The following is a 57,671-nucleotide window of genomic DNA, read 5'->3' as shown; positions in this document are numbered from 1 at the left end:
TAGCAGGGAAGCCTCCATGGAGATTTACAACAATTCTGCTGTTATTAATTGCGGGACTGGTGCTGTCAGTTACACTTGCGGTCATGCTGGGTCCTGTGGCTGTCGCTCCAGGGACAGTATGGCGAATTGCGCTGTCCCATCTGCCTTGGTTGGATCAGTGGATACCCGTGACATGGACCAAACCGGAGCAATATATCGTCTGGGAAATTCGCTTTCCGCGTGTGCTGCTAGGTGTTGTCGTGGGAGCAGGACTTGCTGTTACCGGAGCGGCTATACAGGCATTAATTCGCAATTCGTTAGCGGACCCCTATATTCTAGGAGTCTCGTCGGGTGCTTCAGTGACAGCGACGTTAGTTATTGTGTTTGGAGCTTTTGGATTTTTGGGACGACTTGCACTGCCCATATCTGCTTTTATAGGCTCTCTAGCTGCGATGCTTATGGTGTTTGCGTTGGCTCGTGTGGCTGGGCGGATATCGACGACCCGCTTGCTGCTGGCAGGAGTGGCGGTATCTATGATGCTGTCGGCTGTGACTAGCTTTATCGTTACGATGGCCCCGAATGAAAAAGGCATCCGTGACGCGATGTATTGGATGATGGGAAGTCTGGCAGGCGCTCAATGGGATACGCTTTTCATTCCAAGCCTTATTATAGCCGTGGGAACGGCTGTCCTTTTGACCCGATGCCGTTCATTGAATGCTTTGCTGACAGGAGAAGAAGCCGCCGTAACGCTCGGTGTGAACGTGCAGGCGTTCCGTGTATTATTGGTTGTTGTCGCTTCCCTTTTAACCGGGGCAGTCGTATCCGTGAGTGGCTCGATTGGTTTTGTCGGGCTTATGATTCCACACATCGTTAGGCTAATAGTGGGATCGGATCATCGGCGTGTCCTGCCTGTCAGCCTGCTTTCGGGAGCTATCTTCGTCGTGTGGGCAGACGTATGTGCCCGGCTCGTGCTAGCTCCACAGGAGCTGCCGATTGGTATTGTAACGGCTGTGTGTGGCGGACCCTTTTTTGTGTGGCTGCTGCGGCGCAGTTCCTACTCGTTTGGAGGCGAAAAATGAATATAGAAGTCGAAGGCGTGACCTTCAGTGTTCACGATAAACGATTGATCGACGGTATCAGCCTCCAGGTAAAAACGGGAGAGCTGGTCGGGCTGATCGGTCCGAATGGCAGCGGCAAATCAACGTTGCTTAAGAATATGTATCGGGTGTTAAGGCCTGACAGTGGTTTGGTGACGCTGGATGGCCAGGATTTATTGCGTATGAAGTACAAAGAGACAGCACGACAAATGGCAGTGGTAAGTCAGGATGCGCCCCAAACGTTTGATTTTTCAGTACGGGACATCGTCCTGATGGGCCGCCATCCTCATAAGAAACTGCTGGAAGCAGATACTGTCTTCGATCATGAGCTGGTTGAGCAGGCGCTGGAGCGGGTAGGCATGAATGCTCAAGCGGATCAGGGGTTTGCTACCCTGTCGGGCGGTGAAAAGCAACGGGTATTGATCGCCAGGGCTTTGGCCGGACAAGCGAAATTTCTCATTTTGGACGAGCCGACGAATCATCTCGATATCCGGTATCAGCTGCAAATTCTCGATTTGGTCAAAACACTTCAGATCACTGCTTTAGCTGCACTGCATGATTTAAATTTGGCGGCATGTTATTGTGACCGATTGTATGTATTAAAAGAAGGCAAGGTGGTAGCCTCCGGCATAACAGAGAATGTGCTTCAGCCTGACCTGCTACGCAGTGTATTCGGGGTGGAAACAGAAATTCGCATTCATCCGAAAACCGGGAAACCGAGTATTACCTTTTTACCGGATTCTCTTAGAGGTGGAGACCATCTATGACATTAACAGGCAGAATGGTGATTCGATAAGGTAAGATAAAACTGTGAATGAAAGAGGAGACGTTACATATGAATAAATGTAGCAAACCCGCATTACCGCTGGTTATGCTAGCTTTGGCGATGCTGTTATTATCGGCCTGCGCAGCAGGAAACACGGCTCAAACCACAAATTCATCTGCAAACGGGCAGCAATCTGATGCATCGCAATCAACAACCCAAGAGAAGGCAGTAGAGATTGAGAACATGGGTGTAAAAATGGTATTTCCCGAAGCGCCCAAACGTGCGGTTACATTGAACCAGCATGCGACAGAAGTTATGCTGGCCCTTGGACTGGAATCTTCCATGGTAGGAACCGCCTATTTGGATGATCAGATTTTACCGAAATATAAGACTCAATATGATAAAATCCCGGTTCTAGCCAAACAATATCCGTCCAAAGAGGTGTTTATGGCAGCTGCACCGGATTTTGCCTATGCGGGCTGGAAGAGTGCCTTTAATGATAAAAATCTGGGTTCCCGTGAGGAGCTTGCCCAACAGGGCGTGCAAACCTATATACAGGAATCCTCCAATAAGCCGGGTCCTATATTAGAAGATGTATATCGGGATATACTAAATATTGGACGTATTTTCCGGGTTGAGGAGCGTGCAGAAAAACTGGTAAATGACATTCGTGCACAAGTGCAGTCCATTCAGACTCAAATTGGCACGGTTGAACGGGCACCCAAGGTTTTTGTTTATGACAGCGGCGAAGACAAGCCATTTACGGCTGCCAACAATTATCTGACGTCTTTGATTAAAAGTGTGAAGGCGAAAAATATTTTTGATGATATCGATAAAAGTTTTACGGAAGTAAGCTGGGAAGAGGTCGTGAACCGCAACCCTGATGTTATTATTATTCTCGACTACGGAGATACTTCACTGGCTGATAAAGAAAAGCTTCTGTTGAGCAAGCCCGCGCTGGCTGGTGTTGAAGCGATCAAAAACAAACGATTTGTGGTGCTGCCTCTATCCGCAGCGGCTGAAGGTGTGCGAGCACCGATTGCACTGAAAACCTTGGCAGCAGGCTTGTACCCGGACAAAGTGAAATAAACAAACAAAAGAGTTGCCAAAACATTGACGAACCTTGCCTAAACTGTTAAACTTGCTAATGCGTAAAGGTTACGTTTATCAAGCGCTTATTTTTTTATTACCAAATCGTAATAATTACGGTAGATGGTTTAATGATCATAAACGACCTGGAGAATCTGCGCTATGATGACCGCTCAGATGGCTCCAGGCTTTTTAAAGGAAAAGGAGATTTGCGTCATGTTATTGGCCTCATTGGAACAGGTCACATTTGGCTACGGAGATGTTCCTAACTTGGTAGATGCCAATGTTGAAATTTTTTCCGGAGAATTTGTGGCGATCACTGGACCCAACGGTGCTTCCAAATCGACGATGCTCAAGTTGCTGCTCGGTTTACTTCAGCCTTGGAAGGGCAAAGTGTTTATGTCCGACCGTACAGGTGAAGGTAAAAAGCTCGTTGTCGGATTTGTATCACAACAAATTGCTGCCTTCAATGGAGGATTTCCAAGTACCATCCTGGAATTTGTCCGTTCGGGTAGATATACTCATGGCTCTTGGCTGCGCCGGATGCGGGCTGAGGATCATGATCTGACAGAGCAGGCGCTTCGTCAAGTAGGGATGTGGGATTTACGGCACCGCAAAATCGGCGAATTGTCTGGTGGACAGAAGCAGCGTATTTGTGTGGCAAGGGCACTTGCTCAGGAATCGGATTTGCTCATTTTGGATGAGCCCACGACCGGAATGGATCAGGAAAGCCGACATCACTTCTACGATCTGATGAATCAGCAGGTTAAGGAATATGGAAGAACTGTAGTCATGGTTACCCATGGACTATCGGAAGTACAACATTATCTGGATCGTATTATTGAGCTTGAAAGGAAGGAAGATGGCGGATGGAAATGCTGCACTACGACTTCATGCAGCGGGCATTTTGTGCCGGTGGGGTAATTGCACTGCTGGCCTCGGTGCTTGGAGTATACCTGATGCTACGGCGTCAGGCTCTCATGGCGGACATGCTATCGCATGTATCGCTGGCAGGGGTGGCAGCAGGTGCCTATTTAGGGATTAACCCGACGATAACTGGATTTATTGTTGCGGTGATCGGTGCGATTATTGTTGAATACGTCCGCAGATCTTATAAAACGTATAGTGAGATTTCTGTGGCTATTATTATGGTAGGTGGCCTCTCAACGGCTGTTATTTTAATGAATCTGAATCAGAGCATTAACAAAGGCTTTTCCGCTTATTTGTTTGGTTCGGTAGTAGCCGTCAATCAGACCGAGCTGATGTTGATGATCGTTGTGGCTGTCATCGGAGGTATTTTCTTTTTCGTGTTCCGACGGCCTTTGTACCAGATTACCTTTGATGAAGAAACGGCAAAGACCAATGGTCTTCCTGTCAAGTCTATCTCGTTTGCGTTTAGTATTTTGACTGGGATGATTGTAGCCGCAGCCATGCCGATTGTCGGTGTACTGCTTGTCTCCTCACTAATCGTGTTGCCTGCTGCGCTGGCGATTCGAATTGCACCGAGCTTCGCGGCAGCTATCTGGATATCCATGATCACCGCATTAATCGGCGTATTTATGGGATTAACAGCATCATATGAACTTAGTACACCCCCAGGGGGGACGATTGCTATGGTGCTGTTATTATTCCTGATCGTAGGAGCTAGTATTCAAAAGCTGGTCCGTAAACTTGGCAAGCAACAGGCTTCTCGACGTAAGAATGCGGCAGGTCAGTGAGTTTATAAAAAACTAACACATAAGGAGTTATGAATATGAATACATGGTTCAAAAAATCATTTGTATTGTCTGCGGGGCTAGCACTTATTTTGGCCGGTTGTGGAGCTAAAACTGATCATGCAGCCACGAATACATCCCAAACCGAATCTAATCCAGCACAAACAGCGGACAGTGGTAAAAAGCTGAATGTAGTCACCACTTTTTATCCGATGTATGAATTCACCAAGCAAGTTGCCGGAGACCATGCTAACGTAACCGCGTTGATTCCTGCCGGTGCTGAGCCGCATGATTGGGAGCCAAGCGCCAAGGATATGGCACAGGTTAAGGATGCTGACGTATTTGTATATAACGGGATCGTCGAAGGTTGGGCAGAACAGGCTTTGAGCAGCGCATCGAATGATAAGCGTGTAGTAGTTGAAGCAAGCAAAGGGTTGAACCTGATGGAAGGATCTGCCGAGGAGGAAGAAGGAGAAGAAGCACACGCAGAGGAAGGCCATGATCACGATCATGTGCTGGACCCTCATGTATGGCTTGATCCAGTCTTAGCTCAGAAAGAAGTAGAAGCTATAGAAGCAGGGCTTGTAAAAGCCGATCCTACAAACAAAGCGGACTATGAGAAAAACGCTGATGCTTATATTGCTAAGCTGAAAGAGCTGGATACTGAATTCAAAACGGGTCTGAAAAATGTAAAACGTAAAGACTTTATTACGCAGCATGCTGCTTTTAGCTATTTGGCTAAGCAATATGGTCTGACCCAAGTGCCAATTGCCGGATTATCTCCAGAGCAGGAGCCTACGCCGGACAAGTTGGCAGGTATTATCAAGTTTGCTAAAGATAATAATGTGAAGACAATTTTCTTTGAAACGTTGGTTGATCCGAAGGTTGCTGAGACCGTAGCTACAGAAATTGGTTCGAAAACGGATGTACTGAATCCGCTTGAAGGACTGACGGATGAAGACAAACAAAAGAATCTGGATTACCTTGGTGTGATGAAAAACAATCTGGAGGCTTTGAAAAAAGCTCTGAATGAATAAGCAAACTTTAAACGAATAGTTTAAAAAAAGATGTCGGCATGATACCGATGTCTTTTTTTATATCTGTTTAAGGAGTTGGCCCAATGATTCTTCTCACTTTTGAATTCGCCTGCATAGTGCTAAGGGTTCACTGAATACCTAGTACTTTGTAATCTTTATACTACAGGAATGATTTACGTCATTGCGAAACGTTTTTATTGAAATTAATGCTGTAGTAGCTAGTTTCAAATTCCTTTTATAATTCAATGGTAGCGTTTTTCTTTTTACAGATTCTTTCTATTAATATAACTAGTTTTTTCACCGATATTGAAGTTTGGGCGTGCATATCATATGACAACGGATTGGAGAGGTTAACTTGGCAACAGTTATAATAGTGGATGATTCTTTATTTATGCGTTCTGTGCTTAAGGATATTCTGTTGGATTTAGGTCACTCTGTTATTGCAGAAGCGGAAAATGGATATGATGCAGTTTTGAAATATGCACACTTTCGGCCAGATTTAATTACCATGGATATTAATATGCCTAAAATGGATGGGCTTGAGGCTGTTAAAAAGATTGTAGAGCTTGATCCTAAAGCCAACATCTTAATGTGTTCCGCTTTGGGTCAGCAAGAAGCAATTATACAAGCATTTAAGGCAGGGGCAAAAGATTTTATTGTGAAGCCATTTGAGATGGAAAGGGTCGTGAATGCCGTCACAAAAATGCTGGATAATTAATGAATCAAGCTTTTAATACATAATATTGAACATATTGAAGCGGGAGTTTCATGCTTATTTTTCACGAATATGGAGATGAATAGGATGAGCAATCGAGTATTGTCTCAAAAAGTATTTATAGATGAACTGATCGCTACGATCAAGAGTGGGGGGCTTGTTCCTGTAAATTATGAACACCTCATCAGTGAACAAAGGGGAAAAATGGATGCTCTAAACAATGAACTCACCGTTCGTATAGAGGCATTAGAGACAGATTTAATCTCTGCTTCGACATTTTCCATTCCGTTTGCCAATGGTGAAATTATGTTTCTTGCTCGTTATATTGTACTCATTGGGGATTATACCGAGGGTTACTTTGTATTTTATCGAGCAGAAGACTGCGAAAGTCCAGAAGAATATCAATTTTTAACAAGCTCTTATCAACTTCCACATGTATTGCTCGAATTATCTCACACTTTAAAGGAGCATGGTACTAATGAGCCACTTAATATTTTGACTTATTGGAATGGCCCTGTGTATCCGCTGAAAGATTTGAATAAAGAGGATATTAAGCTGTCCACCTATGAGTTTTAAATCCCTTGAGAGAGGCAACTCCCTCAGGGGATTTTTTTACATTGATAATCAAACGCATGTTCGCATATAATACAAACAAACGTTCTGATGAGGAGTGAAGGATGATGCTGGAGAAATATGTGGGACAGATCGTGGAAATCGTGTATATGGACCGAAAGGGCAAACTGTCTCATCGGCAGATAGAGGTGCATCGTGTGCAGAATGGTTTAATCCGGGCCACCTGTTTGCAAACTGGTCAGCCACGTGTTTTTCGATTAGATCATGTATTGGCATGGCATCCGGTAACCAGAACAGCATAGGAGGGGCTTACGATGGGAAAAAAGCTTGAAGGAAATGGCATATGGGAAAGCTCGCGTATGATTTTGCCTGAGCATCGGGAGGCATATGTAAGACTGATGAAGGAGCAGGGAAGACGCGGCAAGCCGACACTGGACGATCAGGAGATACAGCAGATTGAACAGGCCATTATCGTATCCTATAACGAACGGAAGCCTATTACACTAAGAGTGTTTAATCCGTTTGATGATGAGGAGCTGCGCGGACTGGTTACAGTGATTAACACAAGTCGGCGAGAAGTGAAGCTATCTCGTGGGGAAGAGGATTTTAGCTGGATTAAGTTGGAGGAAATTATCGAGGCGGATATCTAAAAATGGTCGGACTCAGAGTTTTTTTACATGGGTTCTATCGTTTTTTATAATTAAGATTGTAGCTCAGTGAATCCAGATTTACAATAAAACTGTAACTACAAAGGGGGAGTCAATTTGAAAATAAGTAAACATAATGCTGAACATTATATATGGGGAGAACAATGTGATGGTTGGCGCTTGGTGAAAAATGATGATTTGAGTATTATTCATGAGCGCATGCCGGGAAATACACATGAAGTCAGACATTATCATCATCATGCGCGCCAATTTTTCTTTATTTTATCAGGTGCAGCGGTACTTGAAGTGGATGGTGAACGCATCCAATTAGGATCTCAGGAAGGGTGTGAGGTTCTTCCTATGGTGCCTCATCAAATGTTTAATGAAACGAGTGAGGATGTTGAATTTTTGGTTATCTCTCAGCCTGCGAGCAGAGGCGACCGGGTGCTGACCGAAAACTAATATTAGGAGACAGCAGATTCCAAACGTATATAGGTCAAATAATGTTAGAGTATAAAAAACCAGGCTAGCACATGTAAATCAAGTGCCCGACTGGTTTTTTTCTTTAATAGATGCCCGTTGCATCTGCAGGGAGAGCTTTTACGTGATAGAGATAGTTTGTTACACGTTGATCGTCCTCAATCGGGTATCTATAACCATAATGGTTCGCCACCTTCTGGGCAACTTCTCTAAATAAATTACCCATGATAAAAAGAGACTGCCACATATGTTCATAATCTGCATCCGCAAACGTTTGGATGTAGGCCGTCCAATGTTCAGGCTCAAGGTGCTTCTCGAAATATTTTCCCTGCTTACCTGGATCTGCCGTGAAGTTAGTTTGTATACCCATATGCCATTCCAGCATGAAGTGAAGCGCATCTCTTACAGGTCGATCCAACATGAATTTGGCATAGGGAAGCTCATGTCGCCATAATCCTTTAGCCACATAAGTACTGACCCACCAGAATTCGTTGCAGGAATCCGCATAGGTTTGGGCGGTTGGAGGGACCGTCTTATAAGCCTGAAGACTTGGCGGTGGGAAAGGCTCCACCAGGTCGTCTTTATCCAGCAGCAGAACACTTAAGCTGTCTCGGGGCCAATTGGCGATGTTAGTCACAGGGCAGAGGGTAAGATCAATGCGATTGCCATCCGTAAATAACATGAGAAAAGCAAAGCGATCACGGAACGTCACAGTAGGCTCCACATGCTCATCGGGTGTCTGCATAATGATCAATTCTCCAAAGCGGCGAATCCAGTGACGTTCCTGAATAAAGCTGTCCATGGAAGATACGAGAAAGACGATGTCATAATCCTGAAAAATATCTCGTGGAGCATGTGGATTGGCGCGTGAACCATTCATAATCACGGCACGTACCCGTTCATCTTCTTGAGCAAATTGGAGAATGGTATGCAGCATCTCTTGTTCACTTCTCACTATAGTTGTCTCCACAAGCGGTATCGAAAGGAAAAAAACGTAGATAAGACAGCAGTAGAAATAAAGCCCACCAGTTCAAGGATCATCAAGAAAAACGACCTCCTGTAAGTTCTTCTATCTGGGAAAAGTATCCTATCCTTACAATAGCTTATCCACGGAAGCCATTCAACTGAATAAACAGCGGGCAAATTGCTCGTATTCTTGCTGAGCTGGTTGAATAGAAGAATAAAATGCAATTGTTCAGAATTTGTTCAGTGACGAAATTGTATAATATCAAGCAGCAATCATAGATTTATTTCAACAGGAGGAAAGGTATGCATTTTTGCAAGTCTACTAAACGATTCACATGTGCATTAACAGCAGTATCACTAATCTTTTCATCGGCAATTTTAGTGGCGGATGCTGGTGCGGCACCAACCGAACAGCCCAAATTAATCCAAGATGGAACATGGAGCAAGTCTGCCGACGTTTGGATGGATGCACCAGAAAACTATGTTGGCAGATCTTCGGATGCAGTGTTAGGATATTACAGATCAGCGATTCAGTTTAAAATGCCCGAGCTGACTGGGAAGGTTGTAACGAAGGCAACCTTGCGTATTCATATCTCTTCTATCAGCTACAGCTCTAACCAGAATCCTTTTTTGATCGTGTATGGATCGACTGCTGATGTTTGGAGCAGCGGAGCTTTTCCGCTAAACCCGCTGGATCAGCCTTCGGATACGAAAACAGGCTCAGACCTTCAAGTAGGATGGGTTGATTTTGATGTTACCCATTTTGTACAACAACAGACGGATGGTATGGTCTCATTTGCATTGCTTGCCAACGAAGCAGGGAACCCTGGAGACTATTCGGAAATTACATATTCAGCCGATGACAACGGCGTAGATATTCCCCAGTTGATATTGGAAACATCAGCCTCGGCTGTTTCGTCTAAAATGCCTGAGGTAGCCGCTGTGACTACTGAGGAAGATATCCCAACATCTAATATAACCATTACACCAAACCCGCAAGATTCAACGGTAGTGACACATTATCAAATTACGAACATTGTCGGAGGCAGGCTGTATCATAGCGATGGTATCACCGAGATTTCCAACGGAACGTTTATCACAGCAGCAGAAGCTAGGGATGGCGTGAGGTTTGTGCCTATGGCAAACGCCAACAACGCAGCGGGAGATACCTTCTCTTTTGATGTGCAGGCGGCTCAGAGTGCAACGGGTAATGGACTGAGCGATGCCACTAAGGCTGTTGTCCATGTTACGGAAGTAAACGATCCCCCGGCAGCGCAAGACGAAACGCTATCCTCCATTACAGAAGACTCAGGAGAGCGGACAATTCCTTTTGCAGAACTGCTTGCGCATGCGTCTGCCGGTCCGAATGAGAATGGTCAACACCTAACGGTATCCTCAGTCAGCAGCATCGCAGGAGGGGCTGTACGTTTAGATGGAACAAATGTAATTTTTACACCTCAGCCGAATTTTAATGGAACCGCTAGCTTCTCTTTTACCGTCACCGATGATGGAACATCGAACGGCGTCTCAGTCCCGCAGTCGGTGGCCAAGCAAGCCTCTTTTACAGTAAATTCCGTCGCTGATGTCCCTAACGTGACTGATGCTTTGACAGAGGAAGACAAGCAAAGCTTTGACGGTTTGATCATTACTCGTAATCAAGTGGATGGATCTGATGTGTCGTACTTTAGAATCTCCAACATTATTGGTGGAACCCTCTATAAAAATGATGGGGTAATGGAAATCCGAGATGGTCAATTTATTTCTGTAGCGGATGGCGAAGCAGGGCTTAAATTTACGCCAAATCTTTATGCTAACTCTCCGTCAGGTGATCATTTCAGTTTCGACGTACAATCATCACTAGATATGAGCGGAACAGGGATCAGCGAGCCGAACCAAGCCAAAATCACTGTGAGTGAGGTAAACAACAGTCCGATAGCTGTGAATGATACACTACCATCGTTATCGGCAAATGCAGGGGCACAATCTATCGCTATTGATGAACTCTTAGCAAACGACACGGCAGGCCCTGTCAACGAGAGCTTACAACATCTGAGCATCGCATCGGTAGAAAATGCACAAGGTGGGACGGTAGTTCTAGATGGAGCGGTTGTACTATTCACTCCGAATTCAGGCTACCAGGGCCCGGCAAGTTTTGATTATAATGTGATTGATGACGGTACAACGAACGGAGCATTAGATGCGAAGAGTTCAACAGCTACCGTTGCATTCACTATCAACCCAGCACCGACACCAGATCCGGTACCAACACCAGATCCGACGCCAACGCCAGATCCGATACCAACACCAGATCCGGTACCAACGCCAGATCCAGTACCAACACCAGATCCAGTACCAACAGATGATAGTCACACGGAATTGCGTGTTTCTATCAATAATGGTCAAATGCTGGTAGGGGGTACAGAACGGGCTATAGCAAAAGTTGTAAAATCGGACTCTTCAGAGATTGATGTCAGTGAAGAAGCAACTTGGACTTCCAGCAATGCGAATGTCGCTACGGTTACTCAGGGAGAGATTAGAGCACTTTCAGAAGGGAACACGGTAATTTCCGCCACATACAGCGGATATAGCTTTAATGTTCCAGTTATCGTAACAGCTGTTGCTGCTCCCGCACCCAATAATGCTGGCAGTGATTCCAGTAGTTCCAGTGGCGGCGGGTCTGGGCATCGAAACAGGGACCGTTCTAGCGATGATTCCAGCAGCAATACGGCAACATCAGCTGTATCATCTCCATCGGTGACTGTATCTAAAGAACCAGTAACTGTACCTGTATCTGTATCTGAAGAATTGGTGACTGAGCCAACTGCTCCTGTGCAAGACATATTCAACAGTAACGTAGTGGTTGCAGACAACAAAGTACTGCAGAATATAAAGTCCAAAGCAGAATCTGCTTTAAATTTTTCTACTAGTGTTAAACCGTCAGACCTACAAGGACATTGGGCAGAAAAGACGGTCGACACGTTTTCTAAGCTGGGTATCGTAAATGGATATAAGGATGGCAGTTTCAGACCTGATGGTGAAATTACCCGTGCGGAGTTTTCTGCTATCATTTCTAGAATCTTCGATATTAGTGGTGGAAATCAGCCTGTGGCTTTGAACGATATTGGGGATCACTGGGCGCAGGATGCCATAACAAAATTGACCGCAGCTGGAGTATTAAACGGTTATGAGGATGGTACTTTTAAACCGGATCAAACAATTGTCCGTCAAGAAATGGCTGTCATTTTGGCGCGGATCTTGGATTTAGACGGATTGAAAAAGGACACCTCGAATGAAAAAAGCTTCACCGACTTGTCCGCTTCTTTTGCGGCTGATACGATTAAACAATTAGCACAAGCCGGTGTGCTTTCGGGTATAAGTACGAGTCAGTTTGGACCTAAGTATCATGCGTCACGTGCTGAAGCCTTGACTGCGATTTATAATGCACTTAGTTTGAACAGCGAAATTAAAACCGTATTGGAAAGTTTGGAGCAGTAATCTAGAATGATACAGAGGCGAGCCTGTTTGGCTCGTCTTTTTGCTTGATACCTACCGCAAGCATATGCGGGCTCATGCCGATGACAGAATCCTGCTCTTCAACCTGCTGTGCTATATCCAGCAAACGTCTGCGATGAGAAGGAATGGCCCATTTCTCTTCAAATCCGGGTGCAATCCAGACGGGGCCTTCGACACCCAGTACACGAGGCTCCTGCAATCCAGCGGCCTGCCAGTCTGCACGCAAGGCATCCGGTGTATGAAAGTAGGAGCGTGTGATAAAAGAGGGATAAGCCGCCGGTCGTACATGCTGACCATCTGTTAACTCCTGTCTGACCATATCCATGAACGCATCTTCCTCCACAATGGTATTGCACTCGCCGTACACCGATAGCCCCCACAGTAGCGAGCCAAACCTGGAAATAGCCGAAGTAATCAGCGTTCCCCCCTTCTTTAAGACACGCGCTGCTTCTTGCAGTGCTTTTACTCTTTCCTTCTGTTCTGTTAAATGATATAAAGGTCCCATCAATAGCACGATGTCCGCGCTTTCATCTTTACGATCAAGATTTCTGGCATCTGCGATTTCCAGCTTGCTGATGATGGGTTTATTCAGTTGCTGCTGACGAGCGAATTCAATGGCTTGCGAAGAGAGATCGAATAGATGAACTTCATATCCCAGTTCTGCCAGCCACGAAGAGTAGACCCCTACACCGCCGCCGATATCATAAATAACATGAGTGGACTTGCTGAGATAACGGGAAATGATTTCTTTTGATCTTTCCAGCTCTATTTTTCCGATGCCTCGCTCTAATCTGCCTATTTCTGCACCGCCATCATAATAAGCCAGAATTTCATGCGTATCTTTTTCGAACATAGTGGATCTCACCTCATGTAATTGGAATAATATAACATTAACACTTGCGTCATAAACAAGTCTACCGTTTTTGGCCAAGGAAACCATCCATCGAAAGCATTGAGAAAGAAAAGAGCTGTTCCCCAGTAGCTAAAACTACTTTTGGGAACAGCCCGTATTTAAATGATGTTTGTTTCCAGCATGTTTTCGAGATCTTCTTTGGTAAGGTGGTAATGTGTGTTACAAAAATGGCAATGGGCTTCAGCTTGTCCATCGGTACGAATCATGTCTTCTATTTCCTGATTCCCTAAGCTGATAATGGCATTGGTAACTCGTTCTTCTGAGCAGGGACAATGAAATTGTACAGGCATGGTTTCCAGTATGTTCATGTTGCCTTCTCCCAAAATCTTGACCAGAATCTGCTCTGGCGTAAGACCTTCCATGACCATTGCGGAGATGCTCGGAATGCTCTCAATCCGTCTCTCAATAAAACTGATAACCTCTTCCGGTGTACCCGGCATCAGCTGAATAATAAAACCTCCAGCCGCCTGAATGGAGTTATCCGGGTTAACAATAACCCCTGCTCCCACAGAAGAAGGAATTTGTTCGGATTGAACGAGATAAGAGGTGAAATCCTCGCCCAGTTCACCCGATATGAGAGGGACTTGTCCAACAAATGGTTGTTTTAGGCCGATATCTTTGGATACAATCAGCGCTCCATCTGTTCCTACGGCTCTGGCGACATCTAATTTCCCGATCTGATTAAGCTCAAAATGGGTTTGCGGATTTTTTACATAACCTCTAACTTCTCCTTTGGCGTTGGTATCGACAAGAATAGTGCCGATGGGCCCTCCACCGTTAATCCGAATCGTCAGTTTATCCTCATGTTTAAGCATAGCTCCCAGCATCACACCCACCGTCATGGAACGTCCCAATGCAGCCGATGCTGTTGGCCAGGTATAATGACGCTGCTGGGCTTCACTTACCGTTTCCGTTGTTCTCACAGCATAAGCCCGCACCTGGTTATTATAGGCAAGAGCTTTTACTAAATAATCATTCATGTTCATATCCCTTTCTGTTTTTGAAGTTCTTTACAAGACCATTTTTTCTTGAATCCAGTTCTTCAAAGAAGTAATTTTCGCATCATATCCTTCTTTAAAAAAGTCAGCAGAGAGTGACGCGATGGTTTCTCTTTTCAGAACGGCTTTCCAGGAGGCTTCCGCTTCTTCCATCAAATTTGCCAGTAAACAGCACTGATCGTCTTTCTTTAATTCAAGCATATCGTTGTATATACCGCTGGAAGAATAGAGGGTTTGCTGTCCCTCAATCGCCAGATAAATATCAAATACTCGTATATCCTCAGGTTTTTTCTTTAATTTGAATCCGCCCTTGACACCAGGTACAGAAGTAATCAAATCAGAGCTAACCAATTTTCGTAACAGCTTATGAAAATAAGTAGGTGAAGCGCCTAACTGCTGGCTAATGGCCTCTCCAGGTAAAACGGCTTTGTCCGGTAGCATCGTGAGCAGAAGGAGAGCGTAGACAGATTGTTCGACACCTGTTTTCATATGCACTAGCAATCACCTCAATATGTTATAACCAGGCTAACATGGATAATCATTATCCACATAAGAGCATGATAGACGAGCTAATCGTAAAAGTAAACTATTTTTTGATAAATACTAAAAATTAAAATTATTTGCAATTCATAAGACGACGCATTATTATAGTTGATGCATCAATTGATAGGTCAAAGAATTAAGGCGTTGAAAGAAATACGTAAAATAATAGTTTGACAGGAGGTTTATATAAAATGACCACGCGGAATGTTGCACTGTCTATATTAGATCTTGCACCTGTCATTGAAGGCGGTACTCCTGCCGATTCTTTTCGTGATACGGTGGATCTTGCCCAGCATGCTGAGCAATGGGGATACCGACGCTATTGGCTAACGGAGCATCATAATATGCAGGCGGTTGCCAGCGCTGCTACTTCTGTGATCATCGGACATGTGGCTGCACATACCCACAAGATTCGGGTCGGTTCAGGTGGTATTATGCTGGCTAACCATGCTCCACTCATGATTGCGGAGCAGTTTGGAACCTTAGAGTCGCTTTATCCGGGGCGAATTGATCTGGGACTTGGTCGGGCTCCCGGCACGGATCAACCTGCAATGAGAGCATTGCGGCGAGGGCTGCACACCACGGGGGAAGATTTCCCCGAGCAACTGAATGAACTCCGCTCTTACCTGAATCCAGCGTTAAACGGAGCCGTGCCGGGGGTGAGAGCGATTCCAGGAGAAGGGATGGATATACCTATCTGGTTGTTGGGCTCAAGCGGATTCAGTGCTCAGCTGGCAGGTCAGCTTGGGCTGCCGTTTGCGTTCGCTAGCCACTTTGCCCCGGCTCATTTGCTACAGGCGCTGGAATTGTATCACCGTAATTTCCGGCCGTCCAAGGCACTGGATCAACCGTATGTGATGGTTGGTGTGAATGTGGTTGCTGCAGATTCTGATGAAGAAGCACAACGGCTTTTTACTTCACAAGAACAACAATTTTTAAATGTGCTGCGCGGACATAGCGGAGGACTAAAACCACCAGTCGATGACATGGATAAGCTTTGGAGTGAGCAGGAGAAGGAGATGGTTCGTGGTAATATGCTGGGGTATTCAGCAATCGGTAGTCCTGACACAGTCAAGCAAAGGCTGGATTTTATAATCAACCAGACGAGAGCCAATGAGTTGATTACCACCGCTCAGGTATATGATCATCAGGCACGTTTGCGTTCGTACGAGTTGCTAGCTCAAGTGATGCGCATGGATGGGTAAATAATTGAGTTAAACAAACGAGGCTGTGCCAGAGAGGTTCTTATAACCGATTCTGACACGGCCTTATTATATTTTTAAAAGCTTATACTTAAGAATAAACTAGGTTTGGTGCATTTGCACGTGTACAGTAGCTGTTGATCAAATAACTATCGTAAGTGACAAGGCTTTATTATGATAATCGTATAATTTCCAGAACGTGTCCACAAAGCTTTGACTATATATGGTTGTTGTCAGGTCGGTTTCCGGTTGCTCGGACAGCAAGCATTGCGGTCGTATCGTTCACCAACCAGCAGGTTAAGGAACGGAGGCTTGTCAGGATCAACCTGATTACGCATCGAGTGACCCGCTATAACCTGTAAATAAGTATGGCTTGAGAAGAGAGAGAGCTTGTTCATCCAACTGCACATGCCAGTCGATAAAAGACCATTATTCTTCGGTATAATTTACATTTTGCAATCCATTGAGCAGGATCTCTTCGACTAGAACCCTACAGGTATAAATTGCATATAATATCAAGCAAGTTGATCCATAAGCTTTGAGTTTGAAGGGGAAGAACACGCGATAATTCATGTAATGCGTTATGCTGAGAATGAAGAACAGAACTCCCGTTTTTTTAAGAACTATGATAATAATGGCGGATCAATACTATATTTTCAATAATCATCCAACTGATGACTCTTTATCCATATTAAAGGGTAATATTGAAGTTAATAAGACAGATTTGAAGTAAATGGTAATATTATCCCTAATGGAAATGAAATAATTCTTGATTCTTTTACGGATAGCCACCCCTCATATTAAGTAAGAATTCCCTATTAGGAGGGTCTGATACCGGAAGTTCAATCGCTCCCAGTCTACAAACTCACTGTTCATGCCAGAGGATTACCTGCTTGTGAATCGGCGGCGAATTACATATTTAATAAAATCTTCATAATTGTAGGGATTATTCGCTATGCTGTATTGGAAACTCGACCATTGAAGCCACAGATATATGGGAAGCGCCTGTGAAGTGCAGCTTTAGGGAGCAGTGACTTCAAGAAAGGGGGAAGATATGGATCTCTTTGATTCTCAGATTCAATCTTATACTAACCGGCGTCTTGCTGTGATTGATACAAAGTTTCCATGGAAACTGAGTGGTTTTCGATATTGGGAGAACTTGAATATATTCCAGCAAAGGCCTGATACATTATTCTTTGCAACCGAACCTAATGATGATTATTTTCCGTGTAAAGTTTTTCCTTTTTCTGATTTTATGAAAGTTGCGGTGTCTGAGGGGGTTACAGATGTATATTGTGTTTTTTTAAATTTAACACTTAGTTTGCTTGGACATTGCTTTCTTCCGGATGGAAGTTATTTGCCAGGAGCAAATCCTAATCTTAATATCAAGCCATTCTTAGATGAGCGAAATATCCATCTTCATGCTACCTTATACCCAGGTGGCGGATTGGATCCATGGACCAAAAAAGAGTTTCTTTCTATTGCAGGACAACATTGCTCGACTGTATTCACAAACATTAATGAAGTCATGGAAGCGATTGTTGGAAGTATTTATTATCCCGTTGTGATTAATACCGACTTATATATATTTAAACATAAGAAAGTTGAAAAGCCGATACAGTTGACATTTTGTGCTTTTAATGCTATTAGAAAAGGTTTCCCCATTATGGCAGATGCATTTAATCGACTTACGGATGATTTTCATCTTAATCTAATTGGTGATTGGGAAGACCGATTACATTTATTGGAAAATAAGAATTATACATTCTATGGTCTACTTTCCCCTGAAGAATTAAAGCCAGTGTATGAACGAACTCATATATTTCTAAATTGCAGTGTTCCGGATGGATTTGCATTAGATGGTTTTCCAACCACGGCTGCCGTTGATGCACTATCGACAGGATGTATACTTGTTACGACAAACCCCCGAAATGATAGATTTATTCTTGAGGAAGGTAAGGACTATTTTGAAGTTGAACCTAACGGGTACGCAATTTCTGAAAGATTATTTTGGATTCAGAATCACTTTGAAGAAGCACTGATTGTTGGGAAAAATGGTTCGAATAAGGTGAAAAGTAAATTTCAGGCTAGTCAAATAGTGAAATCAAAGCTTGCTAACATATTTAAATAACTTGTTGATAAACAGTCTGTAGAAGTGTTATAGCATGATGGAAATGGTATGGGTAACAGGATGAGTGCGCCCCTCTCTCTTAGAGGGTTCTTTATATTTCGGAAAGGGGACGGGGCAAGCCTTTCAATTCCAAACTTGAGAACCGACGATAGATAGAGGCTTGGTCGGATCGAATGACAGAATAAGTATCTTATTTTAATAGGTAAACAAACAATCATATTTAACTAATTATTAATATAATAATGGAAATCCTAATGTCTTTTGCTATTTCCATTCTAGTACGTCTAGTTGATTTAATGGATTATTACTAATCAGTAAAGGAGGGTCAACTAATGACATTATTAACAACTGGACCTATTGAGAACAGTCCTGTTAGTGGGGTTAGGACGATTCAACAGGTCACCGTTAAAATGGTTAACCGTGATTTAGTCAATTCTTCAACAATATTAATCCAGGGATACGTTTTAGACGGTTTACGAACATTGTTTGTACTAGAAGTAATAGCGCTAGCCCCCAATGCAGTTGCTACGAGAAATTATACAGTAAATTTCAATGCATATGAGTTTGTTTTTACCACAAGCGGTTTGGCAGAAGAAAGTACTGATATTTCTGTATGGGGAAAAAACGAGAGTGGTGCAATTATTGGTGCTCAGCGTATTGTTGCGGATGAGCAGTTAGAGTCTTAAAACTCAACAAATGTACAGAGAGAAAGCCACAATCATATCACATGTTTTAGAAATAAAATAGAGGGAGCATGATCTTGAGAAAGATCTCATTGTTCACAAGAAAGTTTGCTTTTACTAGAAAGGAGGGAGTATCTAAATGTCAGTATTATCAACTGGCCCCATTGCAAACGATCCTGTTCTTGGAGTCAGACCCACCCAACTGGTGACGGTAAAAATCGATAACCGGGATTCTGTTGATTCTTCAATTGTTTTGATCGAGGGTTTCGCTTTAAATGGCAGCAGAACATTATATGTACAAGAACAAGTAATAGTGGGACCAAATGCGGTTTTTACAAGGAACTATTTTGCAGATTTAAATGCATTTGAATTCGTTTTTACCACAAGCGGAGCAGCAGAAAATGAAACTCAAATTTCTGTTTGGGGTAAAGATACATTTGGGCAATTAGTGCCCGCCCACCGATTAGTTTCTGATGAGCTTTTAGGAACAGGGTTAGCTGGCCCGCAAGGCGACCAAGGGCCTCAGGGAGTTCAAGGCGTACAAGGTGACCAAGGCCCACAGGGAGTCCAAGGCGACCAGGGACCACAAGGAGTTCAAGGTGATCAAGGCCCTCAAGGAGCCCAAGGTGACCAAGGCTCTCAAGGAGTCCAAGGTGATCAAGGACCACAAGGCGTTCAAGGAGATCAAGGCCCACAAGGAGTCCAAGGCGACCAGGGACCACAAGGAGTCCAAGGCGATCAAGGTCCTCAGGGTGTCCAAGGAGTTCAAGGACCACAAGGAGTCCAAGGAGATCAAGGCCCTCAAGGAGTCCAAGGTGATCAAGGACCTCAAGGTGCCCAAGGTGATCAAGGACCACAAGGAGTCCAAGGCGATCAGGGACCACAGGGCGTTCAAGGTGATCAAGGACCACAAGGAGTCCAAGGCGATCAGGGACCACAGGGCGTTCAAGGTGATCAAGGCCCTCAAGGTGTCCAAGGTGATCAAGGACCTCAAGGAGTTCAAGGTGATCAAGGTGATCAAGGACCTCAAGGAGTTCAAGGTGACCAAGGCCCTCAAGGCGTTCAAGGTGACCAAGGACCACAGGGTGTTCAAGGCGACCAAGGACCACAGGGAATCCAAGGTGATCAGGGCCCTCAAGGAGTTCAAGGTGATCAAGGACCTCAAGGAGTTCAAGGTGACCAAGGCCCTCAAGGAGTCCAAGGTGATCAAGGACCACAAGGCGTTCAAGGAGATCAAGGCCCACAAGGAGTCCAAGGCGACCAGGGACCACAAGGAGTCCAAGGCGATCAAGGTCCTCAGGGTGTCCAAGGAGTTCAAGGACCACAGGGAGTCCAAGGTGATCAGGGACCTCAAGGAGATCAAGGACCACAAGGAGTCCAAGGCGATCAAGGTCCTCAGGGTGTCCAAGGAGTTCAAGGACCACAGGGAGTCCAAGGTGATCAGGGACCTCAAGGAGATCAAGGACCACAAGGAGTCCAAGGAGATCAAGGCCCTCAAGGAGTCCAAGGTGATCAAGGACCTCAAGGTGCCCAAGGTGATCAAGGCCCACAAGGAGTCCAAGGCGATCAGGGACCACAGGGCGTTCAAGGTGATCAAGGACCTCAAGGAGTCCAAGGTGACCAAGGCCCTCAAGGAGTCCAAGGTGATCAAGGCCCTCAAGGAGTTCAAGGTGATCAGGGACCACAGGGTGTTCAAGGAGATCAAGGACCACAGGGTGTCCAAGGAGATCAAGGCCCTCAAGGTGTTCAAGGTGACCAGGGACCACAAGGAGTCCAAGGTGACCAAGGCCCTCAAGGTGTTCAAGGTGATCAAGGCCCTCAGGGAGTTCAAGGCCCACAAGGAGTCCAGGGCGACCAAGGACCTCAAGGCGTACAGGGTGACCAAGGACCACAGGGTGTTCAAGGCGACCAAGGACCACAGGGAATCCAAGGTGATCAGGGACCTCAAGGCGTTCAAGGAGCCCAAGGTGACCAAGGCCCTCAAGGAGTTCAAGGTGACCAAGGACCACAGGGTGTTCAAGGCGACCAAGGACCACAAGGCGTACAAGGTGATCAAGGACCTCAAGGAGTTCAAGGTGACCAAGGCCCTCAAGGAGTCCAAGGTGACCAAGGCCCTCAAGGAGTCCAAGGCGATCAGGGACCACAGGGAATCCAAGGTGATCAGGGACCTCAAGGAGATCAAGGACCACAAGGAGTCCAAGGTGATCAGGGACCTCAAGGAGATCAAGGACCACAAGGAGTCCAAGGAGATCAAGGACCACAGGGAGCCCAAGGCCCTCAAGGCGTACAGGGTGACCAAGGTCCTCAGGGTGTCCAAGGAGACCAAGGACCACAGGGCGTTCAAGGTGATCAAGGCCCTCAAGGTGTCCAAGGTGATCAGGGACCACAAGGAGTCCAAGGCGACCAAGGCCCTCAAGGAGTCCAAGGTGATCAAGGACCACAAGGAGTCCAAGGCGACCAAGGCCCACAAGGTGTCCAAGGTGATCAGGGACCACAAGGAGTCCAAGGCGACCAAGGCCCTCAAGGAGTCCAAGGCGATCAGGGACCACAGGGCGTTCAAGGTGATCAAGGCCCTCAAGGTGTCCAAGGTGATCAAGGCCCTCAAGGTGTCCAAGGCGACCAGGGACCACAAGGAGTCCAAGGCGATCAAGGTCCTCAGGGTGTCCAAGGAGTTCAAGGACCACAGGGAGTCCAAGGCGATCAAGGACCTCAAGGAGTTCAAGGTGACCAAGGCCCTCAAGGAGTCCAAGGTGACCAAGGCCCTCAAGGAGTCCAAGGCGATCAGGGACCACAGGGCGTTCAAGGTGAACAAGGCCCTCAAGGAGTCCAAGGTGATCAAGGACCTCAAGGAGTCCAAGGCGACCAAGGCCCTCAAGGCGTTCAAGGAGATCAAGGCCCACAAGGAGTCCAAGGCGACCAGGGACCACAAGGAGTCCAAGGCGATCAAGGTCCTCAGGGTGTCCAAGGAGACCAAGGCCCTCAAGGAGTCCAAGGTGACCAAGGCCCTCAAGGAGTCCAAGGTGACCAAGGCCCTCAAGGAGTTCAAGGTGATCAGGGACCACAGGGTGTTCAAGGAGATCAAGGACCACAGGGTGTCCAAGGAGATCAAGGCCCTCAAGGTGTTCAAGGTGACCAGGGACCACAAGGAGTCCAAGGTGACCAAGGCCCTCAAGGTGTTCAAGGTGATCAAGGCCCTCAGGGAGTTCAAGGCCCACAAGGAGTCCAGGGCGACCAAGGACCTCAAGGCGTACAGGGTGACCAAGGACCACAGGGTGTTCAAGGCGACCAAGGACCACAGGGAATCCAAGGTGATCAGGGACCTCAAGGCGTTCAAGGAGCCCAAGGTGACCAAGGCCCTCAAGGAGTTCAAGGTGACCAAGGACCACAGGGTGTTCAAGGCGACCAAGGACCACAGGGAATCCAAGGTGACCAAGGACCACAGGGTGTCCAAGGAGACCAAGGCCCTCAAGGAGTCCAAGGTGACCAAGGCCCTCAAGGAGTCCAAGGTGACCAAGGCCCTCAAGGAGTTCAAGGTGATCAGGGACCACAGGGTGTTCAAGGAGATCAAGGACCACAGGGTGTCCAAGGAGATCAAGGCCCTCAAGGTGTTCAAGGTGACCAGGGACCACAAGGAGTCCAAGGTGACCAAGGCCCTCAAGGTGTTCAAGGTGATCAAGGCCCTCAGGGAGTTCAAGGCCCACAAGGAGTCCAGGGCGACCAAGGACCTCAAGGCGTACAGGGTGACCAAGGACCACAGGGTGTTCAAGGCGACCAAGGACCACAGGGAATCCAAGGTGATCAGGGACCTCAAGGCGTTCAAGGAGCCCAAGGTGACCAAGGCCCTCAAGGAGTTCAAGGTGACCAAGGACCACAGGGTGTTCAAGGCGACCAAGGACCACAGGGAATCCAAGGTGACCAAGGACCACAGGGTGTTCAAGGCGACCAAGGACCACAGGGAATCCAAGGTGACCAAGGACCTCAAGGAGTTCAAGGTGATGAGGGCCCTCAAGGTGTCCAAGGTGACCAAGGACCACAAGGAGTCCAAGGTGATCAAGGACCTCAAGGCGTACAGGGTGACCAAGGCCCTCAGGGTGTCCAAGGAGATCAAGGCCCTCAAGGAGTTCAAGGTGACCAGGGACCACAAGGAGTCCAAGGTGACCAAGGCCCTCAAGGAGTTCAAGGTGTTCAAGGTGACCAAGGCCCTCAGGGAGTTCAAGGCCCACAAGGAGTCCAGGGCGACCAAGGACCTCAAGGCGTACAGGGTGACCAAGGACCACAGGGCGTTCAAGGTGATCAGGGACCACAAGGAGTCCAAGGCGACCAAGGACCTCAAGGAGTTCAAGGCCCTCAGGGAGTCCAAGGCGATCAAGGCCCTCAGGGAGTCTAAGGACCGCAAGGTGACCAAAGGCCTCTATAAGCTTAAGGTATAATTAGAAAAAGAACCCAAAAGTTATTTCATAACTTTTGGGTTCTCAGGCTGTCGAGAAACCCCCTGTTTTTTTGCAGGGGGTTTAAAACTGTCTTAGTGGTCTAAAAACTAGAGTCCTCAGATCGTTTTAAATCGATTTTTGTTTTAAAAGATGCGTCTACCCATATAAAAATAGAAGTGATCGAAAAGTCCTCTGGACTTTCTCGACACTCTAAGCAGCTCCTGCATCTGCAGGAGCTGCTTTTTGAAATATCATAGAAACAAATATTAAAAATAGGCTAATATTGAGTTGAATATTGTGGGCCCTCCCATAAACTGTTGTGATACCGGAAAGATGTGACCAAGTATGATCATCCTAAGGGTTTTCAAAAATTTTTTGCACGATAGTTCACAAATTCTCCAAAGGGGGACTGATTGATGAATCTTCACTGGAATATACGCATGTTGAATGCTGCAAATTGGCGACTACGAAGAGCAATACGCCTTTTAAAACTGAAAAGGTTCGAAAAAGCTGAATATGCATTTTAACCACTATAGTTATTCTCAATGGTACGTTGAATTACTTAAATAAATGTAAGAAGACTAAACACCCTCGGAAAATATCGGGGGAGAAAAAATAGTAAACGAGGAAGATTGCAAAAAAGGTGCGTAAGAAAAGTGAATTTGGTTTTAAGGGAACTGAAAGAGCTAAACGCTATGCTGAACAGAGAAAGATAATATTTGTCAAGAAAGGAGTTGCAAGATCCTTACTTCCACTTGGTAAATCATTAAGATATATCGATAGACTTGAAAACTCAAAAATAAAGGACCCGACTGGAGCTGCTGGAGCAACAGGAGTGACTAGGGCAACTGGAGCCATCGGATCTTTCCAACAGTTTCAGGTATCGGAGAATACGCCAAATACGACAGGAAGTTCAGCAATTCCGAAACGTCAGTTGCAACTACATTAAAAACAATAACAATTATAGGGGTTCCAACAGGGAGTCGAGTTTGGTTAACAGGAATCGTCGGATGGGAGGCTACAACAGGTAATACATCATAGCGGCAGGCAGAAGGGATTGAGATAGCGCGGGCAAGGGGTGTTATGTTTGGGAGACCCCGGCAGCCCTTTGATGAAGCGGCGTTTATTAGACTCTATGAAGAATGGAAGGCTGGCCGAATAACAGCAACGGCGGCTTACAGCAATCTGGACTAACGAAGCCTACCTTTTATCGCCGTGTGAAGGAATATGAAGAGTCGTTAGCTAATTAAATTTTACCTTGAGGAAATGTTTATTGATGTTCTTTGTTAATGAGGCCCATAGAAAGAACTATGAATCTCTATTAGAATTCTATGCAAGCAGCCTACCAAGCATTGAATATGAAGTAGCTTGTTATATCTTGGCTTTGCCCGAAGTTTTAAAGAGGATACCTGAAGAACACAGCTTTAAATTTGCTTTTGATTGGGTGCATCATTGGGAAGATGAGAATGATGAAAGCACTAAACGCTTATCTGATGCTATTTTTACATGGATGATCCATACAAATATTTGGTGTTTGCGGGGATGCACATGTATAACGGTGAAATTTTTAGATTTAATAACGGTCTTGATAACTGGAACGACACTCACTTTCAAGTCTTTTTGTAGGCATGTAAGATTAGAGAAAAGTTATAATTACGAACACTATTTGAATAAATTGGTTCTTTAGAAGAATTGGAAATGAGGGGTTAGATATTCTCCTCTCATGCTACAACATATTGAATAAGGAAAGTGTATTGTAGGGACTTTAAAAAGCAGAAAGCCCATCTGAAGGAGAGACGAACTTTATTGGACACATTAACTTTTGGTGTATTATTATAGCTGCTGCCAGACCAATCATTTGTAACTGTTAATCTATTATCTTGTTCAAAGGGATAGGCATTCCAGGAGTCATCTGTTATACTTGTGTATTCTTGATTGCCATGCCATATTGCCAATTCACTTTTCTCAGAACAAATGGTTCTTTTGTTACTTCGCTTAATGAGGTTGGATCCACAAGTCCCCATCAATAACCATCAAGCACTCTACGCCCATCATTATTATTTATTACAGCAATGGTCTAGGAAGGTGCAATGTTGTATCTGGGTGCGTGCTCAGTGATCATTCTTTAAAGTTGACGGATCTCACAAGAAACCAAAATAAGGTATTCATAATCGTAAAAGATTCTGAAGAAATGATAGGGATGAGAAGACTTGAATCTGGTATGTCAGTAAACAACGAATTTTTTTCTGATATTGTCAGGTATGAGCACGAAACTATAAGCGGAACGACCATAATAAACTCGAATGTTAGTTCACCTATATTTTGGAGCTGTAACCTGCATCATCTTGTATTTGATACCTGCGATCTTACGAATGCGAGATTTTTTGCCGGTAGTACAATTGATAATTGTACATTTATTCGTTCCGACTTGCGCTCTGTCGGCATTGCCAGAGACGAAGCTGTTTTCACCAATTGCGAATTTTCCTCCTGCGATATGAGAGGGATGACATTGGAGAATGCTACGTTTATCGACTGTACTTTTTATAAATGTAGATTCAAGGACCGGATTTTACAAGCGGCGAATATCGTCAATTGTTCCTTTACCGGCAAGCTAGTGGATATTACGTTTGAGGGAAATGGCAAACAAAAGCTAATCGCCAATTTTGAAAACTGCATCCTTGACGGTGTTCGTTTTGTGAGCTGTGACCTGACGCAATGTATTCCGCCAAAATCCAAAAACCATCTGTATGTTGAACAGGTATCCGCACGTTTGAAAAATGCTTTAACGAAGATAGGCGATGACCCTAATCTATCTGACGATGATCGGAAAGTACTGGTACGCAGTCTGCGCAAGCTTGAGCATATGGAACAATATATTTTTAACACGGCGCATATGAAGAAAATATATGGTGATGTTTTTGTTGAGCGATTTTTCAGTAGTCTGGAATGTAACAATGCGTAAACCTAAACAATAGAAATTATATAGGATTACGACGGGAACAGTATATATGTAAAAGGAGTCCACTGGAGATCATTACCTCGGCGAATCACTGTATGGTAGTTGATATAGTATATTATGTTAAATTGAACAGCATACTACTTTGAAAAGAAAGAGCATCCGCCGTCGTAGCCCTGCTGATGCTCTTTTTTCATGCGTACATAATCCACATCCACCTTGGCTTCATCCCATTTCACCTTGAAAATCCGTGCCGATTCCGCTTTGATCGGATGCTAACAATGGAACTGATCTCATATTTGTTGATTTAAAACCAATAATAGGGTAGAAGATATTTGAACAACACTGAAAACAGGGTAGAGGCATAGATGATGCTATTTACACAATACAGGGCTAAAATTGTGAGGATTCTAGTATTTAAGATTCAAAACTTAAGCAGCAGCTTGCAAATTATGGCGATCTTAAGGAATAAGAGTTTGGAATATGGGGTGCAATGAAGTGGAAAATGCAGAAAGATAGTGCGGAGGATTTACGGCTTGTCATTGAGTACGTGGAGCTGCCCTTTTTGTTGACGATACTGGAGCACCATCAATTGGAGGATCGTAGTATTACGGCCAAGTATCTTTGCCGGGGGTACACACGAACTAAGACTACTCTGGAGCAAAGTCAAAGTAGATACAGAAATACGGCTTGCGAATATTTGGGCATAGATATCAGCTCACTAAATGTCTGAAGCTTATTCAAGATGGGGGGATTTGTCCAGACTCAAAGAGTCCGTTTGGACCCCCTTTGTTCAGGAAGCTACGGACAGGAAAATCAACTGAATACATATAAATGAATGTTAAAGAGCGATAAAAATCGCTCTTTTTGACGTGTTTATGTATTCTACTATGTTACTGATTGACTATCTTCTTTTGAAAAATCTACATATATCACTAAAGAGACGACTATGGTAAACACCTGGATTAGAAACTGAGGTACAAACATCAAAAACCCATGTAAATTCCTCCTTCAATTCCTTATACATTATTATTTTCTAATTACTTCTACTAATAAAAAAGAAAGATCGCCACTTAAAATGATGTAATTTATTAACTTATTTGTGATAAAAATTCTATCAATTGTACTATTTTCGGCTTTAGTTGATTTTGGAGTTTTTTTTTCTACTTTTCAGTCTAACAAACTTGGATATATTAAGTATTTAGTACAAAAGATTTATTTGAAAAAACTATGCAGCGAAGGTGAGCTGCTACGTATAGAGCTGCTAAGCCGCTTGGGTGAACCGAAAGAATCTATTTACGCTCATGCTTGGGAAAAGGAAGCATGGGCAGTTGATGCTGAGCGATCCGGCAAACTGGTCGAACGATTAAACCTGTGGGAAACGGAGAATAAGCAAGGCGCTCACGCTCGAAGATGCTAATGCTACTCAAGAAGCCATTAATTTACTAAGTACATTTGATGAAGCCGATTACTACCGGAAAAATAAAGTCCTAGACTGAGAAATAAAGTGTTAGACTGGCGGCCAGCTATTCTGGAGATTAGTTTAAGATAAAGCGCGGGGAACCTTACCATAAGTAACGTTTGGGCAGTAACCGCTACATGGTCATTTTAACTTTGATTAATAAATTCATGAAGGTCTCGCCTTCTTCTTCAGTAAGGCCCTGGGTGATACTTTTTTCTACCTCCATGAATATTCCATTGAATTCTTCAACGAGATCGGTCCCTTTCTTTAAAAGAAATATTTTTTTCTGCCGCTCGTTATCCTCCGGGATGATACGTTTGATGTACCCCTTTTTCTCCAGCCCTTGAAGCATACTGGTAATGCTAGCACCTGTCCGATTAAAGTGGAGGGCCAGATCTTTCTGGATAACACCTTTGTCCTGATTCTCAAAAATGTAGCCCATCATCTGCCCTTGTTGAGCATTCAGCCCAAGTTCCGATAATTTGGCATTTGCCATGCCTCTGATCTTCATTCCGATGTCTCGGATCAAATCTGAGTAGGGGGTATGCAACAAACCTTGCTTTGTCAACCGAACCCGACTCCCTTCTTATAGTTAGAAATCTAATTATAAGTTCATCTTAATGTTCAAACTCCTAATTGTCAAAACATAAATGCTAGATATCATTCAGTTTTAATATTGACAATTAGAAATCTAACAGTTATATTTCAATTAAAATTGATTGGAGGAAACTGCCATGATTACTGCAATCACCAATGCCCGTATATTTGACGGAGAAAAAGTGATCAAAGCGACAACGGTCCTAATTGAAGGCGAACAGATTGTATCGGTGGGTGGGGAAATACCGGAACATGCGGTCATTATCGATGCGCAAGGAGGGACTTTGTTGCCGGGCTTGATAGATGCTCACGTTCACACTTCCGTGGAAGGCTTGCGCGATGCACTGAAATTCGGAGTTACGACTGAACTGGAAATGATGGGCGGGTTCACGAAAAACGGCCGAGAGGCGCAATTGAAAGGAATCGAGAATATTGCCGACGTACGATCAGCTGGGATGGGGGTTACACCACCTGGGGGACATCCTGATGAACTCATGCCGGGGGATGGCGAGATTCCAGACTTTGTAATGAAGGAAATGGAGAAGATGAGTGAGGAAGAACGTAACGCCAGACTGGCCGCACATAAGCATGATCATGGTGAGGCGCCCACCGTATCAACCCGGGACGAAGCGCTGGCATTCGTGGACCAACAAGTTAGAGAGGGAGCCGATTATATCAAGATTATGATTGAGGAAGGAACGGTATTAGCAGCGCCCGGCCTGCCCGTCTTAAGCCAAGATATTTTGAGTTCGGCTGTAGGGGAAGCTCATCGTCACCACAAGATGGTGATTGCTCATGTTTTAACTGCTGAATCCTCCCGGCAAGCTGTAGAAATTGGAGTCGATGGACTTGCTCATCTATTCATTGACCGTCCTGAAACCACGACGGATTTGGTGAGGATGATAGCAGAGGCAGGTGTTTTCGTTACGCCATGTCTCGTCCTGAACTCCTCAATTATCGGGAACCCTGCATCTGAATTGGTAAGGGATCCCCGTGTGAGTGCCAAGCTCAGTCCCGAATGGATCAATACGCTGAATGCCAGTTTCCATACTTTCCCGCAGGGCAGCATGGCAGATAGCTATCGTAATGTAATGGACCTTCATCGTGCAGGAGTAGACATCCTGGTGGGAACGGATGTCTCCGTACCGGTTCCATCGTTGGGGGGACTTGCCCATGGGGCCAGTGTACATCACGAGATGCAGCTATTGGTTAAGGCAGGATTCACACCCTTAGAAGCCCTTCAGTCCGCTACCTCGAAAACAGCTCGCCGCTTCGGCCTGAACGATCGCGGACGAATTGTGGAGGGGGCGAGAGCGGACTTGGTCTTGGTCGACGGGAATCCGACGTTGAATATCTCAGATACGCTATCGATTCGCGAAATATGGCAGCGCGGTACGCGCAAAATAGCGGAAGCGTGAATCATGGTGGGTAGACCAGACCTTCTTATAGAAATTGAACGAGAAGCAAGAGAATAAAAGTCGGGCCCTCATCTAGTTGTTGAGGACCTTGTGTTTCACCAAAACTTGCCGTTACAGATAGCGCGGAGAAAACCCGAACATTCATAAAGTGGCCGGAATCGGACAGTAACAAATAAAGCCCCGTCTAATAACCGGGGCTTTATTTGTTTAAAATGATTTAGGATTGATCTGCTTTAATAACGGATCATATTCCTCAGGTTCTTCATCTCCCTGGCGGGTTTCTTGAAGGGGAGTTTTCTTAGCCGTTATTTGTTCGTCTATAGTTACGGCAGGTTGTGGTTCAGGGATAGCTTTCATAGCAGTAAACGGCGTTAAAGGTGTTTGTAATCCATTGAGCAAAGGTTCATGATAGAGAATTTTTTGTATGTCATGTTCTGTGATGTCTCGATATCCAAACCGATCAATCATGTGCAAGACGATACTTGCTAGGGATAATTGTATGTTAGACGTGCATCAATCCAACGATTTACTTTTACATGCTCTTTTAACTCGCCTACTCGCCAAGAGACGTATTTCCGCGTAGGTTCTGTTAACCTTCAACACCCGCCTCTTGAAAGAAACTTTTTTGTGCAAAATATCCAATCCATGCACATTCAAGTTTACAGCGTATTCGCCTGGAATCCAAACTAATAAGCAATGGACTGCATCGGCAAACTCCTTTGCTTCTTTATATAGATCAGGCTCAAAGGTGATACTCCACCGCCGAATACCATAATAATTTCAATGTCGCCGCCAATCATGCTGTAGTGGTCTTGCATAGCAACCAGGATGTTGTTAGCTTCTGCATATTGTGCTTCTTCCATAAAGCTAGATGCCATTTTGTATAAGTTATCTTTAGGGTCTTGAAGAATTTGATCAACATGTTTTAGGGCAACACAACCACTTTCTCTTTACAGGACGCAACAAATTTTGCATATTGAATACAAGTTTCTAATGAATCATTTGGTTCCATAGGCCACCATCGTATGAATCCCCTGGGAGCTTTGGAGGCATAGCTTTCGATTTCTGATGGAATTCGACCTACAACCACAATTTCAATCTCCCTAAAGTTGTTTTCAATGCCCTTTTGAAGTGTCTTATTTAATTGCGTATGCTCTATTTCAGGGCAGGAATGGGGGATAGGGAACAATATCGAGAATCTTGAGGTATCTTCTTGAATAACGTGAGCAGATTTCCGGGCAGGATCATCCATAGAAGTCTCCCATATACGACGATAAGGTAGTAGCTGGGGTAAATCGAGTTCTTTCAATCTCATTTGAATCCTTTGAAAATAGCATCTGTATAGTTCCCCAACAAGAACCTGAATCTGCTTATTTCTGAGGAATGTAGTGTTATTTCCATGTTCGTTACGATACTGGATATATATTAAATCAGGGACGTTCACTATTTTAGTACAAAGAAATGTCCGAACCAGCAGATCGTAATCATCTGCTACCAGTAGTTCATTGCGATGGCCTCCGATCAGATGATAACAGTCCCTCGTCCACGCACGTGGATGATTGGGTAAACCGACTAAATGACGAATGGTTTTGCCATTAATGGTCGTATGTTTTTGTACATTTTGCCATCTGTTCATTTCATGCAGCCAGACTCGATAATGAACACTGTAACCAAAGCCACAATCCCAGCCGTACCAATGCGCATGATTGCTCCCTGCATACACCTCAGCACAATCCCCATAAACAAAGCCACAGTCAGGATTTTGTTGAAATGCTTTGACGATTTTCTCTAGGCAGTCAGGAGTTAGCTCATCATCATGATCGACTTCTACTAAAATTTCCCCTGTACAGAGACCTGCTGCAAACCTTTTGATAGCCCCTATATAACCATTGCGGGAATCCTGACGATATCTCCGCACACGGTGATCCTCTAAAGGGAGTAAATACTCCTGGTATGTCTCATCTTCATCCCCGGAATCATCCACGATTACCCATTCCCAGTTCTTGTAGGTCTGCTTCAATAAAGATTGATAAGGTCGTTGAATTTTTTCTTTTGATCTGTAACTTGCAGTAAACACGGATATTAAAGGTGTGTTTGAAGTGAAATGTGTTGGAGGAATCGTTCTATTCTCCAGAAGAGGATCGGTTGCCTTAAGCCAGCAGAAAAATAAATGCATAGGTTGAATTTCGTCTGGTGATTGGAAGTGCAACCAGCGTTTTTTTTCGTGACCAGGTAACGCTTTTAGTGCTGAAAATTCTCCCCACTCTTCTCCAAGCGAGACGTAAACCCGAGGCTTTTGAAGGCTATTGTCTATAAGTAGTTGGTCAGCCTCATACAAGTTTATTGTAATGTGATTTTCTTCCAATTTATCTATCAATTCTTTTACATGATCCTTTAAAACCTTCTTCGATACAAATAAATGAGCTGTCAGTAGCGGAGTGAAATTTAATGACATGATCATTCCCCTTTACCCGTTTCGAACACCAACGAGAGGGAGGTGCCGATTCAGACGTAAGTTATTATTTTTATTGAAATACCCATTTTCCCGGCATCATTCTATTTCCCAGCAATATATATGTATGTGTATGTGTATGTGTTCGGGGATGTGAGAAAAATGCCAGCCCATATAAACATAGCGAATTAAATCGTTTGAAGCCTCCGGTAGACACCTAAGCATAAAAGAAAGGTGGAGTAAGCGTGCAATGCCCATTAGTAAGTGTAGTTATACCTGCATATAATCGGCCGTATACACTAAAAGTCGCCATCGACAGTGTATTGGAACAAACTTATCCGAACATCGAAATCATTATTTGTGATGACAGTACAACGAATGAAGTACAAGAAATGCTTGATTCTTATTTAGATTCTTTTCCCCAAATTAAATATTATAAAAATGATAAAAATCTTTTTCTCGGCAATTGGCATAAATGTTTTGATTTGGCGTCAGGTGAATATATCAATTACTTGATGGATGACGACATGTTTCATAAAGAAAAAATAGCGAAAATGATCTATTTTTATGAAAATTTTGAAAACATCACACTGGTTACTTCGTATCGGCAAACCATAGATGAATCAGGGGCTATTCTCCCACCGCTCTATGCAACGGAAAGACTGTACGAGGAAACAAGGATAATGGACGGAAGAATGTTGGCAAACGTTGCATTAACTCGTTGTTTAAATGTGATTGGTGAACCTACGACAGTGTTTTTCAAAAAAACAGATCTTATCGAACGGTTTGGAGTATATAAAGGAAAACAGTATTCTCTTCTTAATGATTTGGCTTCTTGGTTGAACTTACTATCAAAGGGAAAAGCAGTGTATATTACTGAAGCGCTAAGCTATTTCCGAATACATCCCAATCAAAATAATCAGACGCTTGGTCAAAGTGCGTTCACGGAATGGTTAGATATTATGATTGCCTCAAGAGATGATGGATTTCTTGATACTAACGATTTATTTAAAGCTGCACTTCATTCTTATCAGGAACGTATAAGAGGTCGTCCACCATTTGTTGCAGATATCAAGCGAATTGAAATGATATTAAAAACATTGGAAACCTAGCTTGCTCATCCCATATGCGAAGGAGGCTGGCTGATGTTCGACATTCCCTTCTTACGACCTAATTTAGTAAAAAAGGAACGGTTTATTGCTAATTTTGAGAAAATAGAAGAGACGCGGATTTACTCCAATTATGGTCCCTTAAATAACCTGTTTGAAGAGCGGGTTATTGCACAAATGTTTGATGGAATCGGTTCAGCTGTTACCGTTCATAACGCTACCATCGGCTTGATTTTGGCGATCGCTCAAAGCAAGCGACCACAAGGCAAATATGCTGTTATGCCAAGTTTTACTTTTGCTGCCACTCCACTTGCCGCTGAGTGGTGCGGGCTAGAACCCTACTTCCTTGACATTGAACCGGAGAATTGGCAAATGAATAGGGATCAGTTAGAGCAGACAGTCAAGCTGCTGGGAGATGAGATTGCGGTAATCGTTCCTTATGCCACTTTCGGTACAGCCCTTGATTTATCTGTGTACAATAAGCTGCAGGAGCAAGGAATTCCGGTAGTCATTGATGCTGCTGCCAGTTTTGGAACTATAACTTCCGAGGAAGCCACCCATTTTGGTAAAGGCTTTGGAGGAGCCGTAGTATTCAGCTTTCATGCCACCAAATCATTTGGTATTGGAGAGGGTGGATTGGTATACAGTTTGGACCGGGATGTTATTAGGCGAATTCGTCAAGCGGGGAATTTCGGTTTTTCCAGCAGCAGGGAGTCTGTCACCCAAGGCCTTAACAGTAAGATATCCGAGTATACTGCTGCTATCGCTTTAGCCACTCTCGATCATTTCAAGAATGTACGGGAGAATAGAAGGACGATTTACGAATATTATCTTCAAGAACTGATCCAAGCAGACTTATTAGAACGAGGATGGTCTGTACAAAAAACGAAAGGATCGGTTGTTCATCAATTTGTCCCTGTTCTTAGTCCGGATTCACACACGAATCAAGAGGTTGTTAAGTTATTAGCTTCTAATTCAATAGAAGCTAGAACCTATTTTTCTCCGGCGTGCCATCAGCAGAAGCAGTTCCAAAGCTATACGAGGTCTACTCTTCATGTTACCGAACATATTGCCAAACATATTGTCAGCCTGCCCTTGTGGGAGGAACTGGACGAGATTAATATTCGAAAAATTGTGAATGTTCTAGGAAACCTGGGAAAAGAGACAGCCAGATGAGGAAACTCGTTATTTGGGGATCGGGCGGACATGCCAGGGAAATCAACTGGTTATGTGAAGAACTAGGAGTTCGAGTGATAGGTTTCTTAGACGAACGGCCTGAGACAAAAGGGCAGAGTGTAGATGGTGTTCCTGTACTGGGGACGTTGACCGACATTAAAGCGTTAAAATATGAGGTAGAGCTGATATGTGCGGGGGTGGGTGATCCGGCATTAAAGAAGCGATTCGCTTATCATACAATTCAATCGGGATTTCGTATCGCAGCCCCGCTAATACATCCACGTGTTCGTTTTTCTCAAAGAAATACCATTGGAGAGGGAAGTATGATCTTTGAAGGAGCTGTCCTGTCGGACAATATTAAAATCGGACAGCATGTAATTATCAATCGGAGTGTTAACGTGAGTCATGATGCGGTTTTTGGCGATTATATAACCATAGCTCCTGGTGTGAACCTGGCAGGTAACGTAACCATAGATGAAGGAGCCTATATCGGGGTCGGTGTCTCGGTACGGGAAAAATGTCACATCGGTTGTTGGTCTATGATAGGTGGAGGTGCCTTTATTAAAGATGATATACCCAGCTTTACCATGGCTGCAGGTGTACCAGCAGTCGTTAAAAAACGCCTTGATATGCCCTGAGCCTCCTTTCTTTGAAACAGAGCGCAATCAAATTCGTAGCAATATGCTTGGTAATGAAGTGATTTGTCTGTCAAAAGGCCGTAGCGGAAAAGGTTCTTATACCTGATCCGGCTCGGCCTTATTATATTTTAAGCTAGAGGAATAGATTCATTTTAAAGATGGATAAAATTAAAATTATTTTTGATTATTTTTGTATTTTGTATTTTCAAATTTAAACAAAAGTGTTATAGTCTCCGTAAATAAAAATATCCACCTTAATAAAGTTATTCAAAACAAAAAACAGAACTTGGAGGTCTTTTTGCTATGGTACAAAGTCTATGGAATTCTTCGCAAGCATCTAAGCAGAACAGCACGCTGGAACAGCTCGTATACCGTTCTAACCTGATTGGCACAGATAGGAGCGTGTGCAACTGGGGAGGTGGCAACACTTCGGCTAAAACGACGATACAAGATTTTCGCGGGCGTGAAGTTGAAGTGATGTACGTTAAGGGGAGCGGTTCCGATCTTGCAACCATGAAAGCGCATAACTTCACCGGGCTTCGTATGGAGGATATTCGTCCACTGTTTGAACGGGAAGAGATGTCTGACGAGGATATGGTCGCATATTTGGCGAACTGTATGATAGATGCCAAGCATCCGCGGGCTTCCATTGAGACACTGCTACACGCATTTTTGCCTTTTAAGCATGTCGATCATACACATCCGGATGCGATCATCAGCTTGTGCTGTGCGCATAACGGCAAGGAAATCGCTAAGGAAATTTTCGGTGAACGTTTTGTATGGGTACCTTATATCCGTCCTGGCTTTAAGCTGTCGAAAATGATTGCCCAAGGGGTGCTCGATCACCCACAAGCTGAGTTGGTACTGATGGAAAAGCATGGCTTGGTTACGTGGGGAGACACTTCCGAAGCAGCTTATGCCAAAACGATTGAAATCATCCAAGAAGCAGAAAGCTATATTAAAGCCCGCCAAGAAGAAAAGCAGGGATTTGGAGGCGTAAAATATAGAGCGCTTACTTTAGAGAAGCGGCGCAGCATGGTGTCCCAGATCATGCCATCCGTTCGAGGTGCAGTCAGTGATGAGAAAAGGATGATCCTCACTTTTGATGACGCGGAGGATGTGCTGGAGTTTGTGAACGGCCAGGATTCTGCTGCTTTATCTCAGATTGGGGCAGCGTGCCCGGATCATCTGGTTCATACCAAAATGAAGCCGCTCTATGTAGATTGGACACCGGATATGGAGGATGTAGAGGGGTTGAAAGTTAAGCTTGCCGAGGGTATAGCAACCTATAAGGAGCAGTACCAAGCTTATTTTGAGCGCAATCGACATGAAGGAGACGTGAGATTTGAAGCAGCACCGCGTGTCATCTTAATTCCGGGTATCGGTATGATTAACACAGGCAAAAGCTGGAGCAATGCGCAGGTGAGCGGCGCCTTATATCATCGTGCCATTGCTGTCATGCGAGGAGCAACGGCGTTAGGAGAATTTGTTTCGCTTAGTGAAAATGAATCTTACAACGTGGAATACTGGCCGCTGGAGCTTTATAAGCTGTTACTTGCGCCGGCAGAAGCAGAATTTTCACGCAAAATTGCATTCATTACGGGTGGTGCAGGCGGAATCGGTAGTGCAACCGCGCGGCGTTTGGTAGAAGAAGGTGCGCATGTTGTATTGGCAGATCTCAATCTGGAAGGTGCGCAAAAGGTAGCTGCAGACATCAATAGCAGTTACGGTGAAAACCGTGCAATTGCCGTGAAAATGGATGTGACGCAGGAGGAGCAAATCCAGGCGGCCTATGCCGAGACGGCGCTGATCTATGGTGGTGTAGATGTCATCGTTAACAACGCAGGGCTTGCTACATCCAGCCCGTTCGATGAAACATCATTAAAGGAATGGAATTTAAATGTAAACGTGTTGGGAACGGGTTATTTTTTGGTCGCGCGTGAAGCGTTCAAGCTGATGAAGGAACAGACGCTTGGTGGCAGTATGGTGTTCGTCGGCTCCAAAAACTCAGTCTATGCGGGTAAAAATGTAACGGCCTACAGCTCGGCCAAGGCGCTGGAAGCGCACCTAGCCCGCTGTATTGCCGCAGAAGGCGGCGAATACGGTATCCGCGTAAACACTATTTTGCCGGATGCGATTTTGCAAGGCTCGGCAATCTGGAACTCCAATTGGCGCAATGAACGCGCCGCTGCCTACGGCATCGAGCCAGACCAGCTGGAGGAGCATTACCGCAAGCGAACGACGCTGCTGGTCAACATTTACCCGCAGGATATCGCAGAGGGCATTGCCTTTTTCGCCTCATCCAAGGCGGAGAAAACGACAGGCTGTATGCTGACCATCGATGGCGGCGTCCCAGCAGCCTTTACACGCTAGCCAAATTCAAATGAATCTCTGTAAGCGATAGACTCATTTCTATTTCACTAATCCATTTCATTAATCGAGGGCACAAGCCCATAGTTCCGAAGGGATGTAAAATACTCTGGGAAACACGTAAATAAGCAACAACACTTATTTGCGTGTTTTCATCCTTTTATATATACACCAACACTTTAAAATAGAAGTGACTTTATGGGTGGTAAGCAGCGAAGCGGCCTCCCATAACTCACTTCATTTTCCAAGGAGGAACCACGATGAGTGACAAAGCGTACGCCTTATTCGAGGAGCAGCAGCAACAACGAGGCATTGACCTAGAGCAAGTAAAGACCAAACTGAGAGCGCTTAGCATAGAAACACCTTCCTGGGGATATGGCGACTCAGGTACACGTTTTAAAGTCTTTCAGAAAACGGGTGTGCCGCGTGATCCGTTTGAAAAGCTGGAGGATGCCGCACAGGTTCATGCTTTGACAGGCTTATGTCCGTCCGTTGCTATTCACATCCCGTGGGATAAAGTAGACAATTACGGCAAGCTTCGCAGTCATGCCGAAAGTCTTGGCCTGCAAATTGGGGCGGTAAATCCCAATCTCTTTCAAGACGAGGACTACATGCTCGGTAGCGTTACTAATGTAGACCCGGCAATCCGTCGCAAGGCTATCAACCATTTGCTGGAATGCGTGGATATTGCAAAGGAAACAGGCTCCAACGACTTTAGCCTATGGTTTGCGGACGGAACGAATTATCCCGGTCAGGGGGACATTCGCAAACGCAAAAATTGGATGCTGGAGGCGCTCCATGAAATGTATAAGGCGCTTACGCCGGATATGCGCATGCTGATTGAATACAAGGCGTTTGAGCCGGCTTTTTACCATACGGATATTGCTGATTGGGGCATGGCGTACCATTACGCGACCAAGTTGGGGCCGCAGGCACAGGTGCTGGTGGATACAGGGCATCATCTACCGGGAGCCAACGTGGAGCATATTGTTGCGTTTTTAATGGATGAGAAGCGACTGGGTGGCTTTCATTTTAACAGTTATAAATATGCGGATGATGATCTGATCGTGGGTTCCTCCAATCCGTATGAGCTGTTTTTAATCTTTTATCAGATTTTGAACGCAGCTCAGGATGTCGATGCAGGTATCCGTCATACTGTCGATAAAATTGCTTATTTAATCGATCAGTCGCACAATATCGAACCCAAAATTCCGGCCATGATTCGCTCGGTCCTAAATGTGCAGACTCAATATGCGAAGGCACTTTTGATCAATCATGCAGAGGTGGAGGAAGCGGTGAGCCGTCAGGATGTGCTGGGTGCGGAGGATGCCGTACGCCAAGCATTTGAGTTTGATGTGGCCCCGTTGCTCAAAGCAATCCGTGAAGAGCAAGGATTACCTGCAGATCCAATGAAAGCCTATTTGGCGTCTGAGTATGGTACGCAGATTTTGCAAAGAGGCAAGGGTGGTGCGAGCTGGTGAGCATCCTCGCTTATGATTTGGGGGCAAGCAGCGGCAGGGTTCTACTCGGAAAATTAACCGATTCACGTATCGTGGTGGAGGAAATCCATCGCTTTTCCAATGATCCGGTCAAGGTTGGGGAGCGCCTGCACTGGGATATATTGCGTCTCTATCACGAGGTTCAGCAAGGATTGCTCAAAGCCAAGCATATGAGAGTGAACCCATCCAGCCTGGCGATTGACTCCTGGGCGGTCGATTTTGGACTGATTGGAGAAACCGGCGAATTGCTGGGCAACCCTTATCATTATCGGGATTGGCACACCCATGGAGTAATGGAAGAAGTACAGGAACGGCTGGGAAAAGATTTTATTTTTCAGCGCACAGGCATTCAGTTTTTGGCGTTTAATACGATTTATCAGCTGGCTGCTATGCGAAATGCAAGATCACCCTTGCTGGAGCAGGCAGAACATTTCCTGATGATCCCTGATTTGCTGCGGTATTTTCTGACAGGTGAAATGTATCATGAGTTTTCTAATGCAACCAGCACGCAGTTATATCATCCGTTACAGCAAAAATGGGATGATGAGCTTTTGTCTGGAATCAACATTCCCCGCTCTTGGTTTGGAGAGGTACTGGAGCCGGGAAGTGTTGCAGGTACAATCCGTTCATCGGTCATGACGGATCTGGGTATTGGAGCGATTCCTGTGATTGCAGTAGCAGAGCATGACACAGGATCAGCAGTGGCTGCCGTACCAGCGCTGGAGCGGTCCTTTGCGTACTTGAGCTGCGGAACATGGTCACTGATGGGAACGGAGACCGCACAGCCAGTAATTAATGATGATACGCTTCGATTTAATTTTACAAATGAAGGCGGCGTAGGCCGAACCTACAGGCTGCTAAAAAATATCATGGGACTGTGGATTCTACAGGAGGCGCGCAGAGAGTGGGAACGGCAGGGAAACTCCTATTCCTTTCCTGAATTGGTTCATATGGCGGAACAGGCTCCAGCGTTCACTTGTTTGATTGACCCGGATGATGAACTGTTTCTGCATGCCGGGGATATGAAAACACGCATACGCCAATACTGCCGCAATACCGGGCAGCTAATGCCGGAGACGCCGGGAGAGATTACGCGCTGCATTCTGGAAAGTCTGGCGTTAAAGTATCGCTACATTTTGGAGCTTACAGAACGGGTGTCAGGACAGCGTTTTAATGGTTTGCATATGGTCGGCGGAGGGATTCAAAATCGCTTGCTGTGCCAATGGACGGCCAATTCGATTCAAAAACCCGTATGGGCAGGACCCGCAGAAGCGAGCGCAATCGGCAATCTTGCGGTACAATGGATGACACAGGGAAAGTTCGCCGATATATGGGAAGCACGCCGGGTCATTGCGGATTCTATTACCGTAGAGGAATATGAACCTGCCGAGTCAGAAGCGTGGGAGGATGCCTACGGGCGGTTCCGGCGGGTGACAGGACTTTTTGTACATTAAAGATGTGGAGTGAGATTGCCATGCTGGTCGCAGAAAGATATGAGATGATAGTGCAGCTCGTAAATGAAAGAGGAAGCATACGGGTGTCTGAATTGAGTGAGCTGTGTAAAGTGACGGAAGAAACGATTCGCCGCGATCTCGATCGTCTGGAGCAGGCGGGACGACTGCGCCGTTCCCATGGGGGAGCGGTTAGTGTCAAAAACGAGCAGCCTGAAACGCCCTATGCGGTACGGGAAATTATGAACGCGGAGGAAAAGCGTCGGATTGCTGAGGAAGCGGTCAAGCAGATTCAGCCGCACGATCGCATTTTGCTGGATGCCAGTACGACTGCCTGGTATATGGCGTCCAGTCTGCCGGATATTCCTTTAACGATACTGACGAATTCGATTCGGGTAGCTACAGAACTGGCAGGTAAGGAAAAAATCGAGGTCATTTCGACGGGAGGACAGCTGCTTCAACGTTCACTGTCATTCGTGGGCCCGCTCGCAGAGCGTTCATTAGAAACCTATTATGTGGATAAGCTGTTTTTTTCCAGTCAGGGAGTTCATCTGGATCGCGGCATTAGTGAATCAAATGAGCTGCAAGCTCGTTTGAAGCAGAAAATGGTCAGCATTGCGGATCGGGTAATTTTACTGGCAGATGCGAGCAAATTCGGGCAGCAGGCGTTTACCCATGTCGTGAACTTGACGCAAGTGTCCGAAATTATTACAGATTCGCGGCTGTCGGACCTGATTTGCAGTCAGCTCGCAGAGTTGTCCATTCCGGTTACGATTGTGTAAGCAGGTAGTTTCCGGCGTGAGGTCGCTCTGCGGTTCATTTGATTTACGATCGCTGTTGCAGCGGGATTCTCTGATGAGTAAGATCAACATAGGTGAGAATCCCACTGCAAGCTTATGCTTATGATGAAAGTTTTCCTTTGGAAAATGGACGGAAGGGGTGTGCCGTTTGAAGGTATCTTTATTTATTACCTGTCTAAGTGATGCGATGTATCCCAAGGTAGGGGAAGCGATGGCCCGCTTGCTTGCCAGATATGGTGTCGAGCTGGAATTTCCCAAGGTGCAGACATGCTGCGGGCAGCCGTCCTATAACAGCGGCTATTGGGATGAAACAAGGGCAGCGGCAAAAACGATTTTGAAAGCGTTTAATAACAGTGATTTTGTCGTAGCTCCTTCCGGTTCCTGCACATATATGATTCATCATTACCTGGAGTTGTTCAAGGATGAGCCTGAGTGGCTGGAGTCGGCACGGAGGCTGAAGCAAAAGACGTATGAGTTTACACAATTTATGGTGCAGGTGCTTGGCGTGACCGATGTGGGTGCGTCTTTTCCGCATACGGTAACCTATCATCCGTCTTGTCATGGAACACGTTTGCTCGGCGTAAAGGAGGAACCGATGAAGCTGCTTGGCAGCGTAAAGGGTTTGCAATTAGTGCCGCTTCCTTTTGCAGAGGACTGCTGTGGGTTTGGTGGTACTTTTGCGGTGAAAATGCCCGATATTTCGGGAGCGATGGTGACTGAAAAAGTGGACCATATCAGGGAGACGGAAGCCGAGGTACTGGTCGGACTGGACATGGCCTGTTTGATGAATATCGCCGGTAATCTCAGATATCGGAGAGAGCCAGTTCGGGTGATGCATCTGGCAGAGCTGTTATACGAAGGGGTGAAGCACGCATGACCGCTGTACATACGCACTCTATGAACCAAAAGGTCAAAAAACGTGCAGAGCTGGCTCTGAATGATGATTTTCTGCGGAATGCAGTTCGTTTCACTACCGAGCGGCTGCGCAACGGTAAGCGTGTAGCTTCAGAGCAGCATGGAAATTGGGAGGAATGGCGTGAGCGGGGGCGTCAAATTCGGCTTCATACGATTGCCCATCTGGACTATTACTTAAATCTATTTGTAGAAAATGCCCGTGCCAACGGGGTGCATATCCATTTTGCCGACACCGCAGTGGATGCCGTGCGCATTACACTGGACATTGCCGCGCATAATCAAGCCCGTTCTGTCGTCAAATCCAAGTCGATGGTGTCGGAGGAGCTGCATTTGAATCAGGCGCTGGAAGGTGCGGATATCGAGACGATTGAAAGTGACCTCGGTGAGTATATTATTCAACTGGCGGGAGAGGCACCATCTCATATCGTGATCCCTGCGATTCACAAAAACCGCTATCAGATTGCCGAGCTGCTGTCTAAAGAAGCAGGGGAGGAGCTGTCCGCAGATACGACGATTTTGGCGGGCTTTGTCCGCAAAAAGCTGCGTGAAAAGTTTCTAGAAGCGGATATTGGCATGACAGGCTGCAATTTTGCCATTGCCGAGACGGGTTCCATGGTTTTGTTTGAAAATGAAGGCAACGCTCGCATGGTTTCTACTCTGCCCAAAACGCAAATCACACTGATGGGTATGGAGCGAATTATTCCATCCTGGACAGATTTGGAGGTGATGGCTACATTGCTGCCACGCTCCGCTACCGGACAGAAGCTGACGATGTATATGTCGGGGATTTCAGGACCCCGACGCAGCCAGGATGCCGATGGACCGGAGGAAATGCACATTATCATCGTAGATAATGGACGTTCGCTTCAGCTAGGCAATCCTGAGTTTCAGGAGCTGTTAAATTGCATTCGCTGCGGTGCTTGTTTGAACGCTTGTCCGGTGTACCGACACATTGGGGGACATGCGTATGGCGGGACATATAGCGGCCCTATCGGTGCAGTGCTTACGCCTGCCCTTCATGGCAACATCGAAGAGTGGAACGATATTGCGAGTGCGTCCAGTCTGTGCGGGGCGTGTTATGAAGCCTGTCCGGTCAAAATACCACTGCATGATATGCTGGTTTATTTGCGTAGACGCAAGGTGGAGGCAGGACAAGGGGATAAACTGGAGACGATCGGGATGAAAGGTTTTGCGGCGGTAGTTTCCAGCTCGAAGCGATTCGCTGCGGCGATCAGACTCGGACAGATCGCACAGAAAGCGGTAGTCCGTAAGGGAGAGATTACCCTTAAGCTTGGCCCCTTAAAAGGCTGGAATACGTATCGTGTGGCTCCAAGTCTGGCGAATAAGTCCTTCCGTCAGCACTGGAACACACTAGCGCGTGAGCTGGAGCAGGAACGCAAGGTCATGCATCCGGACATTCTCAGCCGAATGGAGACGATCTTGGCGGATAGAAGAAAAGGAGGGATGCAGCATGAGTGAACAGCGTAATCCTTCTATGCAAGCAAAAGCGGAGCATGAAGCATGGCTTCATCAAATGCAAGCAGAATCCCGTGTCAAGCAGGCACGCTTTATGGAAGGCATTGCGACGCGGCTCAAGCGTCCACGACAGACGGAGCCACCGATGCAGCCGTTTCGCGGCGCACCTGCGTTTTGGCACAAATTCGAATGGAGTGCGGAGCAGCGCATCGAGGAGTTCACCGCCAACTTTACAAGTGTTGGCGGACACGTGGTGCGTCTGCCGGATCTGAAGAAGGCGGCAGACTGGATCACGCACAAGGCGCGCGAGCTGGGAGCAGCCTATATCGTCCGGCAGAATGAGCCGGACCTGGATGCGCTTCAGTTGGAAGCAGCGCTACCGGAAGTCCGATTGTCGGTGTGGAACACCGATCCAGCCGAAGACTGGAAGGCACGCGCCGCGGAGGCCGATATCGGCATCGTCATGGCCGATGAGGCCGCCGCCTACACCGGCTCGGTAGCAGTGCTATCCTCGCCGCAGAAGGGGCGCTCGGTCAGTCTGCTGCCGACTGTGCTGATCATTCTCCTGCCCGTGGAATGTCTGCGAACACGACTGGGCGAGATTTTAAACCGTTTTGACGTAGCAGGGCGTGAGCAATTACCCGCAGGCATTCATTTTATTACTGGACCGAGCCGCTCGTCGGATATCGAAAATGATTTGACGATCGGTGTACACGGACCAGGTATCGTTTATACGTTGTTGATTGGTTAGCGTTATACTGCCCGTCTAACGGGCGCGATAGATCGGAAAACGGGTTTCAAAATCCGTTTGTCTACGATTGCTCCTAACCGAAATGCGGCCATTGTGCAGTTCGGTAATGCTTTTGGTAATAGCAAGGCCCAGCCCGGTACCTCCGGTTTCCTTGGAGCGTGATTTGTCCACTCTGTAAAACCGTTCAAAGAGATGTGGGACATCTTCCGGTGGAATCGGGGTGCCGTAGTTGGTGCAGATCACTATCGCTTCATCGCCTTCACGTCCTATCGTGATATCGAGACGCTTGCCATCCTTTCCGTATCGAATCGCATTGGAAAATAAATTTTCATACAGGCGCACCAGCTCGTCCGTGTCGGCCAAAATCCGAACAGGCTCAACGATTCGGACACGATAGGACATGTCCGCCTGTTCCAGTGAGGGTACAAATTCCTCAGCAAGTTGAGTGAGCAATTTGCCGAGGTCTACAGGCTCCAGCTCCAGTGGCAGGCTACCTCCACTCACACGCGTGTATTCAAATAACTCGTCGATCAGCTTTTTAAGCGTCAGCGATTTTTCATAAGCAATGTTTACATAATAGCGTAGCTCAATTTCATCCCGGTAACGGTCGGTTTCAATATACTCCAAAAAGCCAATCACCGATGTTAGCGGGGTGCGAAGATCGTGGGATACACCAGTGATCAGGTCGTTTTTCGCTTTGGCGGAAGCCCGTTCTTCTTCTATTGAAAGACGGAGCTTGTCTGCCATGGTGTTCATATTTTTTGCCAAGGTTGCCAGTTCATCTGCGGAAGATACCGGAATCGAATAGGATAAATTTCCGTCCGCGAAATTCTGCATCCCTGTCGTAATCTCTCGTAGATAGCCAATCGTATTTTTGGTAAAAAGGAAAAAGAAATAAATATATAAAGGCAGCCCACACACCAGCAAGATCAGTGAGGAACCAATGTGATTGACGGTCCAGCGGATCAGCCGAGTGCCAAAAAAAGAACGCGAGGGATTCAGCCATAACAGCAAAGACGCTCCATAATAAAACACCATTAAAATTAGTCCAGTTAAAGTGAAGGCGGCAAGGCTAAGGGCTGCCAGCTTCCATCCCAGCGTATCGTATCGTTTTGCCTTCAAGACGCAAGTCCTCCATTAATCGAATTTTTCCATTTTATAGCCGATGCCCCACACTGTTTTCAGGTATTTGGGCTTTCTTGGATCAGTCTCAATTTTCTCGCGAATTTTACGCACATGTACCATTAGCGTGTTGTTGGATTCCAGATATTGTTCCTTCCAGACCTTCTCATAAATCTGCTCCATGCTCAGCACTTGACCCCGGTGTCGAGCCAAAAGCTCAACAATAGCGAATTCACGCGGAGTCAGCTTAACGGATTCTCCAGCGAGAGTGATCTCATGTGTAACAGTGTTAATGGAGAGTTCATCCAGAACCATTTCATGCTCCAATATAGGAGAGGAGTGGGTATATTTCCGTACTCTACGTAGCTGGGATTTGATGCGTGCCACTAGCTCCAGCGGGCTGAACGGCTTGGTGACATAATCATCGGCCCCAACGCTAAGCCCTGTAATTTTGTCCATATCTTGTCCCTTCGCAGACAACATAATGATCGGAAAATGCTCGGTTTCCCTGATTTTCATGCAGGCTTCAATCCCGTCCATGTTGGGCATCATCACATCCAGCACCATTACATCTATCTGTTCCCGATTAACCTGCTCCAGCGCTTCCAGTCCGTCCCGTGCCATGAGCAAGCGATATCCTTCATTTTCTAAATATATTTGCATGAGCTTAATAATTTCAGGTTCATCGTCTACTAATAAAATGGTTCCGTTATGCATGGTTGTGCACCCTTTCTGTTCTTTCCAGCAGTATACAATATGGGCGTATTATATACCTTTTTGGCGATGGAGGCTATGGACACTCTTCTCAGGTCGTTTGTTGGATATCATCGTCCTTTGAATAGTAGCGTTTCGGGCGAAGACATGCGCTCTTCTTGCTTGAAGTTCCTTTTTCCTGTACCCGGTAGTTGACCGAACAAAATCCACGCACATGGCAGGAAGCGGGCGATGACCGACACGACGAGCCAAGAACAAAGAAGTGCACAGAAAAAACCTCCAGCGTACCACACATGAATAAGCTGCGGTGAGCCAATGTGTGGTGAAAACTGCCGATACAAGAGTAGGAAAAATGGATGTATGAGATACACACCAAAGGACAGTGTGCCCAGACGTTCCAGCTTGCGAATGACAAAGGAATGTTGTCTTCTATACATTAAAAAGGAAATCTGTAGTAATACCAGCGTACTAGACAGGCTGTACATGTTATACATAAGTTCAAAAACTAGCGAATTGTACGAGGTTCCGTACAATCTATTTTCGTACCACATATAGACATGAATGGTGGCTGAAATCAGCCATAAAGCCCAAATTGCGATCCATGTCAGCACGCTTGTAAAACTTCGTTCCTCCTTACGTACCAGAAACCAAGTTCGAAGCTGGGGATAGTAATAGCCGAGAGCTGCGCCCAGCATGTAGCAGGCCACATAGGACAGCGCCCAGCTGCCTTTATTTTGAACCTGAAAGAGAAATTTGTTGCTAATTATAAATGACCACTGTAGCAGCAGCCCAATGACAATAGACCATTGCGGAAATTGCCGATAACGCTGGAACAGCCACAGTATGCATGGAAATGCAAGATAAAATTGCATCATGATAAAAATATAATATAAATGGGTGTACGCTTTGCCTGTAACCAGTTTCAGAGCAAAGTTTTCCGCAAGTGTAGTTATACTCCATGGTTCGGTACTGCCAGCCATAAGGGACAGGATGAAATAAAACAGAGAAAACATGACATAAGGTAAGAGGATGTACAGCAATCTCTGCTTATAAAAGCGCCTCAAGAGCTGTCGTCCCAGCGGACGATCCTTATAGTTATAGAACAGCACCATACTGCTAAGCGCGATAAATACAGGGGTACCGTACTTCATCAACACATTGAGCGCATTATATACAACATAAAGGCTGGAATTTGTAAGTTGGACCGTTGCATAGGAAGTGGCATGTACCATTAAGACGGCTAAAATCGCCATGGCTCTGACCAACTGTAATTCAGGAATTTTTTCTTTGGTCGTAGGCTTCATAAGCTTCATTTCCTTTCAGTAGTGAACTGTATCTTGTTGAACTCTTTCTATTAAAAGATAAAGTTCTTAACAACCTGAAAGGGAGCGGCTTAAGAATCGCTTATGAACTTCTTAACTTTTGTTAAGAATTAAAAAAAAGAACTTCCATAGGCTCAAAATGAGCAGCATGGAAGTTCTTTTTAGTACTCATGTTCATTCGTTATTTGCAACGTTTGATAGGTGCGCGTCTGATTTGCCCACGAATGGCACCGTTCGGATGACGGATCGTGTGGACGTTGACGTAGGCATTGCCCTCTCTAATTTGGCATACCAAATCATTAATGGTTCTGCCTCTGAGTGGACCGGTAAGATCAATTGCACGCAGCACGCCGGTAACGACACCTCTTCTTACGGTAATCCCAAACTTCGAAGGGCCAAACAGTGTAGCAACAACAGGACCATTTTCTCCTCTTCGTCCCAGATGAATGTGCGCTTCAGTTACCCGTGAAATATTGCGAACCGTCAGCTCAAAGCTTAATTGCTGGCTCGCTGGACGGTAACGAAATTCCGCAGTTCCTGTCGCATTCGTTCTGACAGGAGGCACTTCATTAGCCCCCCTCAACGTGGCTCTAAACTTATTGGACATTACGTCCCTCCTTTCCCAGTGTTGGTTTAGTGTATTCACAGGATCAGAGAAGGGGCTGTACATTCGCCTATTCATCAGAAGTTGTGTGTTTTACAAGTTATTCAGTCCAAGCACAAAACTGATTTTTTCATAGACTATGAGTATCTGATAGAGAGAGGAGGAGAAACTATGGGAACATTTATTGATGGAAGAACATCCCAAAATGCTTCGACAGCCAACTCTATTGCCATCCCAATCACTCTTTTAAATACGCCGCAATTGTTCGGACAGATCGGATTAAACACCCAAGGAGCTACAGGTACACCACGGGTTCTGCTTAAAGGAACTATATCTCTCCAAATTCCACTTGCTTTAGTAGGGATTACAATTACTATTGTGAGAGGTACGCAGATAACAGACCCTGTTGTTTATTCGGCTACGTCAACTTTTAATTTAAGTTTATTAGCTCCACAGGTTATTGCGTTCTCAGCAGATGATTTTAACCCACCGATTACGCCACAATTGGTGTATACAGCCTTTGTATCAGCTAACCTGCTGGGTACAATACGAGTAGGTCCAGAGAGCTTCGACGGGATTTTGGTTTCGGATTAATGCAGTAGTTTTAACTAACGGAATTTTGCTTCAGGGAGCTTCGCAGTTGGATCTGCGAAGCTTTTTTGTGTACAGGCATATAATATACTGGATCATACTCACTATGCAGGCTGACAAGTACAAGTTCAGCTTAACGAATAAGCTATTTTTCAATTGCATAAGAATGACATAGGTACAACCCTGCAACCATGGGTAGAATTTTATGTATGCGCTTACAAAAAATCTTTGCTTCATGCAATTAAAAATCTGGAGGAGGAATGAAGAATGAAGTGGAAAAAAGGATTGACTGGTATGCTTTTAGCAGCCTTTTTATGTGGTGCGCCGGGGCTGGGTATAGCTACCCCGGCACATGCATCAACTGGCGAGTACAAGTTTGATTTTGGCGGGGGTACGGTCGAAACGGGGTATACCGGAGTGAGCGCTTCGCTGTCCTATGACTCTGCACGTGGCTATGGCTTTCGTACCCCTGAGAATATGCGTAATGTCAGTGCATCGGGGACTGGGGTGGCAAGTGATGCGGTACGATTCTTGGCTACAGGTACGAAAAGCGAGAATACTTTCGACGTCGATCTTCCTCCAGGTTTGTATGAGGTGTCGGTTACTTTAGGAAATACTTCTCGTTCGAGTGTTGTGGCCGAAGGGGTGTATCAGGTCATAAATATGACGGGAAATGGGGCCAAGGATCGTTTTCAAATTCCAGTGACAGACGGACAATTAAATCTGCTAGTTACTGAAGGCAAAGAGGGCGCAGTCTTCACACTCAGTGCACTGGAAATCAGGCAATTGTCTAGCAATCCAGTTACGAATCGCACGATTTATATCGGCGGGGATTCTACGGTATGTAACTATTATCCGCTAGATAGCAGTGTGCAGGCAGGATGGGGTCAAATACTTCCAGAGTTTGTAAACACGAATACTTTTCAAATTCGCAATATGGCGTCAGGGGGCCAGATTGCTAGAGGCTTCCATCACGATGGTCAGTTAGAGGCGATCGTTCAATATATCAAGCCAGGGGATTATTTTATTCTCCAATTAGGCATTAATGACACCAATCCAAAGCATAACGAAAGCGAAGCGGAGTTTAAGGATTGGATGCGGGATATGATTCGGCAGGTGAAGGCTAAGGGGGCGACGGTAATTCTGTCAACACCGCAAGGCCGAGCCACTGACTTTAATGCTAACAATGTACACAACGCTGAAAACAGATGGTATAGAAGCGCTATTTTGGCACTGGCTCAAGAGGAACAAACGCCTTTAGTCGATCTGAATGTTCTTAGTTCAGCTTATTTCACCTCTATTGGCAAAGATGCTACGCTGGCTTTGTATATGAACGGTGATACACTACATCCAAACTTTGCGGGTGCAAGGGAACTGGCGCGATTGGTAGCACAGGATTTACAAAGACAGGGCCTGAGTGGATTCTAAATTGCAATGATAGGTTCCCCCCCTGTTTCTTACATTTGTAGGAGCAGGGGTTTTTGGCCTCTGTTCAGGGTGCTATAATAATGGAAAAAAGCAATAGTAACGCGGAGGAATTAGAACATGCAGCCTTTCACTGCCCGAGTGCTTCAGATTATATTGCTGATCCCTGAGGGAAAAGTAATGACTTATGGTCAAATTGCGGCAGAGGCCGGAAGCCCAAGAGGTGCTAGACAGGTGGTGCGAATTTTGCATACACTGAGCCAAAAACATCGACTTCCATGGCATAGAGTAGTCAACCGCTTGGGAGAGATTGCTTTGCAGGAGGATGAGTCCGCATCCCTGCAGCGCCTGTACTTGGAAGAGGAGGGCATACAGTTTAATGCAAACGGACGTATCCCGCTGGATCAATATCTATATCATCCGCAGGCGGAGATGGAAGAATAGGCGAGGAACGAGCAAAGGTGGCATTGTTTTTGAGACACAATATAACACTAGTCTGAATCCTCGCCAAAAAGAGACGGGACAAATCATAGTTTTGATTTGTCCCGTCTCTTTTTAAACTGGCGTATCATGTAGATTAACGAAGGGTGGTATTCATATATAGCACTAAATTTCCCAGTTAAGCTTATCCAATCAGATGCTGCTGGTCACGCTGGGCAAGGTGAAAAGAAATACTGTTCATTAGCGGTATATCATTATTTTTTCGGGCTTCCCGAATGAGTTGTTTCTTTTTTTGTTCTGATTCGCGTAGAAAGCGAGTCATCCATAAATCAGACGGTTCGTTAGTAGTTGTCATGCGAGATTCTTTTATCATCTATTAACCCTCCTAGTGAGCGGCTGTTATTCTTTCTCTAGTATATGTTCCAAACCTTAATAGATGCTGTTAGTTTCCTTAAAATTAGCTGAAATTTAGGTAAAGTTCAGGTAAAAACAGATTAAATCTATGTTTGATGGGATGTAAAGTAGATACAATGAGTAATCTGGCAGTAAAGGTTACAAAAATGTATTGTTTTGACACCTTGTACCAACATAAACCTGAAAGTACAATTAGAATGCGGAGAATTCGTGGAAATTTATGTCGAAAAGAATGGAAAAGATTCGAAGATGCACCGAAAGGGGAGAAATTCATTTATGAAGCAAAAAGCGGCTGCCGTGCTGCTTGTATTGTCCTTTTCTACAGGCTTGGTTACAACTGCGCAGGCTGACAGTTCATCAGGAAGCATGTCAGCAAATATGTCAGTTAATTCATCTGCTGCGGCTACGTCGAAGACATCATCCGTAACGGGACAGGCTCTACCTCCATTAACGCTCAAGCAGGCAGTGGAATGGGCACAGACGAACAGCTACAATACGCGTACCGCCGAGCGGGATGTAGAGCGTCGTAGACTTGAACTAAAAAATGCAGAAAAGGATTTGGGAAATGCATTTGTTGATTTTATAGACGGTGAATATGTCGGTGATAACACTTCTTGGAGAAATTATAACTCTTCGACACTATCCTATCTAGCCAGCAAAAAGCAGGCGCAATATGCCAAAGACCAGATATATTTTAATGTAATGAAAAGCTACCAAAGTGTGTTTGTAGCAGAGAATCAGGTGAAAAATGATCTGGAGGCGCTTGAAATCGCCCAAGCGGAGGAAAAGATTGCACTTGCCAAATTTGCGCGAGGCAAGCTGTCTGAATATGCGAAAAACGAGAGTACACAGGCCAGAGTCCAGGCGGAACAAGCGGTCGAGCAGGGAAAAATTGCGTTGCAAAAATCCAGGGATGCTCTGAACTTCCTTATGGGACAGCCTAACGGAACAGCCTATGAAATGGTGGATCGACCCGTGTACAAGGAACCGAAGAAGCTGGATATTGAATTACATATACAACAGCTGACAGACATGAACCCGAATTTATGGAAGCTGGAGGATAGTATCAAAACTTCGGAACTCAATGTGAGATATTTTGATTTTAATAACGGTGCAGGTGCTTACGATCTAGCTAAAATGGATGTTGATACAGCTAAGGAGGAGCTCGCCAAAGGTCAAAAGGATTTTGCTGAATCACTCCGCAATTTGTATGCCACGGTTAAGGAAAACCAAAAGAAATACGTACAACTGGAAGAAAGCTTGCGTACAGCAAAAGAGGCCTTGGAGTTATCACACAAAAAGTGGGCCAGAGGTCTAATTATCGAGATGGAATTGAAAAATAACCAGTTGAAAGTGAACCAGATTGAACGGCAAATGGAAGAGCTGGCGATCGAGTTGGATCAAAATGAGTATACGTTGAACAAGCCATGGAGCACATAGGGAGGAAAAGGCGTTGGCAGAAACGGTTTTAAATGATGCTTTAATCAAGCTACGGAGAAAACGGAGAAAAAAGTGGATATGGACTGCGATTGTTTTGCTGGTTGTAGGTGGAGGCGGAGCAGCAGTATATCTGAATATGCCCAAAGAGCAGGTAGCACCTATAGTACAGGACGAGACGTTTAAAGTAGAGCGCGGCGATGTGAGCGAGAAGCTGGACACGTCCGGCACCGTGCAAGCATCCAAGGAAGTGAAGCTGAACTTTACGAGTGCAGGCGAAAACAAGCTGGCTGCGGTGAACGTAAAAGCCGGGGACAAGGTCAAAAAAGGGCAAGTGCTGGCGCTTCTGGACAGTTCAGAAATTAAAATGCAAATCCAAAGTGCGTCTGATTCTTTGGAGATATCCAAATCCAAGCTGGCTGAATTGGAGAAGGGTCCAAAGGCGGAGGATATTGAAATTCAGAAAACAAATGTACTTCGGGCCAAAATGGCTGTCGATACAGCGCAAGAATCATTTGAGCTGGAAGAAGCCGAGAGTCAGAAGAAAGCTTCCAAAAAACAGTTAGAGCAGGCCCGGAAGGCATATGAAGACCAAAAGTTTTTACATGATGCCGGGGCAGTATCCAACAGTGAATTGGAGCAGGCTGAGCAAGCATTGGATAAAGCACAAACGGACTATGATAATCTAGATTTACAGTTCCGCAAACTTATGTCGCAAAAACGTCGCACCATTTCAGAGGCTGAAATTGGCTACCGTGCAGCGATGGCTGAGCTTCACAAGACTCAGGTTCCGGCTGATGCATCGAGTATTCAATCCTCACGGATAGAGGTTCGAAGACTGGCAACTGAGCTGGAGCAGAAAAAAAATGAGTTGAACAAGCTTCAGGTCACGGCGCCGTGGGACGGAGTGATCCTGAAGGTGAACGGAGATGTGGGGACCAGTCCGACGGCTCCATTTATTACCATGAATAACTCGGATTCCAACGATCTTAAGGTAGTTGTGAAGGTAAGTCAGACCGACATTGTCAAGGTCAAAAAGGGGCTTTCGGCTGTGTTGACGACCAATGCATATCCGGGTGAATCTTTCCCAGGGAAAGTGCAATTCGTCTCACCGGAAGCCTCTACGGATGAAGGGATGACGACGTATTTAATGGAGATGTCTGTACATGACCCGAAAGGTAAGCTAAAAACAGGCATGATTATGAATGTGGCCGTTATTTTGGGAGTACACAAAAATGTACTGTTCGTTCCTGCGACTGCACTGAGATCCGAAGGAGGCCAGGATGGCGTGTATGTTTCTGCTAACGCTGCGAATCCCGGGGCACGCACATTTAAGCCCGTAGAGCTCGGATTTTACACGCCAGACCGAGTAGAGCTTAAATCCGGTGTAAAGGAGGGGGACACGATTGTTGTGCCTGCTCCTGAACCTCCGCCAGATCCTTCCGCAATGGGCGGCATGCAGGGGGGCTTTTAAACGGGCATGAGATATGTTATTCAGATTGAGGGTTTGAAAAAAGTGTACCATGTCGGAGATCAGGAAATTCATGCTCTGCGTGAGGTCCAGCTTGATATTGCTGACGGTGATTTTGTTGCGATTATGGGACCGTCTGGATCAGGCAAGTCCACGATGATGAATGTTATCGGCTGTCTGGATTTACCTACGTCAGGACAATTTTATTTGGATGGATATTCGATCTTAGATGCCCGCGAGGATGAACTGGCTATTATACGTAATCAGAAAATCGGATTTGTATTTCAAAAATTCCATTTGCTCCCGCGGTCAACGGCTCTGGAGAATGTGGAACTGCCTATGATCTATGCGGGGGTTTCTGCCAAGGAGCGTCGTTTGCGAGCCATGGATGCCCTCACTAGCGTAGGTCTAGGCGACCGGATGAACAACAGGCCAAACGAATTGTCAGGCGGTCAACAGCAACGGGTATCCATTGCGCGTGCACTTGTGAACAATCCGGTTATTCTCTTGGCGGATGAACCGACAGGAGCTTTGGACTCCAAAACAAGTGTGGAAATCATGGGGATTTTTCAGCGTCTGAACGATCAGGGGAAAACGGTTGTACTGGTTACTCATGATCAGGAGGTTGCGGAATACGCCAAGCGTCTGATTCATTTTCGAGATGGGCGGATTGAAAAGGATCAGCCTGTTGAGAAACGAAGAATGGCGGCAGAGGAAGTGAAGGTATGAAATTTCAGGAAATTATTCGTGTATCGCTCAATAGTTTGCGAACCAATATGCTGCGATCCTTGCTGACCATGGTGGGCATTATTATCGGAGTGGCCGCCGTGATTGCGATTGTAGCCATCGGTAAAGGATCAACCGCTACAATTACATCGCAGATCAATAGTATGGGAAATAATCTGCTGATGATCTATCCTTATGCTCCATATGATGGGTCCAGCTCCATGTCGTTCAATCAGACGAAAGGGATATCTCTGGAGGATATCGAGGCGCTAGAGCAGCAAAAAGCAGTCGCAGAGGTAGCACCAAGTGCAATGACCAGTGCAGATATTACGTGGAGTCGCAATAAGGTCAGCGGGCAAATTGAGGGGACTTCGCTGGCATTTGTCCATGTGAGAAAGCTGTCGCTAGCTCAGGGCAGGTCGTTTACTCACTATGAAGTGGATAAACGGATGAATGTGGCTGTGCTGGGGAGTGATGCAGCCCGTAATATTTTTGGCCCGGATGCCTCCAGGGCAGTCGGTGAGACCATCATGATCAAGCAGTTGCCTTTTAAGGTGGTTGGTGTGCTGACCAATTCCAATTCCAATATGAGCAACAGCGGGCAGCAGGTATATGTACCGATTACAACTGGAATGGAACGGCTGGGCAATATGAGCATTCAGCAGGTGAATGCCTCTGCAACAACGGAGGACAGGATTGATCAGGCAAGTGCTGAAATCCGGCAGGTGCTGCGTGCCAGACATGAGCTAAAGCCATCAGAGGGCGATGATTTTCAAATCATGACCCAGACGGAAATCTTAAAAACAGTGTCTGGGGTTGACCGGGTTATGAATATGCTGCTGATCGGTGTAGCTGCAATTGCGCTCGGTGTTGGCGGTGTTGGTATTATGAATATTATGCTGGTGTCCGTCACGGAGCGTACGAGGGAGATCGGAATTCGCAAAGCGATTGGTGCGCAGCGCAGTGATATTATGCTGCAGTTTGTGGCTGAGGCTGTTTTTCTTAGTCTAATGGGTGGACTAGTCGGTGTAATGGTGGGTCTTGGGGGTGCAAAGCTGCTCGAGAAATTCGTCCAAATGCCGATTGTGTATTCGATAGAGCCAGTGATGTACTCTTTTCTGTGCTGCATGGGAGTCGGCGTACTGTTTGGAGTATATCCGGCACGCAAGGCTTCGAAGCTGCGTCCGATTGATGCTTTAAGATACGAATAGGAAAGCGGGTGCTTTGCCTTACTCGAAAGAGGGGGGATAAAGCACCCGCTTTTTGAATGGAATAAGTGTTTTAAATGATAAAAAAACATGAATAACCACTTTAATTTTATATATGTGATGTTTTATATGTTTTTTTAGGTTGATTTATTATTATATATGACGTATTATATTCAATATCAGATCGCAAGCAAAAAAAGGAGGGGCGTTCATCATCGACCTTACGGCAAGACAAGTAGAAATTTTAAACATCGTACAAAAGCATGCCCCGATAACGGGTGACCAGATTGCGGAAATGCTTAATCTCAGTAAGGCGACCATTCGGACCGACCTATCCAAATTGGGCATTCTGAATTACATAGATGCTAAGCCCAAGGTCGGTTATTTTGTTGGAAAGCGGGGCACGCCGAACCGGGAGGAAAAATTCCGGCTTTTGCAAATGAAAGTCGGTGATCTTCACGGGGTTCCAGTCATCGTACGTGAAACAACCACAATTCAGGAAGCTGTCGTAGCTCTATTTTTGGAAAATGTGAGCAATTTGATCGTCACCGATGAAGACGGAGATTTGGCAGGGGTGGCTTCCCGCAAGGATTTACTCAAGGTAACGTTAGGCAATCCCAATGCAGCAACCATTCCTGTCAGTCTTGTGATGACCCGGCAGGCGAATGTGGTCACTGTTTCCCCAGAGGATACCGTACTAGAGGCAGCACGCAAAATTATTGCTCGTCAAATCGACAGCCTGCCTGTCGTCGTCCCTTCGGATTCTGACAAACCAGGAGAGCACTGGAAAGTCGTGGGACGTATTACAAAAACAAATATTATTAAAATGTTGCTCGATATGGTAGCAGAGGATTAATGGGAGGAATCGAATGGTTCAGGCGAGCAGTCATTTTATAGCGATCTGTTCAGACTCGATTGGTGAGACGGCAGAAGCTGTCGTACAGGCGACCATGCGCCAATTTGAGTTACCAGACACAGAGATCAAAAGATTTATGAACGTGAGGGATGAAGACGAGCTGAGTCGGGTAATGGAGGAAGTTGCCGAGCGTAAAGGCTTTGTAGCTTATACGTTGGTACAGCCGGAATTGAGAGAGGCGATGAAAGAAGAGGCTGTCCGGCTGAATGTGCGGGCTGTCGATATTATGGGACCGATGATGCAGGCGTTTGCCGATACGTTTCATAACGATCCCAAAGAGAAGCCTGGTCTACTGCACCGACTGGACGACAACTATTTTCGGCGTGTAGAGGCACTGGATTTTGCAGTTCAATACGATGATGGCAAAGATGTGAGCGCCATTCTCAAAGCAGATATAGTATTGCTTGGAGTGTCACGTATTTCCAAAACTCCTTTATCCATGTTTCTCGCACATAAAGGTTATAAAACAGTCAACATTCCGGTTGTACCGGAGCTTACACCGCCTGTTCAGTTGAAGGATGTTCAGCATGGCCGAGTATTCGGATTGACGATCCAGCCGGAGTTGCTGTTGAAAATACGCAGTGAACGACTAAAGGTTATGGGGCTTCCTAATAATGTGCAATACGCCACAGCGACAAGGGTGGAAGAGGAAATCGCGTATGCGCAGTCTTTGTTTAAAGAGCTGAATTGTCCGGTCATTGATGTTACAGATAAAGCCATTGAAGAGACAGCA

55 protein-coding genes (2 of these 55 cut by a window edge) are annotated in these 57,671 nt (G+C 45.6%); 41 read left to right on the top strand and 14 right to left on the bottom strand.

The annotated features are described in order from the left end of the window. From ACXHJ1_RS20870 to ACXHJ1_RS20820, 11 genes are all read left to right on the top strand, one after another. Positions 1-1,058, top strand: the 3' portion of a protein-coding gene (locus ACXHJ1_RS20870) for a FecCD family ABC transporter permease (RefSeq protein ID WP_457905162.1). Its footprint begins 55 nt before the window's first position; 1,058 of the gene's 1,113 nt are visible here — the last part of the coding sequence; its start codon lies off the left edge, out of view; the stop codon is at positions 1,056-1,058. Next, positions 1,055-1,843, top strand: a complete 789-nt coding sequence (locus ACXHJ1_RS20865) for an ABC transporter ATP-binding protein (protein ID WP_457905161.1) — start codon at positions 1,055-1,057, stop codon at positions 1,841-1,843. The genes ACXHJ1_RS20870 and ACXHJ1_RS20865 overlap by 4 nt, the downstream gene beginning before the upstream one ends. A 68-nt stretch (positions 1,844-1,911) precedes the next feature. Beyond that, entirely contained in the window at positions 1,912-2,931 is a 1,020-nt protein-coding gene (locus ACXHJ1_RS20860; protein WP_457905160.1) for an ABC transporter substrate-binding protein, read from the top strand. Between the two features lie 216 nt (positions 2,932-3,147). Next, entirely contained in the window at positions 3,148-3,855 is a 708-nt protein-coding gene (locus ACXHJ1_RS20855; RefSeq protein ID WP_170973163.1) for a metal ABC transporter ATP-binding protein, read from the top strand. Further along, positions 3,801-4,649, top strand: a complete 849-nt coding sequence (locus ACXHJ1_RS20850) for a metal ABC transporter permease (protein WP_016818447.1) — start codon at positions 3,801-3,803, stop codon at positions 4,647-4,649. Before ACXHJ1_RS20855 ends, ACXHJ1_RS20850 begins: the two co-directional genes overlap by 55 nt. 35 nt (positions 4,650-4,684) lie before the next feature. Continuing rightward, positions 4,685-5,683 carry a metal ABC transporter substrate-binding protein gene (locus tag ACXHJ1_RS20845; protein ID WP_107735284.1) on the top strand — a complete coding sequence of 333 codons (999 nt, stop codon included), beginning with the start codon at positions 4,685-4,687 and terminating at the stop codon, positions 5,681-5,683. 355 nt (positions 5,684-6,038) lie between these two features. Continuing rightward, on the top strand, positions 6,039-6,401 hold the full coding sequence (locus tag ACXHJ1_RS20840; protein WP_014599711.1) for a response regulator: 363 nt from the start codon (positions 6,039-6,041) through the stop codon (positions 6,399-6,401). A gap of 84 nt (positions 6,402-6,485) precedes the next feature. Then, a complete protein-coding gene (locus ACXHJ1_RS20835) occupies positions 6,486-6,974 on the top strand; it encodes a hypothetical protein (protein ID WP_016818449.1) in 489 nt (162 codons plus the stop codon). A 104-nt stretch (positions 6,975-7,078) separates the two neighbouring features. After that, on the top strand, positions 7,079-7,273 hold the full coding sequence (locus ACXHJ1_RS20830) for a hypothetical protein (RefSeq protein ID WP_017428465.1): 195 nt from the start codon (positions 7,079-7,081) through the stop codon (positions 7,271-7,273). 12 nt (positions 7,274-7,285) lie between these two features. After that, positions 7,286-7,621: a YolD-like family protein gene (locus tag ACXHJ1_RS20825; RefSeq protein ID WP_016818450.1), complete on the top strand. Its 336-nt coding sequence runs from the start codon at positions 7,286-7,288 to the stop codon at positions 7,619-7,621. Positions 7,622-7,735: 114 nt separating this feature from the next. Then, entirely contained in the window at positions 7,736-8,080 is a 345-nt protein-coding gene (locus ACXHJ1_RS20820; RefSeq protein WP_457905159.1) for a cupin domain-containing protein, read from the top strand. Positions 8,081-8,183: 103 nt separating this feature from the next. On the opposite strand, the gene ACXHJ1_RS20815 is transcribed toward ACXHJ1_RS20820, so the two are convergent. After that, positions 8,184-9,053: an aminoglycoside 6-adenylyltransferase gene (locus ACXHJ1_RS20815; RefSeq protein WP_090891575.1), complete on the bottom strand. Its 870-nt coding sequence runs from the start codon at positions 9,051-9,053 to the stop codon at positions 8,184-8,186. A gap of 314 nt (positions 9,054-9,367) precedes the next feature. On the opposite strand from ACXHJ1_RS20815, the gene ACXHJ1_RS20810 reads away from it, so the two are divergent. Beyond that, a complete protein-coding gene (locus ACXHJ1_RS20810; RefSeq protein WP_457905158.1) occupies positions 9,368-12,559 on the top strand; it encodes an S-layer homology domain-containing protein in 3,192 nt (1,063 codons plus the stop codon). 1 nt (position 12,560) lies between these two features. Here ACXHJ1_RS20810 and ACXHJ1_RS20805 read toward each other — a convergent pair whose 3' ends face one another. From ACXHJ1_RS20805 to ACXHJ1_RS20795, 3 genes are all read right to left on the bottom strand, one after another. After that, positions 12,561-13,430, bottom strand: a complete 870-nt coding sequence (locus tag ACXHJ1_RS20805) for a class I SAM-dependent methyltransferase (protein WP_017428468.1) — start codon at positions 13,428-13,430, stop codon at positions 12,561-12,563. Between the two features lie 158 nt (positions 13,431-13,588). Next, positions 13,589-14,470: an Hsp33 family molecular chaperone HslO gene (gene hslO, locus ACXHJ1_RS20800; RefSeq protein ID WP_457905157.1), complete on the bottom strand. Its 882-nt coding sequence runs from the start codon at positions 14,468-14,470 to the stop codon at positions 13,589-13,591. Positions 14,471-14,500: 30 nt separating this feature from the next. Then, positions 14,501-14,977, bottom strand: a complete 477-nt coding sequence (locus ACXHJ1_RS20795; RefSeq protein ID WP_016818455.1) for an RrF2 family transcriptional regulator — start codon at positions 14,975-14,977, stop codon at positions 14,501-14,503. 245 nt (positions 14,978-15,222) lie between these two features. Between ACXHJ1_RS20795 and ACXHJ1_RS20790 the strand changes: the two genes are divergently transcribed. From ACXHJ1_RS20790 to ACXHJ1_RS20760, 7 genes are all read left to right on the top strand, one after another. Continuing rightward, positions 15,223-16,236: an LLM class flavin-dependent oxidoreductase gene (locus tag ACXHJ1_RS20790; protein ID WP_019687124.1), complete on the top strand. Its 1,014-nt coding sequence runs from the start codon at positions 15,223-15,225 to the stop codon at positions 16,234-16,236. A 1,051-nt stretch (positions 16,237-17,287) separates the two neighbouring features. Continuing rightward, positions 17,288-18,364 carry a glycosyltransferase gene (locus tag ACXHJ1_RS20785; protein ID WP_107735286.1) on the top strand — a complete coding sequence of 359 codons (1,077 nt, stop codon included), beginning with the start codon at positions 17,288-17,290 and terminating at the stop codon, positions 18,362-18,364. A 332-nt stretch (positions 18,365-18,696) separates the two neighbouring features. Then, complete coding sequence (locus tag ACXHJ1_RS20780; RefSeq protein ID WP_107735287.1) at positions 18,697-19,050, top strand: hypothetical protein; 354 nt, start codon at positions 18,697-18,699, stop codon at positions 19,048-19,050. 542 nt (positions 19,051-19,592) lie between these two features. Next, positions 19,593-23,477 carry a hypothetical protein gene (locus tag ACXHJ1_RS20775; protein ID WP_457905156.1) on the top strand — a complete coding sequence of 1,295 codons (3,885 nt, stop codon included), beginning with the start codon at positions 19,593-19,595 and terminating at the stop codon, positions 23,475-23,477. 643 nt (positions 23,478-24,120) lie between these two features. Beyond that, positions 24,121-24,426 carry a hypothetical protein gene (locus tag ACXHJ1_RS20770; RefSeq protein ID WP_181323701.1) on the top strand — a complete coding sequence of 102 codons (306 nt, stop codon included), beginning with the start codon at positions 24,121-24,123 and terminating at the stop codon, positions 24,424-24,426. A 327-nt stretch (positions 24,427-24,753) separates the two neighbouring features. Then, the gene (locus tag ACXHJ1_RS20765) at positions 24,754-25,164 is read left to right on the top strand and encodes a DUF2538 family protein (RefSeq protein ID WP_107735275.1); all 411 of its coding nucleotides are present in this window, start codon (positions 24,754-24,756) and stop codon (positions 25,162-25,164) included. A gap of 504 nt (positions 25,165-25,668) precedes the next feature. Continuing rightward, a complete protein-coding gene (locus ACXHJ1_RS20760) occupies positions 25,669-26,439 on the top strand; it encodes a pentapeptide repeat-containing protein (protein WP_308810698.1) in 771 nt (256 codons plus the stop codon). Between the two features lie 134 nt (positions 26,440-26,573). Here ACXHJ1_RS20760 and ACXHJ1_RS20755 read toward each other — a convergent pair whose 3' ends face one another. Next, complete coding sequence (locus ACXHJ1_RS20755; protein WP_243236354.1) at positions 26,574-26,672, bottom strand: hypothetical protein; 99 nt, start codon at positions 26,670-26,672, stop codon at positions 26,574-26,576. Positions 26,673-26,926: 254 nt separating this feature from the next. Between ACXHJ1_RS20755 and ACXHJ1_RS20750 the strand changes: the two genes are divergently transcribed. Then, positions 26,927-27,166 carry a hypothetical protein gene (locus ACXHJ1_RS20750; protein WP_107735274.1) on the top strand — a complete coding sequence of 80 codons (240 nt, stop codon included), beginning with the start codon at positions 26,927-26,929 and terminating at the stop codon, positions 27,164-27,166. Between the two features lie 486 nt (positions 27,167-27,652). Beyond that, positions 27,653-27,853 (top strand): hypothetical protein, encoded by a 201-nt coding sequence (locus ACXHJ1_RS20745; protein WP_146169131.1) that lies wholly within the window; start codon positions 27,653-27,655, stop codon positions 27,851-27,853. 175 nt (positions 27,854-28,028) lie between these two features. On the opposite strand, the gene ACXHJ1_RS20740 is transcribed toward ACXHJ1_RS20745, so the two are convergent. Next, the gene (locus ACXHJ1_RS20740) at positions 28,029-28,463 is read right to left on the bottom strand and encodes a MarR family winged helix-turn-helix transcriptional regulator (protein ID WP_308810697.1); all 435 of its coding nucleotides are present in this window, start codon (positions 28,461-28,463) and stop codon (positions 28,029-28,031) included. 166 nt (positions 28,464-28,629) lie between these two features. Between ACXHJ1_RS20740 and ACXHJ1_RS20735 the strand changes: the two genes are divergently transcribed. Beyond that, positions 28,630-29,910: an amidohydrolase family protein gene (locus ACXHJ1_RS20735; RefSeq protein WP_107735272.1), complete on the top strand. Its 1,281-nt coding sequence runs from the start codon at positions 28,630-28,632 to the stop codon at positions 29,908-29,910. 207 nt (positions 29,911-30,117) lie between these two features. Here the strand turns inward: ACXHJ1_RS20735 and ACXHJ1_RS20730 are convergent, their stop codons facing one another. From ACXHJ1_RS20730 to ACXHJ1_RS20720, 3 genes are all read right to left on the bottom strand, one after another. Beyond that, positions 30,118-30,378, bottom strand: coding sequence for a hypothetical protein (locus ACXHJ1_RS20730; protein ID WP_146169129.1), 261 nt, complete (start codon positions 30,376-30,378; stop codon positions 30,118-30,120). Positions 30,379-30,596: 218 nt separating this feature from the next. Then, entirely contained in the window at positions 30,597-30,788 is a 192-nt protein-coding gene (locus ACXHJ1_RS20725; protein ID WP_107735270.1) for a hypothetical protein, read from the bottom strand. Positions 30,789-30,835: 47 nt separating this feature from the next. Beyond that, entirely contained in the window at positions 30,836-32,365 is a 1,530-nt protein-coding gene (locus ACXHJ1_RS20720; protein WP_107735269.1) for a glycosyltransferase, read from the bottom strand. A gap of 242 nt (positions 32,366-32,607) precedes the next feature. Between ACXHJ1_RS20720 and ACXHJ1_RS20715 the strand changes: the two genes are divergently transcribed. The 10 genes from ACXHJ1_RS20715 to ACXHJ1_RS20670 all read left to right on the top strand — a co-directional run bounded on the left by ACXHJ1_RS20715 (position 32,608) and on the right by ACXHJ1_RS20670 (position 44,547). Next, complete coding sequence (locus ACXHJ1_RS20715) at positions 32,608-33,474, top strand: glycosyltransferase family 2 protein (RefSeq protein ID WP_107735268.1); 867 nt, start codon at positions 32,608-32,610, stop codon at positions 33,472-33,474. Between the two features lie 33 nt (positions 33,475-33,507). Beyond that, complete coding sequence (locus ACXHJ1_RS20710; protein WP_107735267.1) at positions 33,508-34,647, top strand: DegT/DnrJ/EryC1/StrS family aminotransferase; 1,140 nt, start codon at positions 33,508-33,510, stop codon at positions 34,645-34,647. Next, positions 34,644-35,285 (top strand): acetyltransferase, encoded by a 642-nt coding sequence (locus ACXHJ1_RS20705; protein WP_107735266.1) that lies wholly within the window; start codon positions 34,644-34,646, stop codon positions 35,283-35,285. Before ACXHJ1_RS20710 ends, ACXHJ1_RS20705 begins: the two co-directional genes overlap by 4 nt. 303 nt (positions 35,286-35,588) lie before the next feature. Continuing rightward, positions 35,589-37,658 carry a bifunctional aldolase/short-chain dehydrogenase gene (locus ACXHJ1_RS20700; protein ID WP_457905155.1) on the top strand — a complete coding sequence of 690 codons (2,070 nt, stop codon included), beginning with the start codon at positions 35,589-35,591 and terminating at the stop codon, positions 37,656-37,658. A gap of 257 nt (positions 37,659-37,915) precedes the next feature. Continuing rightward, positions 37,916-39,136: an L-rhamnose isomerase gene (gene rhaI / locus ACXHJ1_RS20695; protein ID WP_243537646.1), complete on the top strand. Its 1,221-nt coding sequence runs from the start codon at positions 37,916-37,918 to the stop codon at positions 39,134-39,136. Next, a complete protein-coding gene (locus ACXHJ1_RS20690; protein WP_457905154.1) occupies positions 39,133-40,608 on the top strand; it encodes a rhamnulokinase in 1,476 nt (491 codons plus the stop codon). The genes rhaI and ACXHJ1_RS20690 overlap by 4 nt, the downstream gene beginning before the upstream one ends. 20 nt (positions 40,609-40,628) lie before the next feature. Next, the gene (locus tag ACXHJ1_RS20685) at positions 40,629-41,387 is read left to right on the top strand and encodes a DeoR/GlpR family DNA-binding transcription regulator (protein ID WP_457905153.1); all 759 of its coding nucleotides are present in this window, start codon (positions 40,629-40,631) and stop codon (positions 41,385-41,387) included. A gap of 166 nt (positions 41,388-41,553) precedes the next feature. Next, positions 41,554-42,282 carry a (Fe-S)-binding protein gene (locus ACXHJ1_RS20680; protein WP_457905152.1) on the top strand — a complete coding sequence of 243 codons (729 nt, stop codon included), beginning with the start codon at positions 41,554-41,556 and terminating at the stop codon, positions 42,280-42,282. Next, positions 42,279-43,799 carry a LutB/LldF family L-lactate oxidation iron-sulfur protein gene (locus tag ACXHJ1_RS20675; protein ID WP_457905151.1) on the top strand — a complete coding sequence of 507 codons (1,521 nt, stop codon included), beginning with the start codon at positions 42,279-42,281 and terminating at the stop codon, positions 43,797-43,799. The genes ACXHJ1_RS20680 and ACXHJ1_RS20675 overlap by 4 nt, the downstream gene beginning before the upstream one ends. Then, positions 43,792-44,547, top strand: a complete 756-nt coding sequence (locus ACXHJ1_RS20670) for a LutC/YkgG family protein (RefSeq protein ID WP_457905150.1) — start codon at positions 43,792-43,794, stop codon at positions 44,545-44,547. The genes ACXHJ1_RS20675 and ACXHJ1_RS20670 overlap by 8 nt, the downstream gene beginning before the upstream one ends. Before the next feature lie 15 nt (positions 44,548-44,562). On the opposite strand, the gene ACXHJ1_RS20665 is transcribed toward ACXHJ1_RS20670, so the two are convergent. The 4 genes from ACXHJ1_RS20665 to ACXHJ1_RS20650 all read right to left on the bottom strand — a co-directional run bounded on the left by ACXHJ1_RS20665 (position 44,563) and on the right by ACXHJ1_RS20650 (position 48,312). After that, positions 44,563-45,669 (bottom strand): sensor histidine kinase, encoded by a 1,107-nt coding sequence (locus ACXHJ1_RS20665; protein ID WP_019687132.1) that lies wholly within the window; start codon positions 45,667-45,669, stop codon positions 44,563-44,565. Between the two features lie 15 nt (positions 45,670-45,684). After that, on the bottom strand, positions 45,685-46,386 hold the full coding sequence (locus tag ACXHJ1_RS20660) for a response regulator transcription factor (protein ID WP_025364763.1): 702 nt from the start codon (positions 46,384-46,386) through the stop codon (positions 45,685-45,687). Positions 46,387-46,493: 107 nt separating this feature from the next. Beyond that, complete coding sequence (locus ACXHJ1_RS20655; RefSeq protein WP_107735259.1) at positions 46,494-47,687, bottom strand: acyltransferase; 1,194 nt, start codon at positions 47,685-47,687, stop codon at positions 46,494-46,496. 199 nt (positions 47,688-47,886) lie between these two features. Then, positions 47,887-48,312 carry a CHRD domain-containing protein gene (locus tag ACXHJ1_RS20650; protein WP_016818467.1) on the bottom strand — a complete coding sequence of 142 codons (426 nt, stop codon included), beginning with the start codon at positions 48,310-48,312 and terminating at the stop codon, positions 47,887-47,889. A 168-nt stretch (positions 48,313-48,480) separates the two neighbouring features. Between ACXHJ1_RS20650 and ACXHJ1_RS20645 the strand changes: the two genes are divergently transcribed. The 3 genes from ACXHJ1_RS20645 to ACXHJ1_RS20635 all read left to right on the top strand — a co-directional run bounded on the left by ACXHJ1_RS20645 (position 48,481) and on the right by ACXHJ1_RS20635 (position 50,769). Next, positions 48,481-48,903, top strand: coding sequence for a hypothetical protein (locus tag ACXHJ1_RS20645; RefSeq protein ID WP_016818468.1), 423 nt, complete (start codon positions 48,481-48,483; stop codon positions 48,901-48,903). 264 nt (positions 48,904-49,167) lie between these two features. Then, positions 49,168-50,328 (top strand): rhamnogalacturonan acetylesterase, encoded by a 1,161-nt coding sequence (locus ACXHJ1_RS20640; protein WP_107735258.1) that lies wholly within the window; start codon positions 49,168-49,170, stop codon positions 50,326-50,328. Between the two features lie 117 nt (positions 50,329-50,445). Beyond that, the gene (locus ACXHJ1_RS20635; protein ID WP_107735257.1) at positions 50,446-50,769 is read left to right on the top strand and encodes an MGMT family protein; all 324 of its coding nucleotides are present in this window, start codon (positions 50,446-50,448) and stop codon (positions 50,767-50,769) included. A gap of 181 nt (positions 50,770-50,950) precedes the next feature. Here the strand turns inward: ACXHJ1_RS20635 and ACXHJ1_RS20630 are convergent, their stop codons facing one another. Next, a complete protein-coding gene (locus ACXHJ1_RS20630) occupies positions 50,951-51,139 on the bottom strand; it encodes a hypothetical protein (RefSeq protein ID WP_013370989.1) in 189 nt (62 codons plus the stop codon). Positions 51,140-51,456: 317 nt separating this feature from the next. Here ACXHJ1_RS20630 and ACXHJ1_RS20625 point away from each other — a divergent pair, with 317 nt between their 5' ends. From ACXHJ1_RS20625 to ACXHJ1_RS20600, 6 genes are all read left to right on the top strand, one after another. Further along, positions 51,457-52,620: a TolC family protein gene (locus ACXHJ1_RS20625; protein WP_107735256.1), complete on the top strand. Its 1,164-nt coding sequence runs from the start codon at positions 51,457-51,459 to the stop codon at positions 52,618-52,620. A gap of 13 nt (positions 52,621-52,633) precedes the next feature. Further along, positions 52,634-54,091 carry an efflux RND transporter periplasmic adaptor subunit gene (locus tag ACXHJ1_RS20620; RefSeq protein WP_044786591.1) on the top strand — a complete coding sequence of 486 codons (1,458 nt, stop codon included), beginning with the start codon at positions 52,634-52,636 and terminating at the stop codon, positions 54,089-54,091. Positions 54,092-54,097: 6 nt separating this feature from the next. Then, entirely contained in the window at positions 54,098-54,817 is a 720-nt protein-coding gene (locus tag ACXHJ1_RS20615; protein ID WP_107735255.1) for an ABC transporter ATP-binding protein, read from the top strand. Continuing rightward, positions 54,814-56,025 carry an ABC transporter permease gene (locus ACXHJ1_RS20610; RefSeq protein WP_107735254.1) on the top strand — a complete coding sequence of 404 codons (1,212 nt, stop codon included), beginning with the start codon at positions 54,814-54,816 and terminating at the stop codon, positions 56,023-56,025. Before ACXHJ1_RS20615 ends, ACXHJ1_RS20610 begins: the two co-directional genes overlap by 4 nt. 238 nt (positions 56,026-56,263) lie before the next feature. After that, the gene (locus ACXHJ1_RS20605) at positions 56,264-56,878 is read left to right on the top strand and encodes a helix-turn-helix transcriptional regulator (RefSeq protein ID WP_223822107.1); all 615 of its coding nucleotides are present in this window, start codon (positions 56,264-56,266) and stop codon (positions 56,876-56,878) included. A gap of 13 nt (positions 56,879-56,891) precedes the next feature. Then, positions 56,892-57,671, top strand: the 5' portion of a protein-coding gene (locus ACXHJ1_RS20600) for a pyruvate, water dikinase regulatory protein (protein ID WP_016818475.1). It continues 24 nt past the right edge of the window; 780 of the gene's 804 nt are visible here — the first part of the coding sequence; the start codon lies at positions 56,892-56,894; its stop codon lies off the right edge, out of view.

This window comes from Paenibacillus sp. ALE2 (assembly GCF_054113385.1).
This window is presented reverse-complemented; position numbering and strand designations above follow the sequence as displayed.

Coding starts and splice junctions, on each gene's coding strand:
- ACXHJ1_RS20655 (WP_107735259.1), bottom strand. CDS start 47,687: ATGAAGCCTACGACCAAAGAAAAAATTCCTGAATTACAGTTGGTCAGA.
- ACXHJ1_RS20780 (WP_107735287.1), top strand. CDS start 18,697: ATGACATTATTAACAACTGGACCTATTGAGAACAGTCCTGTTAGTGGG.
- ACXHJ1_RS20615 (WP_107735255.1), top strand. CDS start 54,098: ATGAGATATGTTATTCAGATTGAGGGTTTGAAAAAAGTGTACCATGTC.
- ACXHJ1_RS20835 (WP_016818449.1), top strand. CDS start 6,486: ATGAGCAATCGAGTATTGTCTCAAAAAGTATTTATAGATGAACTGATC.
- ACXHJ1_RS20850 (WP_016818447.1), top strand. CDS start 3,801: ATGGAAATGCTGCACTACGACTTCATGCAGCGGGCATTTTGTGCCGGT.
- ACXHJ1_RS20760 (WP_308810698.1), top strand. CDS start 25,669: ATGATAGGGATGAGAAGACTTGAATCTGGTATGTCAGTAAACAACGAA.
- ACXHJ1_RS20735 (WP_107735272.1), top strand. CDS start 28,630: ATGATTACTGCAATCACCAATGCCCGTATATTTGACGGAGAAAAAGTG.
- ACXHJ1_RS20725 (WP_107735270.1), bottom strand. CDS start 30,788: ATGGCATCTAGCTTTATGGAAGAAGCACAATATGCAGAAGCTAACAAC.
- ACXHJ1_RS20660 (WP_025364763.1), bottom strand. CDS start 46,386: ATGCATAACGGAACCATTTTATTAGTAGACGATGAACCTGAAATTATT.
- ACXHJ1_RS20610 (WP_107735254.1), top strand. CDS start 54,814: ATGAAATTTCAGGAAATTATTCGTGTATCGCTCAATAGTTTGCGAACC.
- hslO (WP_457905157.1), bottom strand. CDS start 14,470: ATGAATGATTATTTAGTAAAAGCTCTTGCCTATAATAACCAGGTGCGG.
- ACXHJ1_RS20785 (WP_107735286.1), top strand. CDS start 17,288: ATGGATCTCTTTGATTCTCAGATTCAATCTTATACTAACCGGCGTCTT.
- ACXHJ1_RS20670 (WP_457905150.1), top strand. CDS start 43,792: ATGAGTGAACAGCGTAATCCTTCTATGCAAGCAAAAGCGGAGCATGAA.
- ACXHJ1_RS20795 (WP_016818455.1), bottom strand. CDS start 14,977: ATGAAAACAGGTGTCGAACAATCTGTCTACGCTCTCCTTCTGCTCACG.
- ACXHJ1_RS20810 (WP_457905158.1), top strand. CDS start 9,368: ATGCATTTTTGCAAGTCTACTAAACGATTCACATGTGCATTAACAGCA.
- ACXHJ1_RS20825 (WP_016818450.1), top strand. CDS start 7,286: ATGGGAAAAAAGCTTGAAGGAAATGGCATATGGGAAAGCTCGCGTATG.
- ACXHJ1_RS20790 (WP_019687124.1), top strand. CDS start 15,223: ATGACCACGCGGAATGTTGCACTGTCTATATTAGATCTTGCACCTGTC.
- ACXHJ1_RS20710 (WP_107735267.1), top strand. CDS start 33,508: ATGTTCGACATTCCCTTCTTACGACCTAATTTAGTAAAAAAGGAACGG.
- ACXHJ1_RS20845 (WP_107735284.1), top strand. CDS start 4,685: ATGAATACATGGTTCAAAAAATCATTTGTATTGTCTGCGGGGCTAGCA.
- ACXHJ1_RS20750 (WP_107735274.1), top strand. CDS start 26,927: ATGAAGTGGAAAATGCAGAAAGATAGTGCGGAGGATTTACGGCTTGTC.
- ACXHJ1_RS20860 (WP_457905160.1), top strand. CDS start 1,912: ATGAATAAATGTAGCAAACCCGCATTACCGCTGGTTATGCTAGCTTTG.
- rhaI (WP_243537646.1), top strand. CDS start 37,916: ATGAGTGACAAAGCGTACGCCTTATTCGAGGAGCAGCAGCAACAACGA.
- ACXHJ1_RS20700 (WP_457905155.1), top strand. CDS start 35,589: ATGGTACAAAGTCTATGGAATTCTTCGCAAGCATCTAAGCAGAACAGC.
- ACXHJ1_RS20645 (WP_016818468.1), top strand. CDS start 48,481: ATGGGAACATTTATTGATGGAAGAACATCCCAAAATGCTTCGACAGCC.
- ACXHJ1_RS20805 (WP_017428468.1), bottom strand. CDS start 13,430: ATGTTCGAAAAAGATACGCATGAAATTCTGGCTTATTATGATGGCGGT.
- ACXHJ1_RS20625 (WP_107735256.1), top strand. CDS start 51,457: ATGAAGCAAAAAGCGGCTGCCGTGCTGCTTGTATTGTCCTTTTCTACA.
- ACXHJ1_RS20855 (WP_170973163.1), top strand. CDS start 3,148: ATGTTATTGGCCTCATTGGAACAGGTCACATTTGGCTACGGAGATGTT.
- ACXHJ1_RS20830 (WP_017428465.1), top strand. CDS start 7,079: ATGCTGGAGAAATATGTGGGACAGATCGTGGAAATCGTGTATATGGAC.
- ACXHJ1_RS20765 (WP_107735275.1), top strand. CDS start 24,754: ATGTTCTTTGTTAATGAGGCCCATAGAAAGAACTATGAATCTCTATTA.
- ACXHJ1_RS20640 (WP_107735258.1), top strand. CDS start 49,168: ATGAAGTGGAAAAAAGGATTGACTGGTATGCTTTTAGCAGCCTTTTTA.
- ACXHJ1_RS20730 (WP_146169129.1), bottom strand. CDS start 30,378: ATGATTGATCGGTTTGGATATCGAGACATCACAGAACATGACATACAA.
- ACXHJ1_RS20635 (WP_107735257.1), top strand. CDS start 50,446: ATGCAGCCTTTCACTGCCCGAGTGCTTCAGATTATATTGCTGATCCCT.
- ACXHJ1_RS20675 (WP_457905151.1), top strand. CDS start 42,279: ATGACCGCTGTACATACGCACTCTATGAACCAAAAGGTCAAAAAACGT.
- ACXHJ1_RS20720 (WP_107735269.1), bottom strand. CDS start 32,365: ATGTCATTAAATTTCACTCCGCTACTGACAGCTCATTTATTTGTATCG.
- ACXHJ1_RS20650 (WP_016818467.1), bottom strand. CDS start 48,312: ATGTCCAATAAGTTTAGAGCCACGTTGAGGGGGGCTAATGAAGTGCCT.
- ACXHJ1_RS20685 (WP_457905153.1), top strand. CDS start 40,629: ATGCTGGTCGCAGAAAGATATGAGATGATAGTGCAGCTCGTAAATGAA.
- ACXHJ1_RS20630 (WP_013370989.1), bottom strand. CDS start 51,139: ATGATAAAAGAATCTCGCATGACAACTACTAACGAACCGTCTGATTTA.
- ACXHJ1_RS20705 (WP_107735266.1), top strand. CDS start 34,644: ATGAGGAAACTCGTTATTTGGGGATCGGGCGGACATGCCAGGGAAATC.
- ACXHJ1_RS20865 (WP_457905161.1), top strand. CDS start 1,055: ATGAATATAGAAGTCGAAGGCGTGACCTTCAGTGTTCACGATAAACGA.